This is a genomic window from Corynebacterium sp. (assembly GCF_012838985.1).
In the GTDB taxonomy this organism is placed as follows: Bacteria; Actinomycetota; Actinomycetes; order Mycobacteriales; family Mycobacteriaceae; genus Corynebacterium.
The window spans coordinates 1-55,468 of sequence record NZ_DUOE01000050.1; the positions used below are offsets into that span (position 1 = coordinate 1).

General features: G+C 68.8%; 58 protein-coding genes, 4 tRNA genes, 1 pseudogene and 1 riboswitch (1 of these 64 cut by a window edge). Of the genes and pseudogenes, 45 read left to right on the forward strand and 18 right to left on the reverse strand.

All coding sequences use genetic code 11. The annotated features are described in order from the left end of the window. Positions 1–230, forward strand: a pseudogene (locus tag GXZ33_RS02795) (HNH endonuclease); the annotation flags it as partial. 54 nt (positions 231–284) lie between these two features. Here GXZ33_RS02795 and GXZ33_RS02800 read toward each other — a convergent pair. The 4 genes from GXZ33_RS02800 to GXZ33_RS02815 form a co-directional block, all read right to left on the reverse strand. Next, complete coding sequence (locus GXZ33_RS02800) at positions 285–542, reverse strand: metal-sensitive transcriptional regulator (protein WP_291339329.1); 258 nt, start codon at positions 540–542, stop codon at positions 285–287. Positions 543–552: 10 nt separating this feature from the next. Beyond that, positions 553–2,166 carry an FAD-dependent oxidoreductase gene (locus tag GXZ33_RS02805; protein WP_291339330.1) on the reverse strand — a complete coding sequence of 538 codons (1,614 nt, stop codon included), beginning with the start codon at positions 2,164–2,166 and terminating at the stop codon, positions 553–555. 24 nt (positions 2,167–2,190) lie between these two features. Further along, a complete protein-coding gene (locus tag GXZ33_RS02810; RefSeq protein WP_291339331.1) occupies positions 2,191–2,358 on the reverse strand; it encodes a hypothetical protein in 168 nt (55 codons plus the stop codon). Between the two features lie 107 nt (positions 2,359–2,465). Continuing rightward, the gene (locus tag GXZ33_RS02815) at positions 2,466–4,172 is read right to left on the reverse strand and encodes a long-chain-fatty-acid--CoA ligase (protein ID WP_291339332.1); all 1,707 of its coding nucleotides are present in this window, start codon (positions 4,170–4,172) and stop codon (positions 2,466–2,468) included. A gap of 74 nt (positions 4,173–4,246) precedes the next feature. On the opposite strand from GXZ33_RS02815, the gene mshA reads away from it, so the two are divergent. The 4 genes from mshA to GXZ33_RS02835 are packed head-to-tail and all read left to right on the forward strand — an operon-like array spanning position 4,247 to position 8,276. Further along, positions 4,247–5,521, forward strand: a complete 1,275-nt coding sequence (gene mshA, locus GXZ33_RS02820; RefSeq protein ID WP_291339333.1) for a D-inositol-3-phosphate glycosyltransferase — start codon at positions 4,247–4,249, stop codon at positions 5,519–5,521. Between the two features lie 52 nt (positions 5,522–5,573). Further along, on the forward strand, positions 5,574–6,320 hold the full coding sequence (locus GXZ33_RS02825; RefSeq protein ID WP_291339334.1) for a phosphoglyceromutase: 747 nt from the start codon (positions 5,574–5,576) through the stop codon (positions 6,318–6,320). A 10-nt stretch (positions 6,321–6,330) separates the two neighbouring features. Beyond that, positions 6,331–7,584: an ATP-binding protein gene (locus GXZ33_RS02830; RefSeq protein WP_291339335.1), complete on the forward strand. Its 1,254-nt coding sequence runs from the start codon at positions 6,331–6,333 to the stop codon at positions 7,582–7,584. Then, a complete protein-coding gene (locus GXZ33_RS02835; protein ID WP_291339336.1) occupies positions 7,581–8,276 on the forward strand; it encodes a response regulator transcription factor in 696 nt (231 codons plus the stop codon). Before GXZ33_RS02830 ends, GXZ33_RS02835 begins: the two co-directional genes overlap by 4 nt. A gap of 4 nt (positions 8,277–8,280) precedes the next feature. Here GXZ33_RS02835 and GXZ33_RS02840 read toward each other — a convergent pair whose 3' ends face one another. Then, positions 8,281–10,926 carry an ABC transporter permease gene (locus GXZ33_RS02840; RefSeq protein ID WP_291339337.1) on the reverse strand — a complete coding sequence of 882 codons (2,646 nt, stop codon included), beginning with the start codon at positions 10,924–10,926 and terminating at the stop codon, positions 8,281–8,283. After that, on the reverse strand, positions 10,923–11,795 hold the full coding sequence (locus GXZ33_RS02845; protein WP_291339338.1) for a hypothetical protein: 873 nt from the start codon (positions 11,793–11,795) through the stop codon (positions 10,923–10,925). The genes GXZ33_RS02840 and GXZ33_RS02845 overlap by 4 nt, the downstream gene beginning before the upstream one ends. A 34-nt stretch (positions 11,796–11,829) precedes the next feature. On the opposite strand from GXZ33_RS02845, the gene GXZ33_RS02850 reads away from it, so the two are divergent. The 5 genes from GXZ33_RS02850 to GXZ33_RS02870 all read left to right on the forward strand — a co-directional run bounded on the left by GXZ33_RS02850 (position 11,830) and on the right by GXZ33_RS02870 (position 15,103). Next, positions 11,830–12,780 carry a Ppx/GppA phosphatase family protein gene (locus GXZ33_RS02850; RefSeq protein ID WP_291339339.1) on the forward strand — a complete coding sequence of 317 codons (951 nt, stop codon included), beginning with the start codon at positions 11,830–11,832 and terminating at the stop codon, positions 12,778–12,780. A gap of 2 nt (positions 12,781–12,782) precedes the next feature. After that, positions 12,783–13,598, forward strand: coding sequence for a hypothetical protein (locus GXZ33_RS02855; RefSeq protein WP_291339340.1), 816 nt, complete (start codon positions 12,783–12,785; stop codon positions 13,596–13,598). A 22-nt stretch (positions 13,599–13,620) separates the two neighbouring features. Continuing rightward, on the forward strand, positions 13,621–14,436 hold the full coding sequence (gene proC / locus GXZ33_RS02860; RefSeq protein ID WP_291339341.1) for a pyrroline-5-carboxylate reductase: 816 nt from the start codon (positions 13,621–13,623) through the stop codon (positions 14,434–14,436). A 147-nt stretch (positions 14,437–14,583) separates the two neighbouring features. Beyond that, on the forward strand, positions 14,584–14,775 hold the full coding sequence (locus GXZ33_RS02865; RefSeq protein ID WP_040084763.1) for a helix-turn-helix domain-containing protein: 192 nt from the start codon (positions 14,584–14,586) through the stop codon (positions 14,773–14,775). A gap of 226 nt (positions 14,776–15,001) precedes the next feature. Further along, positions 15,002–15,103: an AURKAIP1/COX24 domain-containing protein gene (locus tag GXZ33_RS02870; protein WP_003855542.1), complete on the forward strand. Its 102-nt coding sequence runs from the start codon at positions 15,002–15,004 to the stop codon at positions 15,101–15,103. Positions 15,104–15,161: 58 nt separating this feature from the next. Here GXZ33_RS02870 and GXZ33_RS02875 read toward each other — a convergent pair whose 3' ends face one another. Further along, positions 15,162–16,232, reverse strand: coding sequence for an HAD-IB family hydrolase (locus GXZ33_RS02875; RefSeq protein ID WP_291339342.1), 1,071 nt, complete (start codon positions 16,230–16,232; stop codon positions 15,162–15,164). An 85-nt stretch (positions 16,233–16,317) separates the two neighbouring features. Between GXZ33_RS02875 and GXZ33_RS02880 the strand changes: the two genes are divergently transcribed. The 19 genes from GXZ33_RS02880 (at position 16,318) to GXZ33_RS02970 (ending at position 35,531) form a co-directional block, all read left to right on the forward strand. Further along, on the forward strand, positions 16,318–16,554 hold the full coding sequence (locus GXZ33_RS02880) for a glutaredoxin family protein (RefSeq protein ID WP_291339343.1): 237 nt from the start codon (positions 16,318–16,320) through the stop codon (positions 16,552–16,554). Between the two features lie 128 nt (positions 16,555–16,682). Then, positions 16,683–18,014, forward strand: a complete 1,332-nt coding sequence (locus GXZ33_RS02885) for a glutamyl-tRNA reductase (protein ID WP_291339344.1) — start codon at positions 16,683–16,685, stop codon at positions 18,012–18,014. 11 nt (positions 18,015–18,025) lie between these two features. Next, positions 18,026–18,925, forward strand: a complete 900-nt coding sequence (gene hemC / locus GXZ33_RS02890) for a hydroxymethylbilane synthase (RefSeq protein WP_291339345.1) — start codon at positions 18,026–18,028, stop codon at positions 18,923–18,925. A gap of 26 nt (positions 18,926–18,951) precedes the next feature. Beyond that, complete coding sequence (locus GXZ33_RS02895; protein WP_291339346.1) at positions 18,952–19,323, forward strand: hypothetical protein; 372 nt, start codon at positions 18,952–18,954, stop codon at positions 19,321–19,323. Positions 19,324–19,514: 191 nt separating this feature from the next. Beyond that, positions 19,515–21,191 carry a uroporphyrinogen-III synthase gene (locus GXZ33_RS02900; protein WP_291339347.1) on the forward strand — a complete coding sequence of 559 codons (1,677 nt, stop codon included), beginning with the start codon at positions 19,515–19,517 and terminating at the stop codon, positions 21,189–21,191. Positions 21,192–21,435: 244 nt separating this feature from the next. Then, positions 21,436–22,431 carry a porphobilinogen synthase gene (gene hemB, locus GXZ33_RS02905; protein ID WP_040087213.1) on the forward strand — a complete coding sequence of 332 codons (996 nt, stop codon included), beginning with the start codon at positions 21,436–21,438 and terminating at the stop codon, positions 22,429–22,431. Continuing rightward, positions 22,431–22,994: a hypothetical protein gene (locus tag GXZ33_RS02910; protein WP_291339348.1), complete on the forward strand. Its 564-nt coding sequence runs from the start codon at positions 22,431–22,433 to the stop codon at positions 22,992–22,994. The genes hemB and GXZ33_RS02910 overlap by 1 nt, the downstream gene beginning before the upstream one ends. Before the next feature lie 28 nt (positions 22,995–23,022). Beyond that, entirely contained in the window at positions 23,023–23,502 is a 480-nt protein-coding gene (locus GXZ33_RS02915; protein WP_291339349.1) for a hypothetical protein, read from the forward strand. A gap of 10 nt (positions 23,503–23,512) precedes the next feature. After that, positions 23,513–26,122 carry an HAD-IC family P-type ATPase gene (locus tag GXZ33_RS02920; protein WP_291339350.1) on the forward strand — a complete coding sequence of 870 codons (2,610 nt, stop codon included), beginning with the start codon at positions 23,513–23,515 and terminating at the stop codon, positions 26,120–26,122. Positions 26,123–26,167: 45 nt separating this feature from the next. Continuing rightward, the gene (gene hemE / locus GXZ33_RS02925; protein WP_291339351.1) at positions 26,168–27,226 is read left to right on the forward strand and encodes a uroporphyrinogen decarboxylase; all 1,059 of its coding nucleotides are present in this window, start codon (positions 26,168–26,170) and stop codon (positions 27,224–27,226) included. Positions 27,227–27,228: 2 nt separating this feature from the next. Next, positions 27,229–28,644: a protoporphyrinogen oxidase gene (locus tag GXZ33_RS02930; protein WP_291339352.1), complete on the forward strand. Its 1,416-nt coding sequence runs from the start codon at positions 27,229–27,231 to the stop codon at positions 28,642–28,644. Between the two features lie 9 nt (positions 28,645–28,653). Next, positions 28,654–28,717, forward strand: a riboswitch (guanidine-III (ykkC-III) riboswitch). A 22-nt stretch (positions 28,718–28,739) separates the two neighbouring features. After that, positions 28,740–29,054, forward strand: coding sequence for an SMR family transporter (locus GXZ33_RS02935; RefSeq protein WP_291339380.1), 315 nt, complete (start codon positions 28,740–28,742; stop codon positions 29,052–29,054). A gap of 64 nt (positions 29,055–29,118) precedes the next feature. Then, positions 29,119–30,420 (forward strand): glutamate-1-semialdehyde 2,1-aminomutase, encoded by a 1,302-nt coding sequence (gene hemL, locus GXZ33_RS02940; RefSeq protein ID WP_291339381.1) that lies wholly within the window; start codon positions 29,119–29,121, stop codon positions 30,418–30,420. Between the two features lie 16 nt (positions 30,421–30,436). After that, positions 30,437–31,039, forward strand: a complete 603-nt coding sequence (locus GXZ33_RS02945; protein WP_291339353.1) for a histidine phosphatase family protein — start codon at positions 30,437–30,439, stop codon at positions 31,037–31,039. A gap of 1 nt (position 31,040) precedes the next feature. Further along, positions 31,041–31,640, forward strand: a complete 600-nt coding sequence (locus GXZ33_RS02950) for a TlpA disulfide reductase family protein (protein WP_291339354.1) — start codon at positions 31,041–31,043, stop codon at positions 31,638–31,640. After that, positions 31,637–32,431 carry a cytochrome c biogenesis CcdA family protein gene (locus GXZ33_RS02955; protein WP_291339355.1) on the forward strand — a complete coding sequence of 265 codons (795 nt, stop codon included), beginning with the start codon at positions 31,637–31,639 and terminating at the stop codon, positions 32,429–32,431. The genes GXZ33_RS02950 and GXZ33_RS02955 overlap by 4 nt, the downstream gene beginning before the upstream one ends. Positions 32,432–32,508: 77 nt before the next feature. Next, the gene (locus GXZ33_RS02960; RefSeq protein WP_291339382.1) at positions 32,509–34,116 is read left to right on the forward strand and encodes a cytochrome c biogenesis protein ResB; all 1,608 of its coding nucleotides are present in this window, start codon (positions 32,509–32,511) and stop codon (positions 34,114–34,116) included. 106 nt (positions 34,117–34,222) lie between these two features. After that, positions 34,223–35,218: a c-type cytochrome biogenesis protein CcsB gene (ccsB, locus tag GXZ33_RS02965; RefSeq protein ID WP_291339356.1), complete on the forward strand. Its 996-nt coding sequence runs from the start codon at positions 34,223–34,225 to the stop codon at positions 35,216–35,218. Positions 35,219–35,270: 52 nt separating this feature from the next. After that, on the forward strand, positions 35,271–35,531 hold the full coding sequence (locus tag GXZ33_RS02970; RefSeq protein WP_291339357.1) for a helix-turn-helix domain-containing protein: 261 nt from the start codon (positions 35,271–35,273) through the stop codon (positions 35,529–35,531). Here GXZ33_RS02970 and GXZ33_RS02975 read toward each other — a convergent pair whose 3' ends face one another. Together GXZ33_RS02975 and GXZ33_RS02980 are read right to left on the reverse strand one after the other, a co-directional pair. Further along, complete coding sequence (locus GXZ33_RS02975; protein WP_291339358.1) at positions 35,532–36,575, reverse strand: hypothetical protein; 1,044 nt, start codon at positions 36,573–36,575, stop codon at positions 35,532–35,534. Between the two features lie 29 nt (positions 36,576–36,604). Continuing rightward, positions 36,605–36,892: a hypothetical protein gene (locus tag GXZ33_RS02980; protein ID WP_291339359.1), complete on the reverse strand. Its 288-nt coding sequence runs from the start codon at positions 36,890–36,892 to the stop codon at positions 36,605–36,607. A 113-nt stretch (positions 36,893–37,005) separates the two neighbouring features. On the opposite strand from GXZ33_RS02980, the gene GXZ33_RS02985 reads away from it, so the two are divergent. Next, positions 37,006–37,263 (forward strand): DUF4229 domain-containing protein, encoded by a 258-nt coding sequence (locus tag GXZ33_RS02985; RefSeq protein ID WP_291339383.1) that lies wholly within the window; start codon positions 37,006–37,008, stop codon positions 37,261–37,263. Here GXZ33_RS02985 and GXZ33_RS02990 read toward each other — a convergent pair. From GXZ33_RS02990 to GXZ33_RS03000, 3 genes are read right to left on the reverse strand one after another with little or no spacing between them, the layout of a single operon-like run. After that, on the reverse strand, positions 37,260–38,195 hold the full coding sequence (locus GXZ33_RS02990; RefSeq protein ID WP_291339360.1) for an AEC family transporter: 936 nt from the start codon (positions 38,193–38,195) through the stop codon (positions 37,260–37,262). The two genes, GXZ33_RS02985 and GXZ33_RS02990, sit on opposite strands and share 4 nt — an antisense overlap. Next, complete coding sequence (locus GXZ33_RS02995) at positions 38,196–39,101, reverse strand: 1,4-dihydroxy-2-naphthoate polyprenyltransferase (protein WP_291339361.1); 906 nt, start codon at positions 39,099–39,101, stop codon at positions 38,196–38,198. 15 nt (positions 39,102–39,116) lie between these two features. Next, a complete protein-coding gene (locus tag GXZ33_RS03000) occupies positions 39,117–40,079 on the reverse strand; it encodes an RluA family pseudouridine synthase (protein ID WP_291339362.1) in 963 nt (320 codons plus the stop codon). Between the two features lie 81 nt (positions 40,080–40,160). Between GXZ33_RS03000 and GXZ33_RS03005 the strand changes: the two genes are divergently transcribed. Then, the gene (locus GXZ33_RS03005) at positions 40,161–41,027 is read left to right on the forward strand and encodes a glycosyltransferase (protein ID WP_291339363.1); all 867 of its coding nucleotides are present in this window, start codon (positions 40,161–40,163) and stop codon (positions 41,025–41,027) included. Positions 41,028–41,146: 119 nt separating this feature from the next. Here the strand turns inward: GXZ33_RS03005 and menE are convergent, their stop codons facing one another. The 5 genes from menE to GXZ33_RS03030 form a co-directional block, all read right to left on the reverse strand. After that, on the reverse strand, positions 41,147–42,295 hold the full coding sequence (gene menE, locus GXZ33_RS03010) for an o-succinylbenzoate--CoA ligase (RefSeq protein WP_291339364.1): 1,149 nt from the start codon (positions 42,293–42,295) through the stop codon (positions 41,147–41,149). Positions 42,296–42,332: 37 nt separating this feature from the next. Next, a complete protein-coding gene (locus GXZ33_RS03015) occupies positions 42,333–42,944 on the reverse strand; it encodes a DUF305 domain-containing protein (RefSeq protein ID WP_291339365.1) in 612 nt (203 codons plus the stop codon). Between the two features lie 103 nt (positions 42,945–43,047). After that, positions 43,048–43,575, reverse strand: coding sequence for a hypothetical protein (locus tag GXZ33_RS03020; protein ID WP_291339366.1), 528 nt, complete (start codon positions 43,573–43,575; stop codon positions 43,048–43,050). Continuing rightward, positions 43,575–44,537, reverse strand: coding sequence for a 1,4-dihydroxy-2-naphthoyl-CoA synthase (locus GXZ33_RS03025; RefSeq protein WP_291339367.1), 963 nt, complete (start codon positions 44,535–44,537; stop codon positions 43,575–43,577). The genes GXZ33_RS03020 and GXZ33_RS03025 overlap by 1 nt, the downstream gene beginning before the upstream one ends. 5 nt (positions 44,538–44,542) lie before the next feature. Beyond that, positions 44,543–44,845 (reverse strand): 4a-hydroxytetrahydrobiopterin dehydratase, encoded by a 303-nt coding sequence (locus GXZ33_RS03030; RefSeq protein WP_291339368.1) that lies wholly within the window; start codon positions 44,843–44,845, stop codon positions 44,543–44,545. A 62-nt stretch (positions 44,846–44,907) separates the two neighbouring features. Between GXZ33_RS03030 and GXZ33_RS03035 the strand changes: the two genes are divergently transcribed. From GXZ33_RS03035 to GXZ33_RS03060, 6 genes are read left to right on the forward strand one after another with little or no spacing between them, the layout of a single operon-like run. Further along, entirely contained in the window at positions 44,908–45,915 is a 1,008-nt protein-coding gene (locus GXZ33_RS03035) for an o-succinylbenzoate synthase (RefSeq protein WP_291339369.1), read from the forward strand. A gap of 10 nt (positions 45,916–45,925) precedes the next feature. After that, entirely contained in the window at positions 45,926–46,357 is a 432-nt protein-coding gene (locus GXZ33_RS03040) for a hypothetical protein (protein ID WP_291339370.1), read from the forward strand. A 56-nt stretch (positions 46,358–46,413) separates the two neighbouring features. Continuing rightward, positions 46,414–48,042 carry a 2-succinyl-5-enolpyruvyl-6-hydroxy-3-cyclohexene-1-carboxylic-acid synthase gene (menD, locus tag GXZ33_RS03045; protein ID WP_291339371.1) on the forward strand — a complete coding sequence of 543 codons (1,629 nt, stop codon included), beginning with the start codon at positions 46,414–46,416 and terminating at the stop codon, positions 48,040–48,042. Further along, on the forward strand, positions 48,039–48,488 hold the full coding sequence (locus GXZ33_RS03050; RefSeq protein WP_363236827.1) for a DUF3592 domain-containing protein: 450 nt from the start codon (positions 48,039–48,041) through the stop codon (positions 48,486–48,488). Before menD ends, GXZ33_RS03050 begins: the two co-directional genes overlap by 4 nt. A 41-nt stretch (positions 48,489–48,529) precedes the next feature. Next, complete coding sequence (locus GXZ33_RS03055) at positions 48,530–49,729, forward strand: glycosyltransferase family 1 protein (protein ID WP_291339372.1); 1,200 nt, start codon at positions 48,530–48,532, stop codon at positions 49,727–49,729. A 24-nt stretch (positions 49,730–49,753) separates the two neighbouring features. Continuing rightward, the gene (locus GXZ33_RS03060) at positions 49,754–50,443 is read left to right on the forward strand and encodes a demethylmenaquinone methyltransferase (protein WP_291339373.1); all 690 of its coding nucleotides are present in this window, start codon (positions 49,754–49,756) and stop codon (positions 50,441–50,443) included. Here the strand turns inward: GXZ33_RS03060 and GXZ33_RS03065 are convergent. Continuing rightward, positions 50,430–51,698 carry a geranylgeranyl reductase family protein gene (locus GXZ33_RS03065; protein ID WP_291339374.1) on the reverse strand — a complete coding sequence of 423 codons (1,269 nt, stop codon included), beginning with the start codon at positions 51,696–51,698 and terminating at the stop codon, positions 50,430–50,432. The two genes, GXZ33_RS03060 and GXZ33_RS03065, sit on opposite strands and share 14 nt — an antisense overlap. 91 nt (positions 51,699–51,789) lie before the next feature. Here GXZ33_RS03065 and GXZ33_RS03070 point away from each other — a divergent pair, with 91 nt between their 5' ends. The 8 genes from GXZ33_RS03070 to rplK all read left to right on the forward strand — a co-directional run. Then, positions 51,790–52,806: a polyprenyl synthetase family protein gene (locus GXZ33_RS03070; protein ID WP_291339375.1), complete on the forward strand. Its 1,017-nt coding sequence runs from the start codon at positions 51,790–51,792 to the stop codon at positions 52,804–52,806. Between the two features lie 92 nt (positions 52,807–52,898). Next, positions 52,899–52,981, forward strand: a tRNA-Tyr gene (locus tag GXZ33_RS03075). A 423-nt stretch (positions 52,982–53,404) separates the two neighbouring features. Then, a tRNA-Thr gene (locus GXZ33_RS03080) sits at positions 53,405–53,477 on the forward strand. A gap of 65 nt (positions 53,478–53,542) precedes the next feature. Beyond that, positions 53,543–53,614: transfer RNA gene (locus tag GXZ33_RS03085), tRNA-Met, on the forward strand. 80 nt (positions 53,615–53,694) lie between these two features. Continuing rightward, positions 53,695–53,770: transfer RNA gene (locus tag GXZ33_RS03090), tRNA-Trp, on the forward strand. Positions 53,771–53,887: 117 nt separating this feature from the next. Beyond that, positions 53,888–54,211 carry a preprotein translocase subunit SecE gene (secE, locus tag GXZ33_RS03095; protein ID WP_291339376.1) on the forward strand — a complete coding sequence of 108 codons (324 nt, stop codon included), beginning with the start codon at positions 53,888–53,890 and terminating at the stop codon, positions 54,209–54,211. A gap of 127 nt (positions 54,212–54,338) precedes the next feature. Continuing rightward, the gene (gene nusG, locus GXZ33_RS03100; protein WP_291339377.1) at positions 54,339–55,208 is read left to right on the forward strand and encodes a transcription termination/antitermination protein NusG; all 870 of its coding nucleotides are present in this window, start codon (positions 54,339–54,341) and stop codon (positions 55,206–55,208) included. A gap of 241 nt (positions 55,209–55,449) precedes the next feature. After that, positions 55,450–55,468 carry the 5' portion of a 50S ribosomal protein L11 gene (gene rplK, locus GXZ33_RS03105; RefSeq protein ID WP_291339378.1) on the forward strand. Its footprint extends 416 nt past the window's final position, so only the first 19 of its 435 coding nucleotides appear in the window; the start codon lies at positions 55,450–55,452; the stop codon falls past the right edge of the window.

Genomic DNA, 55,468 nt, shown 5'->3' on the forward strand with positions numbered 1-55,468 from the left:
ACCACCTCACCGCCTGGGCCCAGGGCGGCAACACCAACATCAGCAACCTGACCATGTTGTGCGGGGTGCACAACGCCCGCAACGACGATGACCCGGACAAACCCCCGAAACACGGGCGGATGGAACGGGCCCCGGGTGGGGTGGTCCATCACCCACCGGATGGTGGTCCGCCCCGGCGGAACATCCACCCGATACGGCGCTTATCCGCCATGGCCCTGATCAACCGTTAGAAAAGCAGCAGGCGCCAGACCCCGTCATGGGGTCGGGCGCCTGGCAGGGCTCTTCTACGCCAGGGAGAGGAACATCCGCTCGAGCTTCTTCTCGTCGAGCTCGGAGCCCTCCGAGGTGAAGCACTTCTTCATTCCTGTCGAGACGATGAGGTAGCCGGCCCGGTCGATGGCCTTGGCCACGGCCGAGAGCTGCATGACTGCGTCCTCGCACTCCTGGCCCTCCTCGAGCATGCGGATGACAGCCTCGAGCTGTCCCTTCGCGCGCTTGAGGCGGGTGACGGAGGGCTTGACCTCTTCCGGAGTGAGCTTCATGTTACCGATCCTAATTCCGTGACAGCTGGCCATGGGTCCATGTCACATATCCGCCATCGAGGTTTGCCGCCTCGATGCCCAGGTTGCCCAGGAGACTGCAGGCCACGTGTCCGCGCAGGCCGACCTGGCAGTGCACGAGGACCTTCTTGTCCCTGAATGTATCTGCATTGTTCCGGAGGTCGTCAACCGAGACGTTGACGGCTCCCGGGATCTGGCCGCGCTGGAACTCGCCCGGGGTACGGACGTCGACCAGGGTCCAGCCGTCGGCGAGTGCCTCGTCGAGTTCGTTCCACTGGAAGGTGCGCTCGCCCTGGACCATGTTGTCGTTGATGAAGCCGGCCATGTTGATCGGGTCCTTGGCGGAGCCGAACTGCGGCGCGTAGGCCAGTTCGAGGTCGGCGAGGTCGGTGGCGGTGAGGCCGGCGCGCATGGCGGTGGCGAGGACGTCGATACGCTTGTCGACACCGTCGCCACCCACCGCCTGCGCACCCAGGATGAGGTCGGTGTCGGCGTCGACGATGACCTTGAGGTGGATGGTCTCCGCGCCCGGGTAGTAGCCGGCGTGGTTCGCCGGGTGCAGGTGGATGACGCGGATGTTCTTTCCGGCACCGCGGGCGCGGCGCTCGTTCCAGCCGACGGAGCCGGCGGCGAGGCCGAACACGCCGACGATGGCGGTGCCGAGGGTCGGGGTGCGCTGCACGTCGCGGCCGGTGATGATGTCGGCGACCAGGCGGCCGTGACGGTTCGCGGTCTGGGCGAGGGGCACGAGGGTGTCCTCGCCGGAGACGTGGTCGGCCTTCTCGGCGGCGTCGCCGACGGCGAAGATGAGCGGGTCGGAGGTGCGCTGCTGGTCGTCGACCTTGATGCCGCCTCGTTCGCCGACGGCGAGGCCTGCGGCGACCGCGAGTTCGTTCGCCGGGCGCACGCCGATGCTGGCGATGACGAGGTCGGCGGGGACGACGCGGCCGTCGGCGAGCTCCAGGGAGTCGGCGCCGATGGTGGTGGTGTCACCGTCGGTGATGACGGTGATGCCGTTGTCGGTGAGCTGCTTCTCGACGATCGCCGCCATCTCCTCATCCAGCGGGGTGAGGATCTGCGGGGCACGCTCGATGACGGTGACGTCGAGTCCGCGGTGACGCATGTTCTCCGCGACCTCGAGGCCGATGAAACCGCCGCCGATGATGGCGACCGACTTCACGTCGTCGGTGAGTGCCGCGATGATGGCGTCGACGTCCTCGATGGTGCGCAGGTGCAGGGCACGCCCGATGCCGGGGATCGGCGGGACGATGGGGGTGGCACCCGGGGACAGCACCAGGTGGTCGTAGGTGATGGTGTCGCCGGTGTCCGTGGTGACGGTCTGCTTCCCGCGGTCGATGGCGGTGGCGCGGGTGTTGACCCGCACGTCCAGGTTGAACCGCGCTGCGAGGGACTCCGGGGTCTGCAGGAGCAGGGAGGAACGCTCGGGGATGACGCCCGAGACGTGGTAGGGGAGTCCGCAGTTGGCGAAGGACACGTGGCCGGAGGCCTCGAGGACGATGATCTCCATGTCCTCGTCACGACGACGCAGTCGGGCTGCGGTGGACATACCGCCGGCGACACCGCCGACAATCACAGTGGTGGTCATATGAGGATGCTACCCCCGGGGTGTCTAGCGGCCGAAGATGCCGGCGAAGATGCCCGGCTTCTTGTCGGCGGCGGACTCGGTGCAGGTGCACCACTGGTTGTCCGGCACGGAGGCCTTCACCTGGTCAATATGCTGGCCGCAGCCGCTCCAGGTGGTCTTGTTGCAGGACGGGCAGTTGACGGGACGGCACATGGGTTACTCCTGTGGGGTTGTTGGGGGTCCGTGAATATTACGAGCCCCAATATACCCCCCAGGGTATCCACTTTGGCAAGTGTCCGTGCCACGAATCACATTTTCCGCTACTTCTCCAGCAGTCGCAGCAGGTCCTCCTGCACCTCACGGCGACGGATCTTGCCCATCTGGTCACGGGCCAGTTCCTCGAAGTGGTAGAAGGTGCGCGGCACCTTGTAGCGGGTGAGACGCTGGCGGGCGAAGTCCTTGAGGCCGTCGGGGTCCATCGCGGCGCCGTCGCGGAGCGTCACACAGGCGACGACGTCCTCGGAGCCGTCCTCGCGCGGGCGACCCACGACTGCCAGATCGACGATGTCCGGGTGATCGCGCATCGCCTCCTCCACCTCGGCGGGGTAGACGTTGAAGCCGCCCGTGATGATGACCTCCTTGATGCGGGCCACCAGGCGGATGAAACCGTCCTCCTCCATGACACCGATGTCGCCGGTGCGGTACCAGCCGTCGTGGAAGCTGTTCTCCGTCGCCTCCGGCTGGTTGAGGTAGCCGGGGAACACTTGCGGGCCCTTGACCAGGATCTCGCCCTCGGTGCCGTCGGGCTGCGTCTCGTCGAGATTCTCCGGGTCGGCGATGCGCACCAGGGTGTCCGGGAAGGGGATGCCGACGTAGCCGGGGCGGCGGTCGTCGTTCATCGGGTTACCCACGATGACCGGGGACGTCTCCGTCAGGCCGTAGCCCTCCACGAGGCGGCCGCCGGTGAACTGCTCCCACTTCTCCACCGTCGACACCGGCAGGGTCGCCGCACCGCAGAAGGCGTTGCGCACGCCGGAGATGTTGACGTTGTCCTTCTCGGCGGCCTCGACGATCTTCTCGTAGAGGGTCGGCACGCCCGGCAGCCACGTGGGGGTGCGCTTCTTCATCACGTCCATGATGAGCGGGATACGCGGGGCCGGCAGCAGGATCATCTCGCCGCCGATGTAGACCGACAGGGTGCCCACCATGGTGAGTCCGTAGGCGTGGAACATCGGCAGGGCGGCGAGCATGCGCTCGTCCTGCTCGCCGAGGCCCGGCACCCAGTTCTTGCCCTGCAGCAGGTTGGCGAAGAGGTTGCCGTGGGTGAGCTGCGCGCCCTTGGGGGCGCCGGTGGTGCCCGAGGTGTAGAGGATGAGCGCGATGGAGTCCTTGGTCACGGTCGGCTCGGACTCGATGTCGTCGCCCTCGCCGCCGATGGCGGAGCCGATGAGCACCTCCCACGGGACGGTGTTTGGGGCGGGGGCGGACAGGGCGTCACGCTGCTCCTTGACCTTCTTGATCGGCAGCTTCAGGGCCAGCTGCTTGAAGGCGGGCATGGCCTCGATCATGTTGACCGAGACGATGGTCTCCAGGGAGGTCGTGCCGCGCAGCTTCTCCAGGGTGGGGGCGGCCTTGTCCCAGGCGATGGCGACGCGGGCGCCGTGGTCGGCGAAGGGGCCCTCCAGCTCGTGGGCGGTGTAGAGCGGGTTGTGCTCCACGACGGTCGCCCCCAGCTTGAGCACCGCGTAGAAGGCGGCGATGTGCTGCGGGCAGTTCGGCAGGATGATCGCGACCTTGTCGCCCGGGCGGACACCGAAGGCGCGCAGTCCGGCGGCGGCGCGACGGACCTGGCGGTCGAGCTCGGCGTAGGTCTGCGACTTGCCGAAGAACCAGGTGGCCGGCTTCTCGGAGTTGATGGCCAGGTTGTTGTCGTACACGTCGAGCAGCGTCGTCTCGTCGTAGTCGAGAGAGTGGGGGGTCCACTCGGGGTAGTGCTTCAACCAGGCCTTGGTCTCGAATGCCGACATGAGGGGTGCCTTCCGCTGCTGGGTTCCTGTGAGGTGGGGCCCAGTATACGGACGGCTGCACCTATCATTGGGGCATGCGCGTCGCGATGATCTCCATGCACACCTCTCCGCTCGAGCAGCCGGGCTCGGGGGACGCCGGTGGCATGAACGTCTACGTCCTCAACACCGCCCGGGAACTGGCCCGACAGGGGGTGGAGGTGGACATCTTCACCCGCGCCACCCGCCCGAGTCAGGGGGAGGTGGTGGACGTCGAGAAGGGGCTGCGGGTGATCAACATCGTCGCCGGCCCCTACGACGGCCTCGAGAAGGAGGCGCTGCCCACGCAGCTGGCCGCCTTCGCCGGCGGCATCGTGCAGTTCCACCGCTGCCACGACGACGTGGACTACGACCTCATCCACTCCCACTACTGGCTGTCCGGCCAGGTCGGCTGGCTGCTCCGCGACCTGTGGGAGGTGCCCCTGGTCCACACCGCGCACACCCTCGCGGCGGTGAAGAACGCCCACCGGGGCGACGACGACTCCCCGGAGTCCGAGGCGCGGCGCATCTGTGAGCAGCAGCTCGTCGACAATGCGGAGGTGCTCGTGGTCAACACCCAGGAGGAGACCCTCGACCTCGTCGACCACTACGACGCCGACCCCGACCGCATCGCCGTGGTCACGCCCGGCACCGACGTGGAGCTGTTCACCCCGGGCACGGACCGCAACACCGAGCGTGCGCGGCGTCTCCTCGGCATCCCGCTGGACGCCGAGCTGGTCGCGTTCGTGGGCCGCCTCCAGCAGTTCAAGGGTCCGCAGGTGCTCATCCGGGCGACCGCGGAGATGCTCCGCCGCAACCCCGAACGCAAGCTGCGCGTGATCATCTGCGGTGGTGCCTCGGGTGCCGCCACCACGGAGCGGCAGTACATGAATCTGGCCGCTGAACTGGGGGTTTCCCGGAGGGTCCGGTTCCTGGACCCGCGCCCGCCGGAGGAGCTGGTGGCCATCTACCAGGCCGCCGACATCGTCGCCGTGCCCAGCTACAACGAGTCCTTCGGCCTGGTCGCCATGGAGGCGCAGGCCTGCGGCACCCCGGTGGTCGCCGCCCGCGTCGGCGGTCTGCCGGTCGCCGTCTCCGAGGGGGAGACGGGAGTGCTTGTCGACGGCCACGACACCGGCGACTGGGCCGACGCCCTGGAGAACCTCCTCGACGACGACGACACCCGCCTCCGGATGGCGGCCGACGCCGTCCACCACGCGGCGAACTTCTCCTGGTCGAACTCCGCCGCACAGCTGGCCTCGGTGTACTCCGAGGTGCTGAGCCTGGAGGTCGACAACTGTCCGGAGCGTCGGGAGCGGGCCGACGGGCTCTAAACGGGGGGTATTAATCCGCACGCTACCGGCGTAAACGTGGCATATTGGAATCATGACCAACGGAAAGCTCATTCTTCTTCGCCACGGGCAGAGCCAGTGGAACAAATCGAACCAGTTCACCGGCTGGGTGGACGTTGACCTGACCGAGCAGGGCATCGCGGAGGCCGTCCGCGGCGGCGAGATGCTCAAGGAGGCCGGCCTCCTGCCGGACATCGTCTACACCTCCCTGCTGCGTCGTGCCATCCGCACCGCGAACATCGCGCTCAACGCCGCTGACCGTCACTGGATCCCGGTCGTCCGCGACTGGCGTCTCAACGAGCGCCACTACGGTGCGCTGCAGGGCCTGGACAAGGCCGCGACCAAGGACAAGTACGGTGACGAGCAGTTCATGGCATGGCGTCGTTCCTACGACACCCCGCCGCCGGAGCTGGCCGACGACGCCGAGTACTCCCAGTCCGACGATGTGCGCTACGCCGCCCTGGAGAACGCACCGCGTACCGAGTGCCTCCTGGACGTCGTGAAGCGTTTCATCCCGTACTACCAGGAGGAGATCGAGCCGCGCGTCAAGCGTGGCGAGACCGTCCTCGTCGCGGCGCACGGCAACTCCCTGCGCGCGCTGGTGAAGCACCTGGACAACATCTCGGACGAGGACATCGCGGCCCTCAACATCCCGACCGGCATCCCGCTGGTCTACGAGCTGGATGCTGACGGCAAGGTCGTCAACCCGGGCGGCACCTACCTCGACCCCGAGGCGGCCGCCGCCGGTGCTGCCGCTGTCGCAGCGCAGGGTGGCAAGTAGCCTGTAGGGCGTGTCCGCCGTTCTCGCGTTCCTGTTGGGCGTCGCCGTCACCGGCGTCGCCCTTCCGGCGTTGAACTGGGCACGTAAGCGGATAGTCCGCCACCGGTCCTCGGCCACGCTCGAGGACAACCAGGTCACCACCGTCGGCCAGGTCCTGCACCTGGCCATCCAGGGATCCCCCACGGGAGTCACCGTCGTCGACCGCGGCGGTGAGGTGATCCTCTCCAACGCCCGTGCCCACGAGATGGCCCTCGTCCACGACCGCACCCTCAACGAGCAGGTGTGGCAGGTCGCGGAGGAGGTCTTCGGGGACAAGGAGACCCGCACGCTGGATCTCTCCATGCCTTACCGACGCACGGGCAACCGCGTCTCCTCCGTGCGCGCGCTGGTCAAGCCGCTGACGCTCGTCGACGACCGCTTCGTCATCATCTACGGCACCGACGAGAGCGAGAACGTGCGCATGGAGTCCGCCCGCCGTGACTTCGTGGCGAACGTCTCGCACGAACTCAAGACCCCGGTCGGCGGCATGGCACTGCTGGCCGAGGCCCTCCTGGAGGAGGTCGACGACCCGGATCACGTCCTGTACTTCGGTCAGCGCCTGCACAAGGAGGCCCACCGTATGGCGGGCATGATCAACGAGCTCATCTCGCTGTCGAAGCTGCAGGGCGCGGAGCCGCTGCCGGAGATGGAGCCCGTCTCCGTGGACGACGTCATCGACGAGGCCTTCACCCGCAACCAGGTCGCCGCCGACAACGCGGACATCACCCTGACCAAGGGCGCCGACTCCGGGGTCTTCGTCATGGGTGACAAGTCCCTGCTGGTCACGGCGGTGTCCAACCTCATCTCCAACGCGATCAACTATTCGCCGCAGTCGGTGCCGGTGTCGGTGTCCCAGAAGGTGGCGAACGCCGACGTCGTGCTCATCCGCGTCACCGACCGGGGCATCGGAATCTCCCCCGAGGACCAGAAGCGTGTGTTCGAGCGTTTCTTCCGCGTGGACAAGGCGCGTTCCCGTTCGACGGGTGGTACGGGCCTGGGGTTGGCGATCGTCAAACACGTGGTGGCCAACCACGGCGGTAACATCAAGGTGTGGTCCCGTCCTGGTACGGGATCCACGTTCACCATCGAACTCCCGATTCATCATCCCGACCCTGCGCCGCCCGTGTTGACGGCGACGGGGCAGGATGATGAGGCACCATCCACCGGAGCACTGCGTCAGGCGGTGTCCCGGGTGGCGACACGTCGAAAGGACAAAGCATCATGACGACGACCATCCTCATCGTCGAGGACGAAGAGTCTCTCGCCGATCCGCTGGCGTTCCTCCTGCGCAAGGAGGGCTTCGAGGTGATCATCGCCGGCGACGGTCCGACGGCGCTGGTGGAGTTCGAGAAGAACGACATCGACATCGTGCTGCTCGACCTCATGCTGCCCGGCATGTCCGGCACCGACGTGTGCAAGCAGCTGCGGACGACCTCCTCCGTCCCGGTCATCATGGTCACGGCGCGTGACTCCGAGATCGACAAGGTCGTCGGCCTCGAGCTGGGCGCGGACGACTACGTGACCAAGCCGTACTCCTCCCGTGAGCTCATCGCCCGCATCCGCGCGGTGCTGCGCCGGGGCGCGGACAACGAGAGCGCCGCCGACGACGTGGACGAGCAGGTCCTCGAGGGCGGCCGCGTCCGCATGGACGTCGAGCGTCACACGGTCACCGTCGCCGGCGAGCCCGTGCCGATGCCGCTCAAGGAGTTCGACCTCCTGGAGTACCTCCTGCGCAACTCCGGCCGTGTGCTCACCCGCGGTCAGCTCATCGACCGGATCTGGGGCGCCGACTACGTGGGCGACACCAAGACCCTCGACGTGCACGTGAAGCGCCTGCGCTCCAAGATCGAGGAGGAGCCCTCCCGACCGAAGCACCTGGTCACCGTCCGCGGCCTGGGCTACAAGTTCGAGGCCTGACCGGTCACCGCTCGATGGCCTCGAGCGGCGGGACGGCGGCCGCCTTCACGGCGGGGATGATCGAGGCCAGGATGCCCACGACCACCGCCGCCCCGACCATGAGCGCGATGGCGGGCCAGGGGATCTCCTGCACCGCCAGGCCCTTCTCGCTGAGCACACGGACGGCGGCCCAGCCGGCGGCCGTGCCCGTGACGACACCCACCACCGCGCCGTGCACGGTGATGATGAGTGACTCGACCTCGATGATGCGGCGGATGTCGCGGCGCTGGAGCCCGATGGCGCGGAGCGTGCCGATCTCGCGGACACGTTCCGCCACCGAGAGCAGCAGCGTGTTGATGATGCCCAGCGTCGCGATGACCACCGCCAGGGCCAGCAGCGAGTAGATGATGAGGAGCAGCTGGTTGATCTGGGTGCCCAGCGCGGTGCTGTACTCCGCGTTCGACTTCACCTGGACGACCAGCAGCGGGGACATGGCGTCGTCGAGGTTGCGGCGCAGCTGCGGCCCGGGGACGGAGCCGTCGGACGTGACGAACAGCGACTGGCGGTTGACCTGGGCGGCGGCGTTGTCGAGCACCTCCTCGGCGGCGGCCCAGCTCACCGCGATGTGGCCGAGCAGGGTGGTCTCCTCGTAGATGGCGGTCACCGGGATCCAGATGGCGTTCTCCTCGACGCCGTCGAGGACCGTCAGGGGGATGTAGTCGCCGACGCGGAGGTTGTTCTGCTCCGAGTACTCGGCGGACAGGGCGGCGGCCGGGGCGGAGCCGTCGCTCATCGCACCGCTGGTGATGCCGAGGTCCATGAACAGCGAGAAGTCGTTGTCGAGCACCGTGGTGGTGCGGTGATTCCAGTTGTCGGCCTGGAGCGGGGCGGACATGAGGGTGCCGGTCTCCGCCACACCCTTCACCTGGTCGGCCACCTCCCGGATGTCCGGCGGGAGGAAGAGTCCGCTGCTGCTGGTCGCCCGCCCCTGCACGGAACCACCGCCGAGACTGTCGAGGACCCAGGGGGCCGTGATCGTCGACTCGATGGCGCCGGAGACACTCGCCCGCGCCGAGGCGCCGACGGTGCCCACCCCGGCGACGAGCCCGACGCCCAGGGCCAGGGCCAGGGCGGAGGTCGCGGAACGACGGGGGTTGCGCACCGCGTTCTGCCGGGCGATGGTGCCCACGACACCCAGGGGGAGGGTGAGTATCCGGCCGAGGGTCCGGCCGACGGCCGCGACGAGCGCCGGCCCGGCGAGCACCAGCGACCACAGACCCAGGAGCACCCCGACAGCGATGAGGGACAGCCGCAGGTCCACGGAGAGCACCCGGGTGTTGACGGAACTGATGTACGCGGCGCCGAGGATCAGCAGCGTGCTGAACGCCGCCAGTGCCCCCGCCCCCAGGAGTTTGAGGATGGGGGCGCGGGAGGAGCGGGCGTCGGAAAGATCGAAGGACTGCACCGGCGGCAGCATGGCGGCGCGCCGGGCGGGGGCGAGGGAGGCCGCCATCGTGATGACCACGCCGAAGATCAGGGGAATGACAAAAGCCTCCGGCGGCCACACCATGCGTAACGACGCGAGCTCCCCACCCGTCGCCCCGAACACCGCCAGCAGCACCGAGACGAAGGCCACGGACAGACCGATGCCGACCACTGAGCCGGCCAACCCGACGAACGCCGCCTCCAGGACCACGCTCACTGCGACCTGCACGGTGGACACACCCAGGGAACGGAGGAGGGCGAACTCGCGGGTGCGCTGGCCGACGACCATCGCGAAGGTGTTGACGATGTTGAGGGACCCGATGAACAACGCCACCGCACCGAAGATCACCAGGATGTAGCGGACGAACTCCAGCTGCTGGAGCCGGTCATCGGTCATGCGCTCGACGATCTGCTCCGGCAGCAGGGGAGTCAGCCCCCGGTAGGTGAGCCCCAGGCGGTTGCGCACCTCCATGGGGTCGGTGCCCGGCTCCACCGAGATGACGACCTGCGAGGCGAAGTCCCCCTCGGTGAACGAGGACAGATAGGTGTCCGGGGTGAACATCACCCCGATCCAGCCGGTCGTCTCCCGGGGGGACTCGTAGACGCCGACGAGGCGGACGTCGAGACGCTCCCGTGGACTGATGATGAGCAGGTCGTCGCCGATCTCCAGCCCGCCCCGCCGGACGGCGTTCGCGTTGACCATGACCTCGTCGGGGGTGATGGGCCAGCGGCCGTCGAGAAGCTCGGGGACGGGGCCGACGAGCTCCCGGAACGGGTACGCCGCGAAAGGGTGGGCGCCGGAGGAACCGGCCTGCAGGGGAGTGTCGTCCGGGCCGACGACGATGATGCCGGAGGAGCCGGCGGAACGGGTGCCCGTCGGCAGGCCGGGGCCGTCACCGATGACGTTGACGGCGCGGACGTCCGGCCAGGCGCGGATCTCGTCGATGACGGAGAAGGGCACGCCCTGCGGGGAGGAGGTGCTGCCGACGAGTCCGACATCGACGCCGTCGACACCCGCGTCGAGGATCTCGTCGAAGGACCGGGCCAGAGACGAGGTCAGCAGCAGCGACCCGGCGATGAACGCGGTGCCCAGGACGACGGACAGGAAGGTCAGGGCCAGTCGGCCCCGGTGGGCGTGGAGGGAACGCCTGGAGACGCGGAGGACCGGAGCCAGGCGACCCCTCATCGCGACGCCGGGTGGACGGCCGTGAACCCTCCGGCGGCACGACGCCCGCAGTGCTCGGCGAGGATGTCATAGGAGGGCTGACCCATCAGGGCGATGAGCTCCTGGCGCATCGACTTCCACAACGGGTCCGGGTGCGTGTGGCACGCGCTCGCACCCGAGCACCACCAGTCGAAGTCCTCGCCGCCGTTGCCCCAGGCACGGCGGTCGTACTCACCGATGGTGGTGCGCAGGATCTCGACGCCGTCGGTGCGCTCCTCATAGTCCTCGTAGCGGCGCAGCGGCACCTGCCAGCACACCTCCGGCTTCTCGACGGTCAGGTCACGCCCCTCCGCCACCGCCCACTGGTGGATGGCACAGCCGGTGCCCGTGGGCCAGCCCTCACGGTTGGCGAAGATGCAGGCACCGCCGAGGGTCTTCGTCTTGAGGGACGGCTCGGCCTCACCGTCGTCACCGTCGAGCTCATCCCACTCGAGCCAGGGCTCGAGATCGATGGCCTCCCCCGTGGCGAAGTACTCGTCCACCCCCTTAGGGCGGTGCTGCCAGTACTTCGCGGGCATCTCGTGGACGGCGTTGTACAACTGGTCGCGGTCGGTCTCATCGGCGAGGTAGGCACCGTGGACGCAGCAGCCGATGTCGGTCTGCTGGAAGTCGATGCCCTGGCACGCCTCCTGCCCGAAATGGCAGGTGTAATGGGATTCCACCCAGGTCAGGTCGATGCTGAAGGTGTGGAGGGGATCTTCGGGATTGACGAACTCGAACCACTCCCGCGGAAAGTCGGGGGCGGCCTCAGCGCCGGCGAGAATCTGCTTGCCGGCGGGAGAAGACTCGGGGAAACCCAGAAAAACCTGGGTGGAACGTGGGCGATTCACACTTGTCCACGTTAGACCGTCTACCCTTGAACATGTGCGACTAGGTGTATTGGACGTGGGCAGTAACACTGTCCACATGGTGGCGGTTGACGCCCGTAACGGTGGTCACCCGACCCCGATGAGCGACTGGAAGACGAGTCTGCGACTCGTCGAGCTCATCGACGGCGACGGTGCCATCGGCGACAAGGGCGTCAAGAGGCTGACGAATGCCGTGGCGGAGGCCGCGGACCTCGCGAAGACCCTCGGATGTCAGGAGGTCATGTCGTTCGCGACCTCGGCGGTCCGTTCGGCGACGAACTCCGATGAGGTCCTCGACTCCGTGGAGGACGAGACAGGCGTGCGCCTCGAGGTCCTCTCCGGTGAGGACGAGGCGCGGCTGACTTTCCTCGCGGTGCGCCGCTGGTACGGCTGGTCCGCCGACCGCATCACCAACCTGGACATCGGCGGCGGCTCCCTCGAGCTGTCCACCGGTTCCGACGAGACCCCCGACGTCGCGATCTCCCTGGATCTCGGCGCCGGTCGACTCACCCACCAGTGGTTCAACACCGACCCGCCGGAGCGCAAGAAGGTCAACCTGCTCCGTGACTACATCGACGCCGAGCTCGTCGAGCCCGCTCGTCAGATGCGCGCCTACGGCACCGCCGGCCTGGCTGTCGGAACGTCGAAGACCTTCCGCACCCTCGCCCGACTCACCGGTGCCGCACCCAGCGCCGAAGGCCCCTACATCAAGCGCACCCTGACCGCACCGGGTCTGCGCCAGCTCATCGCCTTCATCTCCCGCATGACCGCCGCCGACCGCGCGGAGCTCGAGGGCATCAGTTCGGACCGTTCACACCAGATCGTCGCCGGTGCACTCGTGGCCGAGGCCAGCATGCGTGCCCTCGGCCTGGAGAAGATCGAGATCTGCCCCTGGGCGCTGCGCGAGGGTGTCATCCTCCGTCGCATCGACAAGGGGCTCGATCAGATCCCTGAGGAAAGGAAGTGACCATGAGCGACAAGCAGCTGACAGTCGCAGAGTTGCTCGCCCGCTCCGGCCGGGACACGGGGGACAGCAAGGCCCCCCGCCCTCGCCGTCGACGCAGCCTGGAGGAGGGCGGCATCTCCGTCGCCGAACTCACCGGGTCGATCCCGGCCGTCAAGGCCAAGCCCGCCGAGTCGAAGCACTCGTCCGTGCCGATCGACGCACCCGCGGAGGAGACGCCGACTCCCGCCGCACAGGAACTGAGCCCGGTCGACAGGACCGCCGCCAAGGTCGCTGAGAAGCAGGCGGAGAAGACCGCGAAGACCGAGAAGGCCGCGAAGGTCGAGAAGCCGGCCTCCCCGACCCCGGGCACCGACGAGACCGTCGTGTTCCAGAAGGTCCAGGGCGAGGAGCCGGAGAAGGCTGCCCCGGCCCCCGAGACCGGGGAGATCCCGGCGGTCAAGACCGCCACAGCCACAGCCACCGCCACCGTCGCACCGGAGGTGGACGTGGAGGAGGCGGACGTCGAGAAGCAGGCGGAGCCTGACACTCTCGAGGACGCCGAGGACACCGGGGAAGTCGAGGAGAAGACCTCGGTCACCGGTGTGATCCTCATGGCGCTGATCGGCATCGTGCTCGGTGTCGTGGTGTTCAAGGGCTTCGAGCTGCTGTGGGAGAACTTCTCCCGTCCGGTGGTCGCCGTGCTGGCTGTCGTGGCGACGGTGGGGATCGTGGGTGTCGTGAAGGCCCTGCGTACCGTGAACGACGGTCTGTCGATGTTCCTGGCGGGTCTCGTCGGTCTGGTGATGACGTTCGGGCCGCTGGCGGTCGTGCTCATCTGACCGATGTGGCACTCTGGTGGCCATGACGAAAATTGTGGTTATCGGAGGAGGCAAGATCGGCGAGGCGCTGATCTCGGGTCTCGTCAACGCGGGGGTCTCCCCGCAGTCGATCACGGTCACCGGCCGTCGTGCCGAGCGTGGCGAGGAGCTGCGTGAGCGCTACGGGGTGCGTGATTCGACCGACAACCGGCAGGCCGCCGAGGACGCCGATGTGGTGTTCCTGTGCGTGAAGCCGAAGATGATCATCGATGTGCTGGGGGAGATCAGCGGGGCCATCGAGGAGAACGACGTCACCACCGTGCTCGTCTCCATGGCGGCGGGTGTCCCGCTGGCCGCGATGGAGGACGCCGTCGTCGCCGGTACTCCGGTCGTGCGTGTCATGCCGAACACCCCGATGCTGGTGGGTCGTGGCATGAACGCCATCGCGACGGGGCGCTTCGTCACCCCCGAGCAGCTGGAGCAGGTGCAGGAGCTCCTGTCGGCCGTGGGTGAGGTGCTGCCGGTGGAGGAGTCGGACATGGACGCCGTCACGGCGCTCGCGGGTTCCTCGCCCGCCTACTTCTTCCTCGTGGCGGAATCGCTCATCGACGCCGGCGTCTCCCTGGGGCTCACCCGCGACGTCGCGGAGAAGCTGGTGGTCACCTCCGCCGCAGGTGCGGGCATCATGCTGTCCGAGTCCGGGCAGGATCCGGCGACCCTGCGTGCCAACGTGTCCTCCCCGGCGGGCACCACGGTGGCGGCGCTGCGGGAGCTGGAGGAGTCGGGTATCCGCGGGGCTTTCTTCCGGGCCACGGAGGCCTGCGCGCGACGTTCGGAGGAGCTCGGCAACACCCCCTGAGGGGTATCATGGTGGGAAATTCGGAAAAATCGGGCACTTAAGTCGCAGCAGTCACACAATTCACGCTAAGCTTGTCCAAGCACGTGCGTGTCCGTCCTGCGGGAGGGGAAGCCTGCAGCGCGCCACATGCTGAAGGGTTGGATGAATATGACTAATGCAGACAAGGGCACCTTTCTCACGGTTGCGGAGGTCGCGGAGATCATGCGCGTCTCGAAGATGACCGTGTACCGGCTGGTTCACTCCGGTGACCTGCCGGCGGTCCGCGTGGGCCGTTCCTTCCGTGTTCACGAGAAGGCGGTCGACGACTACCTGGACTCCTCGTACTACGAGGTCGGTTAAGCCCCTGAGCGTCACTGCGGCGCCGGTCACTCCTGTGGGTGACCGGCGCCGCAGTCTTTCCGCCGCTTTCAAAGGGGAGTCACTTTTGGTCGCCCGGCAGGGCGCCGGTATGATGGACCGCATTCGTGCCGACGGTACCTACCCGCGCAGCCAGCGTGGCCGAGAGTGCACCTCGAGGAATGTCGGCAGGTTAAGTACGTACTCACTCACTATCTGAGGAGACCCCATGGGTTCTGTCATCAAGAAGCGCCGCAAGCGCATGTCCAAGAAGAAGCACCGCAAGATGCTGCGCCGCACCCGCGTTCAGCGCAGGAAGCTGGGCAAGTAAGCCGTGAACACCACAGGCCGTCTCCTCCGGGAGACGGCCTGTGGTGATTCCGGGTGCCTCACAGCTCGTGTGGGGCGCCGGGCGGACGTTTCCGGACCAGCCGCCAGGAGCCCACGCTCACGGCCGTGGTGAGCAGTGCGGGCAGTCCGAAGGTGCGGACCGCGCGCCGGACCGAACGGTAGTCACGGATCTGCCAGCCGCGGCGCTCGGCCTCCCTGCGCAGCTTGGTGTCCGGGTTGATGGCCACCGCCGTGCCGACCATCGAGAGCATGGGGATGTCGTTGATGGAGTCCGAGTAGGCGGTGCAGCGCTGCAGGTCGAGCTGCTCGATGGCGGCCAGGGCGGCGACGGCGTGCTTCTTGCCGGGCCCGTGGAGGATGTCACCGACGAGACGTCCGGTGAACCGGCCGTCCTCCACCTCGGCGACGGTGCCCAGCGCCCCGGTGAACCCGAAACGCTTCGCCAGGATGTGGGCCAGCTGGACGGGCGTGGCCGAGACCAGCCACACCTGGTGGCCGGCGTTGAGGTGCATGCGGGCCAGCTCGCGGGTGGCGGGCCAGGCCTTGTCGATCATGGAGGAGTCGACGATGTCCTCGCACAGTTCCACGAGCTCGTCGACACGCCTGCCCTTGATGAACTCGAGGGCCTGGTTACGGCCCTCGGCGACGTCGGCGGCGTTCTCGGAGCCCGTGAAACGGAACTTGATCTGCTTCCAGGCGATGGGGAGGACCTCGGAGGGGCGGAAGTACTTCCGGCGGGCCAGACCCATCGCGAACACGATGAGGGAGGAACCCTGGATGAGGGTGTTGTCCACGTCGAAGAAGGCGGCGGCGCCGACGTCCTGGGGGATGTCGGGGTCCGGTTGCGAGATGTGGATGCCGCCGGCGGCCTCGATGGAGCCGGAGACGGAGTCGACGCCCGAGGAGAAGGCGTCGAGCTCGATGCCGAAGGTCTCCCGGACGGCGGCGGCTGCGGCGGCCTCACCGGCGGTGCGCTGGGACTCCTCGTCGATGGGCGGCAGGGCGCGGTCCTCGAGGAAGCGGCGCAGGTTGCCTCGCGTGGCGCTCCAGCTGGCGAGGAACTCCGCAGGCGTTCCGGGGAACAGGGGATCCGGGTGGGAGGGGCTCACGTCGCGGTCCGAGCCTTCCTGTGTGTTTGGGTGGACGGGTGGGGCGGTATCGTGTCCATGGTAGGCCCGGATGAAGGAGACTGTGATGGCTGAGTCGGTGGAGCTGCTGATCCGGTCGACGTGTGGCTCGTGTGGGCGCGTCGAGAAGCAGATCACGCCTGTCGTCGAGGCGGCGGGGCTGTCCCTCGCCGTGGTGGACGTCGATGAGGACCGGGGGCTGAAACTCGAGTTCGGGGACCGTGTTCCGGTGGTACTCGTCGACGGCGAGGAGTTCGCCTGCTGGGAGGTCGACAGTGACGAACTGGCGGCGGCGCTGGCCTGACCGGGCGGGGCGGCTGTGGATTTCCCGCCCATCGGGGGTATCCTTTTGTATGATCCGCCCCGTGGGTGCGTGTACAGCGCGCCCCGGGGTCTGTGAATTGAAGTAAGCGGAAAGCGGTGAAGGAAAACGTGAGTGTGCTCGTCGTGGGAATGTCTCACAGGTCAGCACCGGTCGCCCTCCTCGAGCGGCTGAGCATGGACGAGACGGTCCGCCACGACACGACCTCGCGCCTGGTGGAACGCCCCTCGCTCAGCGAGGCGATGATCGTGTCCACCTGCAACAGGCTCGAGATCTACTCGGTGACCAACTCGTTCCACTCCGGCGTCCAGGACGTCGTCGAGGTGCTCCACGAGATCTCCGACGTCGACATCGACACCCTCCGCGGCTACCTCTACGTCCGGTACGCGGACGCGGCCGCGGAGCACATGATGGTCGTCGCCTCCGGACTGGACTCCATGGTCGTCGGCGAGCAGCAGATCATCGGCCAGGTGCGCACCGCGTACCAGGAGGCCAGTGAGAAGGGCACCGTCGGCCAGACGCTGCACCGCCTGGCCCAGACCGCCCTGCACACCGGCAAGCGTGTGCACTCGGAGACCGACATCGACGACGCGGGAGCCTCCATGGTCTCCGTCGCCGTCGACGAGGCCCTCGGGCACCTGCGCACCGACAACCTGGAGGGCAGGGTCGCCCTCGTCCTCGGGGCCGGCGCGATGGCCTCCCTGGCGGCGACGCACCTGGGACGGCTCGGTGTGGAGAAGCTCGTCATCTCCAACCGCACCCGCAGCCGCGCGGAACGCCTCGCCGAGCACTCCCGTGAGGCGGGCGTCCCGGCCGACGTCATCGACTTCGACGACCGTGCCTCCGCCCTGTCCTACGTCGACCTCGCGGTCTCCGCGACGGGCGCCGACGACTTCACCATCACCCCCGCCGACATCCCGGCGGAGCGCCCCCGCGACCTCATGCTCGTCGACCTGTCCATGCCGCGTGACATCGACGACGCCGTCGTCGAGTCCGAGGGCGTGCACCTGGTCAACATCGAGCGCCTCCACCAGACCATCTCCGGCCGCGGCGAGAACGCCACCGGCCACGAGGAGGCGCTGGCCATCGTCGCGGAGCAGCTGCAGGAGTACAGCTCCGAGCAGCGGGTCCGCGACGTCGTCCCCGCCGTGTCCGCCCTGCGCCGGCACGCCGCGGAGCTCATCGAGTCGGAACTGGACCGCCTGCGCGGGCGTACCCCGGCCATCGACGACCCCGACTTCGAGGAGGTGTCGCGGACGGTGCGCCGGGTCGTCGACAAGCTCCTCCACGAGCCGACCGTGCGCGTGAAGCAGCTCGCCGCCGAGTCCGGCGTCGTGTCCTATGAATCCGCGCTCCAGGAGCTGTTCGGCCTCCAGACCGAGGCTCCGGCCGTCGCCGTCGACGTCGCCGACCTGCCCGAGGGCAAGCTCACCACCAACTAAGGAGAACACACGTGACCCGCACGACCCTGAAGATCGGTACCCGCCGCTCCAAGCTCGCCACCACCCAGGCCGGCCACATGCGCGACGCCCTCATCGCCGAGGGGTACGACGCTGAACTCCACCTGGTCACCACCGAGGGTGACGTGAACATGGCGCCGGTCGAGCGTATCGGCGTGGGCGTGTTCACCCAGCGCCTGCGTGAGGTGATGGCCGCCGGTGAGTGTGACATCGCCGTCCACTCCTTCAAGGACCTGCCCACCGCCCCGGACGAGCGTTTCCACCTCGTCGTCCCCGTGCGTGCCGACGCCCGCGAGGCGCTCATCGCCCGCGACGGCCTCACCCTGGACACCCTGCCGGAGGGCGCCCGCGTGGGCACCTCCGCCCCGCGCCGCATCTCCCAGCTCAAGGCACACCGCCCGGACCTGGACATCCGCCCGCTGCGCGGCAACATCGAGACCCGCATGGGCTACGTCACCGACGGTGAGCTCGACGCCGTGGTGCTGGCCTACGCCGGCCTGTCCCGCGTCGAGATGGGCGACCGCGCCACCCAGGTCTTCGGCCCGGAGATCATCCTCCCGGCCCCCGCCCAGGGTGCGCTGGCCATCGAGTGCCGCGCGGACGACGAGGAGGCGATCGCCGCGATCGACAAGCTCCTCGACACCGACGCCTTCACCTGCGCCACCACCGAGCGCATCGTGCTCAACCGCCTGGAGGCCGGCTGCACCGCCCCGGTCGCCTCCCACTCCACGATCGACGCGGACGGCACGATCCACCTGACCGCCGGCGTCTTCGCCCTCGACGGTTCCGAGCAGCTCCTCTACGAGGGCACCGGCACCGATCCGGTGGCCCTCGGTGAGGCCGCCGCCGCCGATCTCCTCGGCCGTGGCGCCGCGAATCTCATCGACCGGTGATGATTTCGCTGTAGACTGGTCAGACCATGGCTGTTCTCAAGATCACCGACCGGCAGGTCACCGTCACCCTGGACTGGTGGGAGAAGATCGCCGCCCGGCGTTCCCACCTCACCATCCCCACCCGGGTCATCACGGACGTCCGGGTGGTCGAGGACGCCTGCAGCCTGGCCGCCGCCGTACCCGCGCACAAGCGGGCCCCCGGCACCCGGATCAGGGGTGTGACCAGCACGGGCACCTTCACAGCCAACGACGGCTCCCGTGCCAGCACCTTCGCGGTGTGCCACGGCCGGGGCCCGGGCATCCTCATTGACCTGCAGTCCGCGACGGTCAACCGCATCATCATCTCCACCCCGAAGGCGGACGAGTACGCCGAGAAGCTGGCGCGCATCGTGCGCTGACCCCGCTGACCCCGCTGGCCCCGCAGTGACCCCGGGGTCACATTTTTTCGTAATCCGGGCTTCCTAAATTAAGGTGTGAATACCACACCATCATTTCCCCGTGATCGTATGGCCCCCTTATAGGCACGAACACGGGTGTCGATGTGTTTCCAGACCTGTTGTGAGCATTCCCCACACTAGAAAAGATCCGTATGAGCATGGCCCCTCAGACCTCCCAGCCGGGAAAGGTCGTCTTCGTCGGTGCAGGCCCCGGTAACCCCGATCTGCTGACCGTGCGAGCCCGCGAGGTACTCGCCGGCACGACCATCGCAGTGACCGACCCAGGCGTGCTCACCGGCGTACGCGAGGTGCTCGCCTCGGCGCTGCCCGTCCCCCAGGAGCGTCTCGACGCCGCCGAGGCCGAGTACGAGCGCATCTGCGCGGAGGCCAAGGCCGCGGGTGCCCGCCGCCGACCCCCGCGCCCGCCGGCCCCGACCGCCGCGGACGTCCGTGAGGTCGTGGAGGGTGGCACGGCGGACGTCGTGAAGCAGCTGTCCGACGCCCTCGCCGAGAACAACGGCGACGTCATCCGCCTGGTGACCGGCAACCCGCTCACCCGTGACCAGACGATGGCGGAGATCGCCGCCGTCGCCGCCGCCGGACTGGAGTTCCAGGTCGTGCCGGGCATGTCCCTGCCCTCGACCGTGCCGTCCTTCGCCGGCATCGCACTCGGCTCGACCTACACCGAGACCGACGTCACCGAGAACAACGTCGACTGGGACCAGCTCGCCTCCGCCCCGCAGCCGCTCGTGCTGCAGGCCACCGCAGACGACCTGCCGACCATCGCCGCGGAACTCACTGAACGGGGCATGGGACCCGAGACCCCCGTCTCCGTCACCGTCAACGGCACCACCCGCCTGCAGCGCACCCACGACGTCACCCTGGGCACCCTCGGCCGCCTCGACGCGGAAATGCCCGGCCAGCTCGTGGTCACCCTGGGCAAGGGCGTCGACGACCGCACCAAGTACTCCTGGTGGGAGAACCGCCCGCTCTACGGCTGGCGCGTGCTCGTGCCGCGCACCAAGGAGCAGGCCGCGTCGATGAGCGCCCGACTCTCCGGCTACGGCGCGATCCCGCAGGCCGTGCCGACGATCTCCGTCGAGCCGCCCCGCAACCCGGCGCAGATGGAGCGCGCCATCAAGGGCATCGTCGAGGGCCGCTACCAGTGGGTCGTGTTCACCTCCGTCAACGCCGTCTCCGCGGTGTGGGAGAAGATCGTCGAGTTCGGCCTCGACGCCCGCTCCTTCGCAGGTGTCCGCCTGGCGGCCGTCGGCACGAAGACCGCCAAGGCCATCAGCGACCTGGGCATGACCCCCGAGCTGCTGCCGGCCGTGACCGAGCAGAACGCCGCGGGCATCGTCAAGGTGTTCCCCGAGTACGTCGAGGACCTCGACCCCGTCGGGCGCGTCCTGCTGCCGCGGGCGGACATCGCCACCGACGTCCTCGTCGACGGACTCGTCGACCTGGGCTGGGAGGTCGACGACGTCGTCGCCTACCGCACCGTCCGGGCCGCCCCGCCGTCCGCCGACATCCGCGAGATGATCAAGTCCGGTGGCTTCGACGCCGTCTGCTTCACTTCGTCCTCGACGGTGAAGAATCTCGTCGGCATCGCCGGTAAGCCGCACCCGCGCACCATCATCGCGTGCATCGGTCCCATGACCGAGGCCACCGCGAAGGAGATGGGCCTGCGCGTCGACGTGGTCCCGGAGATCGCCGAGGTCCCGGAACTCGTCGACGCTCTCGCGGACCACGTCGCCGGACTGCGTGCCGCCGGGCAGCTGCCGCCGCCGCGCAAGAAGCGCCGCACGCGCCGGAAGACGACCTCCTAGTCCCGGAAGCCTCACGCGCCTGTCTCAACCTGTCGAATCTGTTCTCGAGGGCATCCCGCGACCTGCGGAGACGATGACCCCGTCCAGACAGAATCGACAGGTTGAGACAGGCGCTTCCGGCATCAGGCGCATGCACTCCTGAATTCGTGGGAGCAGGCGAGCGCCTATGATGGCGGGGAACACCGACTGACCCACTTTTCCGGAAGGACCAGCGCCCGCTGTGACTGACCAGTCCACCCCTTTCCTGTCTGTGCCCACCCGTCGCCCGCGCCGCCTGCGCTCGAACCCGGCGATGCGTGAGCTCGTCGCGGAGACGGCTCTGCGCCCGGCGGATCTCATCCTGCCGATGTTCATCGCCGACGGCATCGACGCCCCGCGTGCGATCTCCTCGATGCCGGGCGTGCAGCAGCACACCCTGGACTCCCTCAAGCGCGCCGCCCACGAGGCCCTCGAGGCCGGGGTGCGTTGCGTCGACCTGTTCGGCGTGCCGCTCGACGAGGACAAGGACGCCGACGGCACCCCCTCCTGCCGGGAGGACGGCGTGCTCAACCGCGCGCTGGTCGCCATGCGTGAGGAGTTCGGCGATGACCTGCTGCTCATGGCGGACACCTGCCTCGACGAGTTCACCGACCACGGCCACTGCGGTGTCGTGCGGGAGGACAGGTGGGGGCGGGCGGTCGTCGACAATGACGTCACGCTGGACCTCTACCAGAAGATGGCGGTCGCGCAGGCCGACGCCGGCGCCCACATCGTCAGCCCCTCCGGCATGATGGACGGCCAGATCCTGGCCATCCGTGAGGCTCTCGACGCCGCCGGCCACGAGGATGTCTCGATCATGGCCTACTCCGCGAAGTACGCCTCCGCCTTCTACGGTCCGTTCCGTGAGGCCGTCGGGTCCTCCCTCGAGGGAGACCGTCGCACCTACCAGCAGGACCCGGCGAACCTCCGGGAGTCGCTGCTGGAGGCGGAGCTCGACATCGACGAGGGTGCCGACTTCATCATGGTCAAGCCGGCCATGCCCTACCTCGACGTGCTCGCCGCCGTCGCCCAGATGTCCCCGGTCCCGGTCGCCGCGTACCAGGTGTCCGGCGAGTACGCGATGCTGCAGGCCGCCGCCGCCAACGGCTGGCTGGATCTGGAGGCCGTGATGATGGAGTCGCTGACCTCCATCAAGCGTGCGGGTGCGAACCAGATCCTCACCTACTTCGCGACGGACGCGGCCCGACTGCTGAACCGCTGATGACGGACACCGAGAAGGACACCGGCACCGGGAAGAGGCCGGAGGCGATCCGCCTCATGCTGCTGTTGTTCGCGGTGGCGGTCGGCGGGGAGATCATCCACCAGATCCTCAACATCACCATCGGGTTCATGGACCCGTCCGCGCTCCTCGCCGCCGCGAAGGAGGCGATGAGCGCGGAGCAGATCGCGGAGATCTCCGAGAGCGGTCTCCGGACCACGGTCATGGCGTCGATGCTGCTGGCCGGTGGTCTGGGCATCGCCGTGATGGGCCTGCTGGCGTTCATGCTGGTGCTCATCCACCGACGCTCCAGCTACGCGGGGCTGGCGCGCCGCATGCTGCTGGTGTTCGGCTTCTACTTCGGCTTCCGCATCCTCATGCTGTTCATGGCCAGCCCGGGCGGAAACAACGTACCCGTGGCAATGTATCTGGTGGACGGCAGCGTCCAGATCCTGGTGGGCGTGGCCGCTGTCCTGGGTCTGATCTTCTCCTTCCGGGAGGAGACCCTGAAGTGGACCCGTGAGATCGACGCATCCGGCAGACGGATTGACCCGCGAAGGAAGTGAACCGCCAGTGCCCAGCATGTTCCCCGGTATGGTCCCCTCGCCGGACGACCCCAACCGCGGTCCCCGGCGGACGTCGTCCGCGGCCGGGTCGGGCACCTGGCCCGGCGCGCTGAAGTGGGGGTACTACGTCTCCGTGGCGGCCGCGATCCTCATGGTGGTCACCGGCCTGGTCGGGTTGGCGCACGATCACGGGGCGGATCCCGGGGTCAGTGCGGAGGTCGTCGACGCCTTCCACCGCAACGTGCGTTTCATCGGCGTCTACAACATCATCGCGGGTCTGACCGTCGCGGCCCTCGCGGCGCAGCTGAGGTCGGGTGGCAGGATCTCCCGCCGCATCCTGGTGGGTGTGTTCGCGCTCTCCATCTTCTTCAACATCGCGGCCTTCGCCATCCAGGTCAGCGGGTTGGCGGCTGTCGTGATCTGCGTGCTCCTCGGTGTGGCGGCCGTCATGATCTTCCGCCCGGACGCCAACGCCTACATCGCGCGGATGAGCAGCAGCAACGACTAGTCTGACGGGCATGGACCGCAATGATCAGGTGACGTCGGCGCTCGAGGAGGCCCGGGCTGCGGCGCGGGCTGTCGGGATCGACGTCGACACCGGGCCGCTGCAGGTCGACGACGACCGCCCGAAGGTCTCCTACGCCTTTGAGCTGGAGGGACTCACCGACGCCCCCGACGTCGCCGACATCGAGGTGGCGCTGGAGGAGATCCCGGGTGTGCGGGCCCGGGTGGTGTTCCCCAAGGCGACCGTCTGGATCACCGCCCCCGACACCGTCGACCCGGATGACCTGGCGGCGGTGATCGCGTGCTTCGGTGTCCGCGCCACTCTCACCGACTCCTCGTTGCGCCGGCGCATCATGCGTCCGGACCCGGTGGAGCGGACGCGTCCGAAGGTCCGGGCCAGCCGACTTCCCTGGAAGTACCGTCGTCACCTCCAGGATGAGGAACGTAACCTGGAACGTGCCCGGCGCTCCGGCTTCCTGCTGGAGCAGGAGGAGCGGGAGCGGCTGGAGGCCGCCCAGCCGCGGGACCTGCTGTTCACGGCCCGGGATCTGCTCACCCCGACCCGTTTCATCGTCAGTCTCATCCTCGCGGTGCCGGTGCTGCTCATGTCCCACCTGCAGCCGCTCCAGTTCGACGGCTGGCAGTGGCTCTCCCTGGGGTTGGCGCTGCCGGTGGTGACCTGGGGTGCCTGGCCCTTCCACCGGGCGATGGTCGGTGGCGCGCGCCGCGGCCTGACGGCGTTGGACGCCGCCAGTTCGGTGGCGGTCATCGCGGCGACGATCTGGTCGATCGTCATGCTGTTGTTCACCCCGGCCGGTGACCTGGGCTGGAACTCGACGCCGCACTGGTTCGCGTTCCAGCAGCAGCGCATCGTCGACGGCGAGCTCTTCCTCGACGTGGCGTGCGGCATGACGGTGCTGCTCCTGGCGGGGCGGCTGCTCACGATGCGCACGCGCGTCAGTCTGCTCGAGGAGGTGGACTCCCGCAGGCCGGGGCCGCAGCACATGGTGCTCGTGGCGCCGAAGACCCGGGCGGCGGGCACCCCGGCCCGCAGCCGCGCCGAGGAGGAGTGGATCCCTCTCCAGGAGGTCAACGTCGGCGACGACATCATCATCCTGCCGGGGGAGCTCATCCCCGTGGACGGCACCGTGGTGGGTGGTTCGTGCACGGTCAACCGGGGGCTCATCAACACGGGCGGCCGGGACAACGAGCAGGTGAAGGTCAACTCCTACGTGCATGCGGGTTCCCGCAACCTGGACGGCCGGATCAAGGTCCGTGTCGTCCACACCGGGCACCGCACCCGCCTGGCGGCGATCCACCGCTGGGTGGAGGAGGCCAACATCAAGCAGCACCGGTCGACACTGCTGTCGACCCGGACCGCGGCCATGCTCATCCCGGCGGCGCTCAGCCTGGCGGCGCTGGATTTCCTGCTGTGGGTGCTCATCGCCGGCAACTTCAACGCGGCCTTCGCCACCTCCCTGGCGGTGCTCGCCTCCGTCGCCCCGGTGGCCCTGGCGCTGTCCCCGGCCCTGGCCATCCGCCACGGCATCGAGGCGGCGGCACGGCACGGGATCCTCATCCGGGACGGGGCGACGATCCGGCGGATGGAGATGGTCGACACGGTGATCTTCAACCGGGTGGGCACGTTGGCGGAGAACGTCATGACGGTGGAGTCCGTCACCGCCGCCCGCGGGGAGAACCCGGAGCTCATCCTCCGTGTCGCCGGTGCCCTGGCGCTCGAGTCCGATCACCCCGTCTCCCGGGCCCTGGTGAAGGCGGCCCGCGAGGCCCGTGACACCGGTGCCGGCGGTGACGACGTCCCGCACTGGATCGAGGTGGCGCACGCGGAGAGCGACGGCGCGGGCACCTTCCGCGGTCTCATCGAGCTGCCCGTGACCGCCCCCGACGGCACCGTCACCATGACCCAGGTCGAGGCCTCGCTGTGGCGTCCCCGCACCATGTCCGACCTGCACGGGCGCCTGGCGGCGGCGGTCGTCTCCGGCGGCACCCCCCTCGTGGTGCGTTGGAAGGGCCGGGACCGCGGGGTCATCAGCCTGCACGACACCGTCAAGGACGACGCCCAGGAGGCCGTCGAGCAGCTGGAGCAGCAGGGCATCGAGACGGTCATGCTCTCGCGGGACACGTACCCGGTGGCGCGTCGGTACGCGGACCGCATCGGTGTCTCCCAGGTGCTGGCGGGCATCGCCCCGGCGAAGAAGCCGCAGACCGTCCGTGCCGTGCACACGCAGGGCGCGACGGTGGGCATGGTCGGCGACGTCTCCGTGCTGTCCTCCCTGCGGGTGGCGGACGTGGGCATCCTCGTCGGTGACGGTGACGCCGGCGACGAGGTCGACCAGATCACGCACTCCGGGCACCCGGACGTGGACGTCATCGTGCTGCGGCAGGACGTCTCCGCGATCCCGGAGCTCATCGCCCAGTCGCGCCGGGTGTGCCGCATCATCGACCAGAACATCCTCTTCTCCTGGGTCTACAACGGGGTGGCGCTGGTGGCCTCCGTGGCGGGTGTCCTGCACCCGATGGCGGCGACCGTCCTCATGCTCGGCTCCTCCCTCCTCATCGAGGCCCGCTCCAACAGCGCGCGTACTTTCCGGCGCGTCGTTTAGGCCCCAATTACCCCCGACTACAACTTTTGGACCACAATGGTGCACATGACTCGTCGTTCCATCCCCGATGCCCCGCTCCTTGCCGCTGCTGCCGGCCGTACCCCGTCCCGCACCCCGGTGTGGTTCATGCGTCAGGCAGGACGTTCGCTGCCCGAGTACCTGAAGGTCCGTGAGGGGATCTCCATGCTGGACTCCTGCTTCATGCCGGAGCTCCTCGCGGAGATCACCATGCAGCCGGTCCGCCGCCATGACGTCGACGCCGCGATCCTCTTCTCCGACATCGTCGTGCCGCTGCGTGCGGCCGGCGTCGGCGTGGAGATCGTCGCCGGTCGCGGCCCGGTGATGGACAAGGCCATCACCACCCGCGCCGACATCGAGGCCCTGCCGATCCTGGACCATGAGGTCACCGAGGTCACCGAAGGTATCGGCATCATCCTGGACGAGCTCCAGGACCACCAGGCCCTCATCGGTTTCGTCGGCGCCCCCTTCACCCTGGCCAGCTACCTGGTCGAGGGTGGCCCGAGCAAGAACCACGAGAAGACCAAGGCCATGATCCACGGTGAGCCGGACACCTGGCACACCCTCATGGAGCGTCTGACCCCGACGATCGTCTCGTTCCTGCGCCAGCAGATCGACGCGGGCATCGACGCCATGCAGCTCTTCGACTCCTGGGCCGGTTTCCTCACCGAGCGTGACTACCGCGAGCACGTCCTGCCGTACTCCGTGGAGATCCTCAAGGAGATCGAGGGCGAGATCCCGCGCATCCACTTCGGTGTCGGCACCGGTGAGATCCTCGGCGCGATGTCCGAGGCCGGTTCCGAGGTCATGGGCGTCGACTGGCGTGTGCCGCTCGACGTCGCCGCCGAGCGCATCCACGCGGCCTCCGGCCCGAAGGTCCTGCAGGGCAACCTGGACCCGGCGATCCTGTTCGCTGGCCGGGAGGCCGTGACCTCCGAGGTCGCCCGCATCAAGGCCGAGGCGGCCCGTGCCATCGAGGCCGGTCACGCCACGTCCCACATCTTCAACCTGGGCCACGGCGTCCTGCCGAACACGAAGGCCGAGGACATCACCGAGGCCGTCGCCATCATCCACGAGGAGAACTAGCGGTGGAACCCACCAGGTACGCCATCATCGGCGCCGGCCTCGCCGGCCTGACCAGCGCCTACGAGATCCGCAAGGTGGATCCGAAGGCCGTCATCCATGTCTTCGAGGCGGAGGACCGCATCGGTGGCAAGCTGTTCACCGTGCCCTTCGACTCGGGTCCCACCGACATGGGCGCCGAGGCGTACCTGGCCCTGCGTTCCGACGCGACCGACTTCTTCACCGAGCTCGGCCTCGCCGATGACCTGGTCAGCCCTTCGGGGCTCCGGTCGCTCGTCTACTCCGACGGGGAGCTGCGGGGCCTGCCGGCCGGCGGCGTCATGGGCATCCCGTCCTCCTCCGGCCCGGTGGAGCACGTCGTCTCCGCGGAGACCGCGGCGCGTATCGACGCCGAATCCGACGCCCCCTCCATCGACTGGGAGGTGGGGGGCGACGTGAGCGTCGGAAAGCTCGTGTCGGAGCGTTACGGCGCGGAGGTCACCGACCGCATCGTCTCCGCCCTCCTGGGCGGCGTGTACTCCTGCGCGGCCGAGGACCTCGGTGTCCGGGCGACGGTGCCGCAGCTCGCGGAAGCCCTCGACGAGCTCGTCGAGACGGGGCAGCCGGTCACCCTGGCCGCCGCCGTGAAGATCTGCGAGGCACGCCGCACCCCGCGCGACCCGGGGGCGACCCCGGCGCCGGTGTTCGCCACCTTCCGGCACGGCTACGCGCAGGTCTACGAGACGCTGGCGGAGAAGTCCGGGGCGGACATCCACCTCGACGCCTTCGTCTCCTCCGTCACCCGTGACCTGCGTGGCTTCCACCTCAAGGGGCCGGGCGTGAACCCGGAGGAGCCGTATGACCGGCTCATCGTCGCCACCCCGGCGCCGACCACGGCACCGCTGCTCAGGGACGTCGCCCCGGCGGCCTCCGCGGCGCTGAAGTCCGTGAAACTGGCGTCCTCGGCGGTGGTGGGCATGAAGTTCGACTCGGACGAGGGACTGCCGGAGAACTCCGGCGTGCTTGTGGCCATCGACGAGCCCGGCGTGCAGGCCAAGGCCTTCACCTTCTCCTCCCGCAAGTGGCCGCACATCGGCGAACGTGGCGGGGCGCTGGTCCGCGCCAGCTTCGGGCGCTTCGGCGACGACGCCCTGGTGCGCGCCGAGGAGGACCTGCTCGTCGACGCCGCCCTCGATGACCTCCGGACGATCACCGGTTTCGACGGCCGCGCCGCCGGCCTGTCCGAGATCTACGTCCAGCGCTGGTTCGGTGGGCTCCCGCGTTACGACGAGACCCACCTGGCCACCGTCGCCACGGTCCGGGAGGCCGTCGCGGAGGTCCCGGGACTCGAGGTCACCGGCGCGTGGGCCGGGGGAGTGGGCGTGCCCGCCGTCATCGACGACGCACGCGCCGCCGTCGCCCGCGTGATCCAGGTAGGATAAACGCCCGTAACCAGCCCGGAGTCCCGGGCCCGGACGAGGGAGCCGTACCCGGTGCTGCGACAAGACGGCCAAGAAGGTTCCCCGTGTCCGTCACCATGTCCTGGATCATCCTCGTCCTCTCCGGAGCGTTCGAGGCGGTGTGGGCGATCGCGCTCGACAGGTCCGTCGGGTTCACCCGCCTGTGGCCCTCGGTCGTGTTCTTCGCCGCGCTCTTCGTGTCGATGGGCGGCCTGGCGATCGCCCTCAAGCAGCTGCCCGTGGGCACCGCGTACGCGGTGTGGGTGGGCATCGGGGCGTCGATAGCCATCGTGTGGTCCTTTGCCACGGGGCAGGAGGCCTTCACCCTCCTCAAGGCCCTGTTCCTGACGATGATCATCGGCGGGATCATCGGACTGAAGGTGGTCAACTGACCGGGGGGAAAGTTTAACCCCGGTTGACCCCGGTCGTATGATGGTGGCCATGACTCTGAGCTCCCTGACCTCCGCACGCACCCAGAAGTCCGCGCAGCTGCACGAACGTGCCCGCACCCTCATCCCCGGTGGGGTGAACTCCCCGGTCCGCGCCTTCGGTTCCGTCGGCGGCCAGGCCCGTTTCATCGACTCCGCCCACGGTTCCACGCTCGTCGACGTCGACGGCAACGAGTACGTCGACCTCGTCTGCTCCTGGGGCCCGATGATCAACGGCAACGCCCACCCGGAGATCACCGACGCCGTCGTGCAGGCCACCGCGAAGGGTCTGTCCTTCGGTGCGCCGACCGAGGCGGAGATGCAGCTCGCCCAGATGATCATCGACCGCACCTCCGTCGAGGAGGTCCGCCTGGTCAACTCCGGCACCGAGGCCACCATGTCGGCCGTGCGCCTGGCGCGTGGCTTCACGGGCCGTTCCAAGATCATCAAGTTCGACGGCTGCTACCACGGCCACGTCGACGCGCTGCTGGCCGCCGCCGGTTCCGGTGTGGCGACCTTCGCGCTGCCGGACTCCCCGGGCGTCACCGGCGCCTCCGCGGCCGACACCATCGTCGTGCCCTACAACGACCTGGCGGCCGTGAAGCAGGCCTTCGCCGATCACCCGGGTGAGATCGCCGCGGTCATCACCGAGGCGGCGGCCGGCAACATGGGCACCGTCGCCCCGCGTGAGGGCTTCAACGCCGCACTCAAGGAGGTCGCCCACGCCGACGGCGCGCTGCTCATCATGGACGAGGTCATGACCGGTTTCCGCACCTCCTACTCCGGCTGGTACGGCGTCGACGGGGTGGCCGGTGACCTGACCACCTTCGGCAAGGTCGTCTCCGGTGGCCTGCCGGCCGCCGCCTTCGGTGGCCGCGCCGACATCATGGAGCACCTCGCCCCCTCCGGCCCCGTCTACCAGGCGGGCACCCTGTCGGGTAACCCCGTCGCCATGGCCGCCGGCATGGCCTCCCTGCGTCTGGCCTCCGAGGACATCTACCCGCTGCTCAACCAGCACGCCGACCGCCTGTCCGGCATGATCTCCGAGGCCCTGACCCGCGAGGGCGTGGCGCACCACATCCAGCGCGCCGCCACGATGTTCTCCGTGCGTTTCGCCGAGGGGGAGGGCCACAACTTCGCGGACATGAAGGCCGCCGACACCTTCCGTTTCCCGCCCTTCTTCCACGCGCTGCTCGACCACGGTGTCTACGCCCCGCCGAGTGTCTTCGAGACCTGGTTTGTGTCGACCGCCCTGAGCGACGATGATTTCACCCGTATCGAGGAAGCTCTCGTCCCGGCCGCCCAGGCCGCGGCCGCCGCCACCGCGTAAAGGAAACACACCCTCCATGTCGCACACGATCGTCCACCTCATCCGTCACGGTGAGGTCCACAACCCGGAGCGCATCCTCTACGGCACCATCCCGGGCTACCACCTGTCCTCCCGGGGCCGTTCGCAGGCGGCCCGCGTGGCCCGCACCTTCGAGGACCACGACGTCACCTTCCTCGGCGCCTCCCCGCTGCAGCGCGCCCAGGAGACCGCGGAGCCTTTCGCGGAGACGCTGCTCCTCGACGTCGAGACGATCCCCGAGATCGTCGAGGCCGGCAACCGCTTCGAGGGTCTGCGCACCAAGGGCTGGAACTCCCAGCTGTGGAATCCGGTGCGCTGGCCGCTCATGTTCAACCCCTTCGAGCCGAGCTGGGGCGAGGCCTACGTGGACATCGCCGAGCGCATGATGGGGGCCGTCGAGCAGGTCCGCCGGAAGGCGGAGGGCCATGAGGCGATCCTCATCAGCCACCAGCTGCCGATCGTCATGGTGCAGCGCAGCGTCATGGGTGTGCCCCTGGCGCACGCCAGCCGCCAGTGCGAGCTGGCGTCGGTCACCTCGCTCGTCTTCGACGGTGACCAGATCACCGACATCTTCTACACCACCCCCGCGAAGGACATCTGACATGCGCCTCCGTGCCATCGCGGCCGTGCTCGGCGTGGCCGCGCTGACGCTGACCGCCTGCGGCCAGGACCCGGACGCCGCGAAGAGCGCCGTCGCAGTGGGCGGCACCTTCCAGTTCCACTCGCCCGGCGGGAAGACCACGATCTTCTACGAGGAGTCCGACCGGGCCCCGCTGCCGGACATCTCCGGTGACTCCCTCATGGAGGAGGGCACGGAGATCTCCCTGTCCGATTACGCGGGCGAGGTCGTCGTGCTCAACGCCTGGGGCCAGTGGTGCGCCCCGTGCCGCTCGGAGGCGGATGACCTGCAGCGTGTCCAGGACGAGATCACCCCGCTCGGCGCGACCATTCTGGGCATCAACGTCCGCGACTACAACCGGACGATCGCGCAGGACTTCGTCATCGACAACGGCCTGACCTACCCGTCGCTCTACGATCCGCCGTTCCGTTCGGCCGCCGCCCTCGGTGGCGTGCCGACGTCGGTCGTCCCGACGACGATCGTGCTGGACCGCCAGCACCGTCCGGCCGCGGTGTTCCTCAAGGAGATCACCGACAGGGAGCTTCTCGACGCCGTCCTGCCCCTCATCGAGGAATCCGCATGACGGAGCTCGGTCAGCTCTTCGCCGACGCCGCCGCCTCCGGGCCGTTGATCCTGGGCCTGCTCGCGGCGGCCGCCGCCGGTCTGGTCAGTTTCGCCTCCCCGTGCGTGGTGCCGCTGGTGCCGGGGTACATGTCGTACCTGGCGGGCATCGTCGGCGGTGAGGTGCGGCATGACGCGGAGCACGGCGCCGTCGTGACGAAGAAGCGCCAGTGGGCGGTCGCGGGTGCGGCGCTGATGTTCATCCTCGGATTCACGGTGGTGTTCGTGCTGGCCACGGTCACCGTGTTCGGGGCGATCAGCATGCTCACCCTCAACGCGGAGACGCTCATGCGGGTCGGCGGCGTGGTGACCATCCTCATGGGCATCGTGTTCATGGGCATGATCCCGGCGCTGCAGACCGACACCCGCATGGCCCCGAAGCGTCTGACCACCTGGCTCGGTGCGCCGCTGCTCGGCGGCGTGTTCGCCCTGGGCTGGACCCCGTGCCTGGGCCCGACCCTGGCGGCGATCATCTCCGTGTCCGCCGGCACCGAGGGCATGACCGCCGTCCGCGGCGTGGCCCTCATCATCGCCTACTGCCTGGGTCTCGGCCTGCCGTTCCTGGTCATCGCGCTGGGCTCCGCCCGGGCGATGCGCACCATCGGCTGGCTGCGCAGGCACTCCCGCAAGGTGCAGATCTTCGGCGGTGTGCTCATGATCCTCGTGGGCCTCGCCCTGCTCACCGGCGCGTGGGCACACTTCATCAACTTCGTGCGTCAGTGGACCGTCGAGTACGGCGCCACCATCATCTGACACGTTCCCCCTAGGAAGAGAGAGCATTGCGTACGGTCGTCACGTACCTCAAGAAGTCCTGGCACTGGCTGACCAGCATGCGCACCGCCCTGGTGCTGCTGTTCCTGCTGGCCATCGCCGCCATCCCCGGCGCCCTGCTGCCGCAGCGCTCCCTCAACGAGGAGAACGTCAACGAGTACATCGCCAACAACGGCCGGCTCGCCGAGTTCTACGACCGGCTGCAGCTCTACGACGTCTTCGAGGCCACCTGGTTCCTCGCGATCGTGGTGCTGCTGACGATCTCCCTCATCGGCTGCATCCTGCCGCGTTCCTGGGACCACTACTTCGCCTGGAAGACCCCGCCCACCCGTGCGCCGCGGAACCTGGCCCGCCTGCCGCTGCACGCGGAGGGTGGCGTCGACAAGCCTGTGGAGCAGGTCGCCGACGAGGCGCGGGGCCTGCTCCGGCGCTGGCACGTCGCCGAGTACCAGCCCACCGAGGACCGCGCGGGCAAGCTCTCGTTGGCGGCCGAGCGGGGCTACGCGCGTGAGCTCGCCAACCTGCTGTTCCACCTGGGACTGGTCGGCATGATCGTCACCGTCGCGCTGGGCCGGATGGTGTACTACGAGGGCCAGGTCATCGTGGTCACGGAGTCCGGCAACTACGAGACCCCGCCGATCGACCAGAACACCGAGTTCTGCAACACCTCCACCGCGAACTTCGACTCCTTCCGTGCCGGCCCGCTCTTCGACGGCACCGGCCTGACCACCTTCTGCTTCGACGCGCACGACTTCTCCGCGGACTACCTGCCCAACGGCCAGGCCGAGATGTTCACCTCGAACGTCTCCTACGCCGTCGGCGACGACATCCACAAGCCGAAGTCCGAGTGGACCGACTACCAGCTCAAGGTCAACCACCCGCTGCGCATCGAGGGCGACCGCGTCTACCTCCAGGGTCACGGCTTCGCGCCGACGTTCACGGTCTCCTGGCCCAACGGTGAGTCCCGTACCCAGACGGTCCAGTGGCGCCCCGACGACCTGACCTACTTCCTGTCCTCCGGCGTCATGCGTTTCGACCCGCCCGCCGGCATGTACCCGGAACTCATCGACCGTCGTGAGAACCAGATCGCCATCCAGGGCCTGTTCGCCCCGACGGCGCAGTGGGACGGCGAGAACAACGAGCTGCTCACCTCCCGCTTCCCGGCGATGACAGACCCGGCCGTCGCGATCGACATCTACCGCGGCGACGCGGGGCTCGACACCGGCCGCGCGCAGTCGATCTTCAGCCTCGACACCGCGCTGCTGCACTCCGGTCAGCTGCAGAAGATCGAGCGTGTCAACCTCACCCGCGGCGACTCCGTCACGCTTGACGACGGCACCGTGGTCACCTTCGACGGCGCCAGCGAGTTCGCCAACTTCCAGATCTCCCGCGACCCCTTCCAGCCGTGGGTGCTGGCCACCACGATCATCATGCTGGCCGCCCTGGTGGGTTCCCTGCTGATCAAGCGTCGCCGCATCTGGATCCGCCTCACCCCGCGTGAGGACGGCGGCACCCACGTCGAGCTCGGCGGCCTGGCGCGCACCGACCGCGCCGGCTGGGGCCCGGAGTTTGACCGGATCCACCGGGAGCTGCTGGGTCTGCCTGACCCGGACGAGGTCGACGAGGATCTCCTCGTGCCCGAGGATGCCCGCCTCGCCTCCAACTAAAGTTGGGGAAAGGGTGGGCCGAGGGTTGGAATCGGCCTGGCCGGTGGGGTAGCGTCTCAGAGGTATCTCACCGGCCCACCTGACTATCTGAGGGTGTCCTACACACATGACCGTCAACCAGACTCTCTCCAACTTCTCGGACGTCGCCTTCCAGTCGGCGTTCATCATCTATGTGCTGGCACTTGTCCTGTCGCTCGTCTACTACGGGCGCATGCAGGGCGTCATCGACGCCCGCCGGGCCCTGGCACGCGCCGAGCAGAAGGAACTGGTGGCGGTCGGTGACAGCGGTTCCACCGTGCTCGACGACACCCCGGACCTCTCCGAGGTGGAGAGGCTCGAGGCCGGTGCCAACAAGTTCGGCGGCATGACGCAGGCGATGGTGTGGCTGGGTGTCATCGTGCACTCCGTCTCCGCCGTCCTGCGCGGACTGGCCACCAACCGCTTCCCGTTCGGCAACCTCTACGAGTACGTGCTGGTCACCACCGCGTTCATCATGATCGGCGCGGCCCTGGTCATCCAGCGCCGTGAGTGGCGCGTCGTCTGGCCGTGGCTCCTGGTGCCGATCCTCATGCTCCTCTTCTTCGGCGGCACCAAGCTCTACGCCGACTCCGCCCCGGTCGTCCCGGCGCTGCAGTCCAACTGGCTGCCGATCCACGTCTCCATCGTCTCCTCCGGCGCCTCCCTCGGCGTGCTCTCCGGTATCGCCTCCCTCCTCTACCTGCTGCGCATCTGGCAGCCGCAGGGCAGGGAGCACGGCTTCTTCGGCGCCCTCGCCAAGCCGCTGCCGAGCGCCAGGAAGCTCGACGGCATGGCCTACAAGACCGCCATCCTCACCCTGCCCGTCTTCGGCCTGGGCATCGTCCTCGGTGCGATCTGGGCGGAGGCCGCCTGGGGCCGCTTCTGGGGCTGGGACCCGAAGGAGACCGTCTCGCTGATCTCCTGGGTCCTCTACGCCGCGTACCTCCACGCCCGTGCGACCGCCGGCTGGCGTGACTGGAAGGCCGCGTGGATCAACATCGCGGCCCTCGCGACCACCATCTTCAACCTGTTCTTCATCAACATGGTCGTCTCCGGCCTCCACTCCTACGCGGGCCTCAACTAGCCGGAGGCAGGCTAGACTTGATCCGAACAGCTTCATCAGAAGGAGTCGGACAGTGACAGGCACGTCAGCACCCAGGAAGAAGACCGGCAAGCCCGCCGGCGATGATCCGGTGCTCCTCGACCTCGGTGCCCGGCTGGCCCAGCGCCGCCGCGACATCGGGGCGCTGCAGGCGGACATCGCGGAGAAGGCCGGGGTCTCCCGGTCGACGCTCCACACGATCGAACACGGCGGTACGGGGGTCCGCTGGGAGAAGGTCGCCGCCGTGGCCCACGCCCTCGGCCTGGCCATGACCTTCGAGGTCACCGGCGAGTAGTCAGCCGCTGACCACCGCGTCCCACACGCGGAGCATGCCCACGGGCATGGAGGCGTCGGTGGGGTACGCCATGTTCCCCGGGTCGACGTCGAGGGTGATCCGCCGGCCCACCCACGGAGCCCACTCGGCGGAATTGTCCCGGTACACCGATTTCTCCCCGAGGCTGATCTCGGACATCCGCTGTGTGTACGGATCCCCCGGACCATGGAACGCGGTGATCTCCCGCGGCTCGTCCAGGATCAGGGTGTAGTACCGGTTGCTCTCGGGCTCACCGTTCGGGGACCGTTCGCCGCGCATCATCTCGCTGGTGCTCTTCTCCGAGACGACACCGGTGAAGCGGATCTGCCCGGCCGTCGGCCCAGTCTCCAGCTGTGGTGCGGTGGGTGCCGGGGAGTGCCTGGCGCCGGTGCGGACCACCTCCAGGCCGGAGTGGTCGGTGGAGGGGAACCATGTGAGCTCCTCATGGTCGGGCAGTGCGCCGAGCGCCTCGAAGACCGTGGGTTCCCCGGCCTTGACCAGTGAGGTCCCCTCCGGGCGGTAGAGCGTGCTCGTGCCCTCCCGCTGCATGGACATGTAGTCGATCTGGTACACGCCGGCTCCCGCGCGGGAGCCCTCCAACCGCACCCGGCTGCCGCCGTTACCGGCGGCCCCGTCGATGAGGTAGTCGGTCGACCGGAGGAGCTGCCCGTCGGCGTCGGTGGTGTACAGGTGGATGCGTGCGAACTCCCTGCTGTCGACCCTGAGCAGCATGTCCGGCCGGTCGTCGCCGGTGGCCTCCACGATGGCGTAGGACCACGTGCCCGTGGGGTGGAAGCGGCTCCCGCGGTCCTCCGCGTGGACGGGAGGATCCTGCAGGGCGCGGAGGTAGGCGTCGGCGAGCTGGTCGCCGCTCACCGTGTCCTCCCCGGCGAGGGTGGACCGGGGTCCGGCGGCATCAGCGGCCGCCGTCTCGGTGACCACCACCGTCTCCACGATGACCTGGTCGTTCCCCGCACTGCAGCCGGCGAGGAGGAGGGCGGTGGACAGGCTGAAAAGAAGGCGCACGGGTGCTCCCTGGGACAGGTAAGGGGTGGTCACGGGCGGGGCTCCGCCGGTGGATCATCGTCGGTGTCGGGCTCACGGTAGCGTTCCTCGGCGCGCCTGCGGCGTTCCTCTTCCTCCCGCTCGGCGGCCTCCCGGGCGCGACGCTGCTTGAAGCGGTCCTTCTCGATCTTCCACAGGAACTCCTCGTCGTCGTCCGGCCCCTTGATGGCACGGGGCTGCGGTGCCGCCTGATTGCGCTGCCATGTCTTCGGCCCGAAGGCCTTCCACACGAGCACAACGGCGACCACGACCAGCAGTACGAGTAACAGACGTCCCATGTGGCCCACTCTAATGGCAGCAGTAGACTGCAGGTGTGACTGCACCAGATACTCCCCAGCACCCTTCCGACGCGCCCCCGGAGCTTGATCCGGCGGTCCGCCGCCAGGCGAACATGGCGCTGTTCAAGTACGGCGGCGCCCGCTTCGGGCTGTTCGTGGTGTTGACCATCGTGATCCAGCTGTTCGCCGTGCTCATCGACGCCCCCGTGCCGCTCGTCATGTCCGCCCTGCTGGCCCTGCTCGTGGCGTTCCCGTTGTCGATGCTCGTGTTCAAGGGCATGCGCATCGAGGCGAACCGTTCCGTCGGCGCCTGGAACGCGCAGCGCAAGGCCCGCAAGGAGTGGGTCAAGCGGGAGCTGGACGCCCGTTAACGTCCGAAGAGGAGCGCGATCACCAGCATCACGGGCAGTGAACCGAACGTGGTGAGGAAGACGGTGTCGCGCGCGATGATCATGCCGCGCTGGTAGGAGGCGGCGAAGTTGTACACGTTCTGCGCCGCGGGGAGCGTGGCGAGGATGACCGAGGCGTAGAGTTCGTTGCCCTCCAGCCCCAGGCCGAGGGCGATGCCCCACGCGATGAGCGGCATGCCCACCAGCTTGAGGGCGGTGGCGACGATCGTGCCCGGACGGTCGGCCGGGGTGGTCAGGGGCGCGGTGTTGCGTAGCGACGCACCGAAGCTGATGAGGATCATCGGGATCGACGCGCCGCCGAGGATCTCCAGGGGACGCATGACCGGGTCGGGGATCTGCAGACCGACGAGTGCCACGACCAGGCCGAGCACCGAACCGATGACCACGGGCGAGAAGACCGCCGTGCGCACCGGTTCCCAGATGCGGGCCACCCGGGAGCGGCCGCCCGCGTCCCCGGAGACCAGTCCCGCGAGGATGAACGGCGTGAACACGACCATCTGCAGGACGAGGACCGGCACGACGTAGGTGGCCTCACCGAGGACGTAGACGCTCACCGGCAGGCCGATGTTCACCGAGTTGAAGTAGCAGGAGGAGGCCGCGCCCATCGTCGTGGTGGGCAGGTCCTGCCGGAAGAACAACGCCGAGGCGAGGATGTAGACGAGGGCGGTGGCGACCGTCGCCAGGAAGATGACGAGGATGACCGGCGTGAACAGCGTGGCCGCATCCGACTTCGCCACCGAGGAGAACAGCAGCGCGGGGGACGCGGCGTAGAACGCGACCCGGTTGAGCACGAGACGTTCGCGGTCGTCCCTGATCACCCCGGTGCGTGAGAGGACCACGCCGACCGAGATGACAGCCAGGATGATGGCGAAGCCGGTGATGACTCCCGACATCTACAGGCCCGGCGCGTTGAGGAAGAGCACCGCCGCGGTGATGACGGCCCACACCAGCATGGCCTGGCCCGTCGTCTTGATGAGCGGGATGAGTGCGGGCCCCCGGTTGCCGCGCAGGGCGACGAGGATGCCCTTGAGCGCCAGCGGCAGAGCCAGCAGCGCCAGCACCAGGAACCACAGCTGCGTGGCCAGGAGCAGGGAGACGACGAACGGCGTCAGCGCCAGCGCCGTGTAGAGGTACCGGGTGTTCCGGTCCCCGAGACGCACCGCGAGGGTCACCTTGCCGGAGGCGGTGTCCGAGGGGATGTCACGCAGGTTGTTGGCCAGGTTGACCGAGGAGGAGATCGCACCGATCGCCACCGCACCCCCGAGACCGATCCAGGAGACCGCCCCGGCCTGCGTGTACTCGGTGCCCAGCACGGCGACGAGACCGAAGAAGATGAACACCGCGACCTCGCCGAGCCCGCGGTAGCCGTAGGGGTTCTTGCCGCCCGTGTAGAACCAGGCACCGAGGATCGACAACGCCCCGAGCAGGATGAACCACCAGGCGCTCGCCAGGGAGAGTGCGATGCCCGCCACCGCGGCCACCCCGAAGGAGAGGAACGCCGCCCGCTTGACGTCCGCGGGCTGCGCCAGACGTCCGCCCGTCAGGCGCGCCGGGCCGGTGCGGTCCTCGTCGGTGCCGCGGATGCCGTCGGAGTAGTCGTTGGCGTAGTTCACGCCGACGATGAGCGCCCACGCGACCACGAGCGCCAGCAGCGCCCGCCACCAGGAGAAACCACCGGCGAAGGCGGCGGCTCCGGAACCGACGATGACGGGAGAGAAGGCGTTGGGCCAGGTGTGCGGGCGCGCGGCCTGCCACCAGTCCCGGGGCGTGGCGGGGTAGGGGTGAAGATCAACGGACATGGGGCTCATTGTGCTTCATCGCCGCCGCGGACGCCGAGCCGGGGTCCGGTGCCCGCCCGCCAGGCGGTCCAGCGTGCGGTCCCAGTCGGGGGAGGTGGGGGCGGTGACGTCGAGAAGTCCGCCGTCCGGCAGCGGGATACGCAGGGAGTGCGCGTGCAGGAACATCCGGCGGCCCCCGAGGCGGGTGATCTCTGCGGTGAAACGCGGGTCACCGTAGCGGGAGTCCCCGGCGATGGGGTGCCCCGCGTGGCTGGAGTGCACGCGGATCTGGTGCTTGCGGCCGGTGATCAGCTGCGCGCGGATGAGCGTGGCGCGCTGGCCGAAGCGACGCTGCACCTTCACCAGGGTGAGGGCGTCCTGACCGTCGGGGTGGACGGTGACGCCGGAGTCGGTGGTGAGCAGGGGGGCGTCGACACGCGGGAGCTGCCCGGGCCAGGACCCCCGGACGAGTGCGAGATAGTGACGCTCGACGTCACCCGCCCGCAGGGCCTCCTGCAGGTGACGCAGCATGGTCGGCCTCTTCGCCACCATGAGCAGACCGGACGTCTCCCGGTCGAGACGGTGTGCCAGTTCGAGCTCCTCCCCCGGGCGGAGCTCCCGCAGCGCCTCGATGACGCCGGCCTGCACACCCGTGCCGACGTGGACCGCCAGGTCGGCGGGCTTGTTCAGCACCAGCAGATCAGCCGACTCATGCACGATCGCCCCCGCGACCGCCTTCTTCACCGGGCCCGGCACCGTCACCCTGTCCGGCGGGGGCAGATCCATCGCCGGCACCGAGATGACCTCACCGGCCGCGAGGCGGTGGTCCGGTCTGGCCCGACGACCATCGACCCGCACCGCACCCTTGCGCAGCAGACGGAAGATCAGGCCCGCCGGAACCCCCTTGAGACGGGAACGGAGGAACTTGTCCAGGCGACGCTCGGCGTGCTCCTCGGAGACGGTGATCTCGTGGGCGGGGGAGCGTCGATAAGCATTCATGTCGGCTACACCCTACCTTGCGCCTGGCGCAGGCATAGTGGCAGGCAACCCCGGGAACCGGAAAGTAAGGTGGTGCGGGCTATGTGGATATCGTATGTGCTGGGCCAGGCGGTCAGCTTCTTCTTCACCCTCTTCCGGATGATCCCGCTCGCGTGGAACAACCGCTTCTCGAGGACCCGGTTCCCGCAGGAGGGCGACGTGGTCATCTCGCTGACCTCCCACGGTGAGCGCCTCAACCGCGTGTACTACACACTCGAGTCGATTGTGCGCGGGCATACCCGGGCGCCGGTCGTGCTGTGGCTCGACAGGAAGGACTACGAATCCGAGTGGCCGCGGTCCCTGCGCCGCCTCGTCGGCCGCGGACTCCAGGTGCGCTGCTCCGACGGGCTCTACGGCCCGCACACCAAATACTGGGGGCAGTTCCGTGAGGTCATCGGCACCGGCACCCGCGTCGCCACCATCGACGACGACATGATCTACCCCGAGTGGTTCCTCGAAAGGCTGCTGTTCATCGGGGACCTGCGCAACGACGTCGTCATCGCCTACCGCGCGCACCGCATCGAACTGCGCGACGAGAAACTGCTCCCGTACGTGAAGTGGAGCGCCGTCGACACCTGCCGCGCCAGCTTCCTCCACTTCGCCACCGGCGTCTCCGGGGTGCTGTACCCGGCGAGCTTCATCGACTACGTCGTCGAGCAGGGCGACGTCTTCCTGGAACTCACCCCGCGTGCCGATGACGTCTGGCTCCACGCCTGCGCCCTGCGCTCCGGGCACCAGGTCCGGCAGGTCTACTCGCACCCGCGGAACTTCGCGGTGGTGCCGTCGACGCAGTCGGGTGCGCTGGTCATCGGCAATACGCTCATGGGCGGCAACGACGAGCAGATCAACCGCGTCTACACCGCCGAAGACGTGGCGAAACTGCTCGCGGCGAGCCGCTCGGAGGACTGAGGCGGCAACAGGCGTGCAACTCCGGCCGGGTGCGCGGAGAACGAGGAGTCCCTGACCTGGGCTTTCAGGAATCGCCGGAGCGGAGAGTTGCACGGTTGTTCGCGGCGCCTCCGCCGGCCTCAGCCCGCCGTGCCGAACAGACGCCCCACGCTCCGGCGGTCCACCTTCCCCGGCCCCGTGAGCGGGAACTCGGCCACGCGCCGGAGGTCCTTCGGCAGCTGCCAGCGGGGGAGATGGTCGAGCCCCTCGATGACCTCGCCCGGGGTGGCGGGACCGGTGTATGCGGCGACGATGGCCTGGCCCAGCCGCGGGTCCGGGATGCCGACCACGCAGGCGCCGGTGACCCCGGGCACGGCGAGGAGGGCCTGCTCGAGGACCTCCGGCTGGAGTTTGAGACCCCCTGAATCGATGATCGCATCGAGGCGGCCGGTGACCGTGAGTCGCCCGTCCTCGATGCGACCCGCATCCGAGGTGGCGAACCAGCCGGGTTCCGCGAAGGCCTCGTGCTCCGGGTCGTTACGGTAGCCCTGCGCGATCATCGGGCCGCCCAGGTGGATGCGGCCGGGGTCGGTGCGGTCGACACGCACCCGCGCGCCGGGCAGGGGACGGCCGTCATAGACGCAGCCGCCGGCGGTCTCGGAGGACCCGTAGGTGGTGACCACCGTGATCTGCATGTCCTCCGCCGCCTGCGCGAGCTGCGGGTTGAGGGCGGCGCCGCCGACGAGGACGGCGTCGAAGAGGCGGAGGGCCTCGATGCCCTGGAGGGTGTCCATGAGCTTGGCCAGCTGCATCGGGGTGAGCGCGGTGTAGCAGCGGTCGCCGGTGGCGTGGAGTTCCCCGGCGGCGGAGGCGAAGTCGGCGGTGTGGAAGCCGGTGGCCAGATCCAGGGTGAGGGGGTCGACGCCCGCGATGAGCGAGCGGATGAGCACCTGCAGGCCGGCGATGTGGTGCGCGGGCATGGCCAGCAGCCACTGCCCCTCGCCGCCGAGCCGCCGGTGGGTGGCGTCCGCGCTGGAGACCAGGTTGGCCGGGGTGAGCAGGGCGCCCTTCGGGATGCCGGTCGAACCGGAGGTGGCCACCACCAGGGCGATGCCCGGGGAGATGGGCTGCCCGGCGCGCTGGGAGTCCCGGAGCAGGGTAGCCCGGGCCGCGTCGTCGCCGGGGACCGGCAGGAGGGTGCGCTGTCCGGCGATCGCCTCCTCCAGCACCGGCAGGATGGCGACGGGGTCGCGCGGGTCGACGACGAGGGGTTCCAGGAGGCGGGTCACGGGGGTTGATCCTAGCCTGGCGCCGGGTGCTTCCCGGTCAGAGCGAGCCGCGGATCTCCTTCATCTCGGCGATCTCGGCCCGCTGGGTCCTGACGATCCGCTCGGAGAGCGTCCGGGCCTCCTCGTTCTGGCCGTTGTCCAGGTGCCTGCGTGCCATGCTGACCGCTCCCTCGTGGTGGTCGATCATGTGGTCGAGGAAGAGTTCCTGGGCTTCGGGGGTGTCGGCGTCCCGGATCTCGGTGAGCTGTCCGGGGTCGAGCATGCCGTCCATGTCGGAGTGGTCCATGTCGGTGGCCTCCGGTGGCGGGGCGTGCCAGCCGTCGAGCCAGGCCCGCATCTGCCGGGATTCCTGTACCTGGGTGTCGCGGATACGTTCCGCGAGTTCCTCGACGCGCGGGTCGAGGCCCTCCTTGGCCAGGATGATCCCGGAGAGTTCCACGCCCTGCTCGTGGTGGGGGATCATCCTCTGGACGAACTCGATGTCGTCCTCGTTGTTGTTCGCGGGATGCTCGACGGGGTCGCGTGTCTCGGGGGCGCTTGCGCCCGGGTCGACGGCGGTGCTGGTGCCGTCGCCGTCGTCGGGGCCGGAGCAGGCGGCCAGGGTGAGTGAGGCGGCGAGGGCGGCGAGGCCGAGGCGGATCTTCTTCACGGGGTTCTCCTTAGCTTCACGCAGTGTTGTGACCCACGCTACATATCGCCGCGTGTGCATGTGCTGTGCTGGGGGCACAGGGCCCTCAGCGACCTCAGCGCCCTCAGCGGACGATCAGGTCGGCGCGCTCCCACGGCCGGTGGTGCTCCAGGAAGGGGATCTCCTCGGCCATCCACTCGTCCCAGAACTTCTCCGCCTCTTCCCGGGAGCCGTTGACACCGCTGGCCACGTCCCGCGCCAGGCCCCGCTCGCGGGCGACGTCGAGGTCGACGTCCACCCAGATGAGCGCGTCGACGTAGGGGGCGGCCTCGAGGCGGCCCGCCCCGGTTCCCTCGACGATGAGCAGCTCCGTGTCGGCCGGGACCTCGATCGAGCCCTCCCTCCCCATGCGGACCCAGCCCGGTGGCCGGTAGGAGACGGGGTGGCCGGCGCGGTAGGGGAGGAGGACGGCGTCGACAAGCAGGGGCGCCCAGTCGAAGAAGGAGTGGTGCCACGCGAGATCATCGGTGGCCACCACGCACGCCGCGTCGTGCCCGGCGGCGAGACGCCGGGCCAGCGTGGTCTTGCCGCTGGCGCCGTGGCCGTCGATCGCCAGCACGGCGCGGGGCGGGAGGTCGAGCCGGGAGAGCATCAGTAGTAGAAGGGGTACTGGTCCCACTCGGGGTCGCGCTTCTGCAGGAAGGCGTCGCGGCCCTCGACGGCCTCGTCGGTCATGTAGGCCAGACGGGTGGCCTCGCCGGCGAAGACCTGCTGGCCCATGAGTCCGTCGTCGGTCAGGTTGAACGCGAACTTGAGCATGCGCTGCGCGGTGGGGGACTTGCCGTTGATCTCGCGGGCGACCTGGATGGCCTCCTCCTCCAGGGCGCCGTGGTCGGCGACGATGTTGACGGCACCCATGCGCTGCATGTCCTCGGCGGAGTAGGAACGGCCGAGGAAGAAGATCTCGCGGGCGAACTTCTGGCCGACCTGCTTGGCCAGGTAGGCGGAGCCGTAGCCGGCGTCGAAGGAGCCGACGTCGGCGTCGGTCTGCTTGAAGCGGGCCTCCTGGCGGGAGGCGATGGTCAGGTCGCAGATGACGTGGAGGGAGTGTCCGCCGCCGGCGGCCCAGCCGTTGACGACGGCGATGACGACCTTCGGCATGGTGCGGATGAGACGCTGCACCTCGAGGATGTGGAGGCGGCCGCCCTCCACCCTGGTGCGGGCCTCGTCGACGGTGGAGACGTCCGCCGCGGCGTCGTCGGAGTCGTGTTCGCGGGCGTACTGGTAGCCGGAGCGGCCGCGGATGCGCTGGTCGCCGCCGGAGCAGAACGCCCAGCCGCCGTCCTTCTCCGAGGGGCCGTTGCCGGTGATGAGGATGACTCCGACGTCCGGGGTCCGGCGCGCGTGGTCGAGTGTGCGGTAGAGCTCGTCGACGGTGTGCGGGCGGAAGGCGTTGCGCACCTCGGGGCGGTCGAAGGCGATGCGGACGATGCCGTCCCGGCGCTCCGTGCCCACGTGGCGGTGGTAGGTGATGTCGGTGAGGTTCTCGAAGCCCTCGACCGCCTTCCACTGGGAGGCGGCGAAGGGATTGTCTGTGCTGTAGCTGCGGGTCATGCCCTTCAGCTTAGGTTGAGCCCCCGGGCGTGGTCGTTGATCACCCGGGCGAGGCGCACGTCGCGGACGGTGAGCCCGCCGACGTCATGGGAGGACAGGGCGACGTCGACCTGCCCGTAGGTGAGGGTGATGTCGGGGTGGTGGTCGGCCTCCTCGGCGGAGGCGCCGATGAGGTTGACCAGGCGCAGGCCGGTGGCGAAGTCCCCGGTGTCGAAAGAGGCCTCGATGTGTCCGCCCCTGTTCTTCCAGCCGGTCAGGTCTGCGTCGGCGATCTCGGCGGCGCTCAGGATCTTCTTCGTGTCTGTCATGGGAACCATTGTCCGGGAGAATCGGCTCCCGCGCCATGATGTGCACGGGCTGTCCGCCTACTGTGGAGTCCATGCACATCGATGAGATCCTGGACCGTTCCCATGTTGTCGCGCTGCCGATGGCGGTGCGGTTCCGCGGTGTCGACACGCGGGAGGCGCTGCTCATCGACGGTCCCGCGGGGTGGGGCGAGTTCGCCCCCTTCCTCGAGTACGACGCGCGCGAGTCCGCGGCGTGGTTGCGCGCGGGGCTGGAGGCGGCGTTCACGGGTTTCCCCGCCCCCCGACGCTCCGTCGTCGAGGTCAACGCCACCGTCCCGGCGGTGGCCCCCGGGGAGGTCGAATCGGTGCTGGCCCGCTACCCGGGGTGCCGGGTGGTCAAGGTGAAGGTCGCCGAGGCGGGGCAGACACTCGCCGATGACGTCGCGCGTGTGCAGGCGGTGCGCGCGGTGCTGCCGCAGGCGGTGGTGCGTGTCGACGCCAACCGGGGCTGGACCGTCCCCGAGGCCCTCGAGGCCGCCCGTGTCCTCGGCCCGCTCGACTACATGGAGCAGCCCTGCCACTCGGTGGAGGAGCTGGCGCAGCTGCGTGGCGAGCTCATGCGCGCCGGGCTGTTCGTCCGCGTCGCCGCCGACGAGTCCATCCGCCGGGAGGAGGACCCCTACCGGGTGGCCGAGCTGCGCGCGGCGGACGTCGCCGTGGTCAAGGTCGCCCCGCTGGGTGGGGTGCAGCCGGTCCTCGACCTCACGGAGCACCTGCGTGCCCGGCACATGGACGTCACGGTCGCCTCGGCCCTGGACACGGCCGTCGGCATGAACGCCGGGCTGGCCGCGGTCGCCGCCCTGCCGGTCCTCGAGGACGACGACGGTCTCGACGTCCCGCCCGCCGCCGCGGGCCTGGCCACCGGGTCACTGTTCGTCGAGGACGTCGCCGCGCCGCGGGAGATCGTCGACGGCCACATGTCCGTGGAACCTGTCGTCCCTGACCCCGCCCGCCTGGCCGCCTTGGAGGCACCTGCCGATCGGCGTGACTGGTGGTTCGCCCGGGTCCGCGAAGCGTACCGGTACGTGTAGTTTGAGCCTCATGAGCGACCCCTGGAATGACGACACCCGCCACCTCGGCCCCACCGGTGCGGGCGGGGAGCCGCCCCGTCAGTACTTCCCGTCCGAGCAGGAGCAGCAGCAGTACCAGCAGCCCGACTACCAGCAGTACATGGTTCCGGAGCCGCAGAAGCCGGCCTCGGGAGGCGGCGGTGCCCTGCCCATCGTCCTGGGTGCCCTCTTCGGCCTCACGCTGCTCGCGGCCGGCCTGTTCTTCTTCCTGTGGCGCAACGCCGCGGCGGAGCTGGCGAAGCCGGTGCCGCCGGTGACGGTGACGCAGACGACGTCGGTGACCGTGACGGAGACGACCACCGCGCTGCCGTCCCTGCCCACCCAGCTGCCCACCGAACTGCCCACCGAACTGCCGGAGATCGACATCGAGGGCTGGTTCAACGACCTGCTCGGCACGCGGTAGCCACCGGGTGGTCACCGCAGGTCGGCCCGCCGGGCCCGCTCAGTAGACTCAGGCACATGGTCAACCAGGTCAACCAGAACGCACAGCCGGACTCCGTGGAGCTGGCGCAGGTCGTCGTCGAGCAGCTCTCCCGCCACGTCAGTGATGTGGTGGTGTGCCCCGGGTCGCGGAACTCCCCGTTGAGCCTGGCACTGCTCGCGCGGCAGGACATCAGGGTGCACGTGCGTCACGACGAGCGCTCCGCCGCCTTCCTCGCCCTCGGCATCGCGCGGGTGCAGAAGCGCCACGTGGCCGTCGTCATGACCTCCGGCACCGCCGTGGCCAACTGCCTGCCCGCGATGGTGGAGGCGTACTACTCCCACGTCCCGCTCGCGGTGGTCAGCGCCGACCGGCCGCGCCGCATGCAGGACACCGGGGCCAGCCAGACGATCGACCAGGTCGGCATCTTCGGCCGTTACGCCCCGACCACGGAGATCTCCGCGCGGAGCCACGTCCCCGAGCTGGCGGAGGCGTTCACGACGCAGCTGCAGGTGCACGTCAACGTGGAGCTGGACGCGCCGCTCGTCGGTGCGCAGCTGCCGGAGACCCCCGCCAACCGGACCCTGGGCCGCGCGCCGGGTCCCCGCCCGCACGACCACGGCGAGGTCGCCGTCGACCTGAGCCGGGACACCCTGGTCATCGCCGGCGACGAGGCCTGGGCCGTCGAGGGCCTGGAGGACGTGCCCACCATCGCCGAGCCGACGGCCCCCGCCCCCTACCGCCCGGTGCACCCCCTGGCGGCGGGTATCTTCCGCAAGCCGCAGATCAGCGCCGACGACTACGTGGTGGAGACGAAGCCGGAGCAGGTCATCATCGTCGGGCACCCGACGCTGCACCGTGACGTGCTGGGGCTCATCAACGACCCGGACATCGAGCTCATCACCCTGTCCCGCACCGCCGACTTCACCGACCCGCGGCCGGACTCGCGTCGCGGCACCCGCGTGCGCACGAGCGGTGAGCCGACGAAGCAGTGGCTGAAGATCTGCGACGCCGCCTCGGACCTGGCGGCCGACACCGTCCGTCTGGTCATCGCCGACCCGAACCACGGTTTCACCGGCCTGCACGTGGCGGCGGCCGTCTCCGACACGCTCGGCACCGGTGACACGCTGGTGCTCGGAGCCTCGAATCCGGTGCGTGACGCCAGCTTCGTCGGCCTGCCCTACGACGGCGTCGACACGTATTCGCCGCGGGGGGCCGCCGGCATCGACGGCACCGTCTCCCAGGCGGTCGGCATCGCCCTGGCCACCCAGTCCGCGCACCCCGATGAGCCGCGTGCCCCGCGCACCGTCGCTCTCATCGGTGACGTCACCTTCCTCCACGACGTCGGCGGTCTGCTCATCGGCCCCGCCGACGCGCACCCGGAGAACCTCACGATCGTGGTCGCCAACGACGACGGCGGCGGCATCTTCGAGACCCTCGAGATCGGCGCCCCCGAACTCCGCGCCTCCTTCGAGCGGGTCTTCGGCACGCCGCACGGGGTGTCGCTCAGTGATCTGTGCGCGGGCTTCGGCGTCCAGTACCAGGAGGTCACGGGGCTGCACGAGCTTCTCGACGTCCTCAGCGAGCCCCACGACGGCTTCACCGTCATCGAGGCACGCACCACCCGGGCCACGCGCCGGGCGATGCACGAGGCGCTCAAGAAGTGAGGGCGGGCATCGGGCGGCGCGGCCGGCAGCTGGTGCTGCTGCTGTGGGCCGCGGTGATGCTCGGGGCGGTGGCGCTGGTCGTGGGGCCCCTCCTCAACGACCGGGCCATCAACGAGGACCCGGGGCGGGCGCTGGCGACCGTCACCGGCGTGAGCCGGGTGCGCACCACCGTCGACTTCCGCGATGAGCAGGGCATCTACCATGCGCCGTCGACCGGGCTGCTGTATCCCACGGGTCTCGGTGAGGGGCAGCGCGTGTGGGTGACCTACGCGAAGGACAACCCGGACCTGGTCAAGGTGGAGGGCCGTGAGTGGACCCTGTCCATCATCCCGTCCTTAAGTGTCGCTCTAGTGACAACGGTTATCGCTGCCGTATTGTGGTGGGCAATCGGTCGCGTCACCAGGCCGCGGCCCAGTTCACCCGAAGTTCGCCCGACGTTGACCTGAAGCTCAGGCCGGCGTCGTCCAGGTAGGAGAACATGACGTCCATGCGTGTTGCCATTGTCGCCGAGTCCTTCCTCCCCAACGTCAACGGTGTGACCAACTCAGTCCTCCGCGTGCTGGAGCACCTGCACCGGGAGGGGCATGAGGCGATGGTGGTGGCCCCGGGGGCCCGGGATTTCCAGGAGGAGATCCACGAGTACCTCGGCTTCGAGATCGTGCGCGTGCCCACCGTGCGCATGCCGCTCATCGACTCGCTGCCGATCGGCGTCCCCAACGCCACCGTCACCGAGGCGCTGCGTGACTTCAACCCGGACATCATCCACCTGGCCAGCCCCTTCGTGCTCGGTGCCGCCGGTGCCTACGCCGCCCGGCAGCTGCGCATCCCGGCGGTGGCGCTGTACCAGACGGACGTCGCCGGTTTCGCCTCCAAGTACCACCTCACGCCGCTGGCCGCCGCCGCCTGGGAGTGGACCCGGCACATCCACAACATCTGCCAGATGACGCTGGCACCCTCGTCGCTGACCATCGCGGACCTGGAGTCCCACGGCATCAACAACGTGCGCCACTGGGGGCGCGGCGTCGACGCGGTGCGTTTCCACCCGGAGAAGCGTGACCCGGGGCTGCGCCGTCAGTGGGACCGCTCGGGCCGGAAGAAGATCGTCGGTTTCGTCGGCCGTCTCGCCGCGGAGAAGGGCGTGCACCGCCTCGCCTCCCTGCACGGTCGCCGCGACATCCAGCTGGTCATCGTCGGTGACGGCCCCTCCCGCCCGGAGCTGGAGGAACTCATGCCGAAGGCCGTGTTCACCGGCGCCCTCGGCGGTGAGGAGCTGGCCCGCGCGTACGCCTCCCTCGATCTGTTCGTCCACGCCGGCGAGTTCGAGACCTTCTGCCAGGCCATCCAGGAGGCCCAGGCCTCCGGCGTCCCGACCATCGGCCCCCGCGCCGGCGGCCCCGTCGACCTCATCCAGGAGCGCTACAACGGCCTGCTTCTCGACGTCGACACGTTCTCCCGCGACCTCCCCGTCGCCGCCGAATGGCTCCTCCACCCCGAGCGCCACGACGCCCTGCGCCACAACGCCCGCACCTCGGTGGCGAACAAGACCTGGGAGTCACTGTGCGGGCAGCTCCTCGGCTACTACGAGGAGGTCATCGAGGAGACCCGTCGCGTCCCGCTGACCTTCTTCGGCCCGCGCCCCGAGCTGCCGCTGTGGGCGGCCCGGGCACTGGGCGCGCGCGTCGCCTGAGACCGACTCGCCTAGACTCTAGGCGTGGCTAAGGCAGACCTGGACAAGAAACCCTTCGACGTGGCGTCGATGTTCGACGCCGTCGGTGAGAAATACGACCTGACCAACACGATCCTGTCCTTCGGGCAGGACGCCCGGTGGCGTCGCCGGACCCGGGAGCGGCTCAACCTGCAGCCGGGGGAGAAGGTCCTCGACCTGGCCGCCGGAACGGCCGTCTCCACCGTGGAGCTGGCCAAGTCGGGTGCCTGGTGCGTGGCCTGCGACTTCTCCCAGGGCATGCTCGCCGCCAGCCGGGACCGCGACGTGCCGAAGGTCTGCGGCGACGGCATGCAGCTGCCCTTCGCGGACAACACCTTCGACGCCGTGACCATCTCCTACGGTCTGCGCAACATCCACGACCACGAGGCCGGCCTCCGGGAGATGGCGCGGGTGACCAGGCCGGGTGGCCGTCTGGCCGTCGCCGAGTTCTCCACCCCGGTCGTGCCCGTGTTCGGCACGCTGTACAAGGAGTACCTCATGCGCCTGCTGCCCAAGGTGGCGCGCGTGGTGTCCAGCAACCCGGCGGCCTACGAGTACCTCGCGGACTCCATCCGCGCGTGGCCGGGCCAGGAGGGGCTGGCGCGGGTGATCAACGCCAACGGCTGGGAGAACGCCGGCTGGCAGAACCTCACCTTCGGCATCGTGGCGCTGCACTCGGCGACTAAGCCGTTGTAGACCACAGGGGGGTGTCCCGCCGCACCCGCGACACGGCCGCGCCGGACAGGCGCCAGGCGCTGGCGATGAGGTCGCGGTCCTCGTCGGTGATGAGGTTGCCCATGAGGCGCGCCGCCGCCGGCATGATGACCGCCCCCACCGGTCCGCGCAGCCCCAGCGGGCCGACGAGCGGCAGGAACTTCGGGTACGTGAGCAGCCGCGCGGCGGTGCGGGCCAGCAGGAACGCCTCACCGTAGGTCTCACGCAGCAGGTGCGGCCACACGAGGGTGAGGTCGCGCCGGCCGGCGTCGACAAGCAGGTCGACGGCCATCTCGGCGGACTCCAGTCCGTAGTCGATGCCCTCGCCGTTGAGGGGGTTGACCAGGGCGGCGGAGTCGCCGATGAGCATCCAGTTGGGTCCCGCGACGTTGGAGACGGCACCCCCCATCGGCAGCATCGCCGAGGTGACGTCCTGCTCGGGGCCCAGCTGCCACTCCTCCCGCTTCTGCGCCGCGTAGTGGGAGAGCAGCTTCTTCGTGTTGACCTTCGCCGGGCGGGCGTCGGTGGACAGCGCGCCGGCGCCGAGGTTCACACGCCCGTCGCCGAGGGGGAAGATCCAGCCGTAGCCGGGCTGGACGGTGCCGTCGGCGTCGAGAAGCTCGACGTCGGAGTGGATCCACGGCTCCGTGGACAGGGGGGAGGTGCAGTAGGAGCGGGCGGCGATGCCGTAGACCTCGCCGCGGTGCCACTGACGCCCCAGCAGCTTGCCGAACGTCGAGCGCACCCCGTCCGCGACGAGCACCCAGCGTGCCCGCACCTGCTTCCCGACACCCCCGTGACGCACCGTCACCGTGTCAATGCGCCGTCCCCCGTAGGTCACCGCCGTGGCCGTCGCGTCCTCCCACAGGGTGGCGCCGCGTTCCACGGCGGTGCGCACGATCAGGTGGTCGAACTCGGTGCGCGGCATCGCCGAACCGAGGGTGCCGTAGTGGCCGTCCGGCCAGGGCGCGGTGACGGAACCGCCGAATCCGCGCAGCTTGAGGCCCTTGTTGTGGTAGTCGCGGGTCACCTCGTCCGCCAGCCCCAGCCGGCCCAGCTGACGGATGGCCCGCGGGGTGAGCCCGTCGCCGCAGGTCTTGTCGCGGGGGAAGGTGGCGGCGTCGACGAGCAGGACGTCGAGACCCGCATCGGCCGCATGGATCGCGGCAGCCGCACCCGCGGGACCCGCGCCGACAACAAGGACATCCACGTCACTGACCACACTCATGCGCACCATTGTGGCACCCTGACTACGGAGGGCGGCAACTTTGGACTACGGTTGAACCCGATCAACCTGACCCTCATCACCGTTGCAAGGACATTCCGACATGACCCACGGCACTACCTACCAGCCCAGCCCGGCGGGGCACGTGGACCTGGGAGACGCCGAGCTCAACGAGCGCATCGCGACCGGAATGACCGAGGTCGAGGTCATGCTGCGCGAGGAACTGGCGAAGGGCGAGGACTTCCTCGTCGACAAGGTGACCCACCTGCTCACCGCCGGAGGCAAGCGTTTCCGCCCGATGATGACGCTCCTGGCCTCCCAGTACGGCCCCCGCGCCGGCTCCCTCGAGGTGGTCAAGGCGGCCGCCGTCCTGGAGACGGTGCACCTGGCCACCCTGTACCACGACGACGTCATGGACGAGGCCGAGCTGCGCCGCGGCGTCGACTCCGCCAACGCCCGCTGGGACAACTCCGTCGCCATCCTCGCCGGCGACATCCTCTTCGCCCACGCCTCCCGCCTCATGAGCGAGCTGGACACCCACACCGTCGGCCACTTCGCGCAGACCTTCCAGGACCTGGTCACCGGCCAGATGCGCGAGACCATCGGCGCCGAGGGCCGTGACCCCGTCGAGCACTACATGGACGTCATCCGCGAGAAGACCGGCGTGCTCATCGCCTCCTCCGGCTACCTCGGCGCGTACCACGCCGGCGCCAGCGGGGAGCACCGGGACGCCCTCCACCGCATCGGCATGGCCGTGGGCATGATCTTCCAGATCGTCGACGACATCATCGACATCTTCTCCGACCACGAACAGTCCGGCAAGACCCCCGGCACCGACCTCCGGGAGGGCGTGTTCACCCTCCCCGTGCTCTACGCGCTCGAGGAGGAGGGCGAGGTCGGCGACGAGCTCCGTGCACTGCTCACAGGCCCCCTCACCGCGGACGAGGACGTGGAGAAGGCCCTGGAGCTCCTGGGGCGCTCCCAGGGGCGTCAGCGTGCGCTTGACGACGTCCACCGCTACCTCGCCGAGGCCGAGTCCCAGATCGCCCGCCTGCCGGAGTGCGCCGCCACCGACGCGCTACGACTGCTGGCCGGCTACACGATCCGCCGCGTCGGCTAGCCGCATTCAGGTGCCCTGAGCAGCCGATTTGCTCTTTGCTCGGGATGTCATAGTAGAGTGTGTAACGCACCACGCAAGCGGTGCTGAAGTTTGCCAGATTGCCCGAGCGGCCAAAGGGAGCGGACTGTAAATCCGCCGGCTCACGCCTACAGAAGTTCGAATCTTCTATCTGGCACACGGATGAGAACCCATCCGGACAGTAATGTCCGGGTGGGTTCTCTGCATTTCGGGGTGGGGGAGCGCGACACGTTCGGAAGGACACATTCGGAGGCGGGGTCGTCCCGAACGTGTGAGGGGCCGTGGGGTGCCCTCTCGGAGGTGTCCGTCCGTACATGTCCTTCCGAACGAGCAGAGGCGTCTGGGGCGTCCCTGGCGGCGCCGGCGGCCCCGTCCCGACCCCGGCCCGCCGGGGTGCCTCAAGCATGCATCCCGCAAGCCACTTTAAAGCGCGTCCACAGCGCGTTTATAGCGCTCTATAAAGCGTCGAAAAACATCAGTTGACCTGGCGATTTGTGTTCATACGCTACATCGGGTTAATCTTTACAAGGCTTCAACGGAGCGGCCAAGAGAAATCAAGGCCACAACTTCAAGAGGCTGTGCCCCCTTAGCTCAGTCGGCAGAGCGTTTCCATGGTAAGGAAAAGGTCATCAGTTCGATTCTGATAGGGGGCTCTGTTTCTTTTCTCCCTCGGTCACGAGCAACCGTCGGTGGCTGGGAGAGTGCGAAACAGTCACCTGGCGGTGTAGCTCAGTGGTAGAGCAAGCGACTCATAATCGCTGTGTCGCGGGTTCAATTCCCGCCATCGCTACCGGTTGACCGCCGGAGGGGACATTTCGGAAGAGATTGCCCTTCTGGTAAGGTGAACCGTGCTGTTTGATCAGCGCACCAAGGGGCGTAGTTCAATTGGTAGAGCAACGGTCTCCAAAACCGTAGGTTGCAGGTTCGAGTCCTGTCGCCCCTGCCAATACGGGCCGGTCATCGAGGAACACTCCTCGGGACCGGCCCGTTCTGCTTGCCGGGGTAAGGCTCTGGTAGGCTCATCTGAGTCCTGAACACGAGAGAACATTTTGCGAGGAGTGCTGTGACCGATCGACAGCCCAACCAGCCCGGTGCTACCCGTCCCACGGGTAAGCGTCAGCTCGCCGGTGTCGGCACGACCTCGAGCGCTTCCTACGAGGCGAAGCGTGTCGTGAAGACCGACCAGGAGGACGAGAAGCCCGGTGGTGGCGTCGGCTCCTTCATCCCGGAGGTCGTCTCGGAGATGCGGAAGGTCATCTGGCCGACCGCGCGCCAGATGGTCATCTACACGCTCGTCGTGTTCGCCTTCCTCATCGTGGTGACTGCGCTGGTGTCCAGCGTGGACTTCATCACGGGCCTCGGAGTTGAGAAGGTTCTCACTCCTTAGGTACAGTCGTCACCATCAGTTGTCATCCCGCCGGGCCCGTCGAGGTCGGCGGGATTATTCATTGGGCCGCGGCCGCTAGACTGGCGCGCAAGGCCCGCCACGTAAGAAGACACGTCTGGAGCACACAATGACCGACGAGAACACCACCAACGACGAGTTCGACACCGAGAACTCCGACATCAGCGACGCCGAGCGACTCCTCGGCGACGACCCCTCCAACGCCGACGAGACCATCGCCGCCGAGCCGGCCGTCGCCCCGACCACCGAGGAGGACGAGGCTGAGAAACCGGAGCAGGACGAGGTGGCCGCTGCCGCCGCCGCCCTCGGTGACACCACCGAGGAGGACGCGGAGGCCGAGTACCGTCGCCGCCTGCGTCGTTACGTCTCCGAGCTGAAGAAGCTCCCGGGTGACTGGTACATCATCCAGTGCTACTCGGGCTACGAGAACAAGGTGAAGACCAACCTCGACATGCGTGCCCAGACCCTCGAGGTCGAGGAGTATATCTACGACGTGGTCGTGCCGATCGAGCAGGTCATCGAGATCAAGGACGGCAAGCGCAAGCTGGTGAAGCGCAAGCTGCTGCCGGGTTACGTCCTGGTCCGCATGGAGATGAACGACAAGGCGTGGTCCGTGGTGCGTGACACCCCGGGTGTCACCAGCTTCGTGGGCAACGAGGGCAATGCCACGGTGGTCAAGCACCGCGACGTCGCGAAGTTCCTCATGCCGAAGGAGGCCTCCGTCGAGGGCGAGGCCGCGGCGGTCACCGCGGACGGCGAGAAGGTCGTCGCCATGCCGGACGAGCAGGCGAAGCCGACCGTCGCGATCGACTTCGAGGTCGGCGAGGCCGTCACCATCCTCACGGGTGCGCTGGCGTCCGTCTCCGCGACGATCTCCGAGATCGACCCGGCGACCGGCAAGATCCAGGCGCTGGTGTCCATCTTCGGTCGTGAGACCCCGGTGGAGCTGACCGCGGACCAGATCGAGAAGATCAACTAGGTCACCTGCCGACGCACCCCCGTTCCCCGCACCGCGCGGGGAGCGGGGGATTTTGGTTGCGGCCCCCGGTGCCGTAGGCTTGACCCTCGCGCGTGTACGTATGCGTGAACCCGAAACATTCATCCCCGGTGGCCGGGATACGCGGAGACCCAGCGGCAGACGCTGGCAGCGGGGCCCGGCATCCGGACGGGGGTCGACATCATCGTGACGGCCCACCGGTATCCAGGAACGAGGTAATTCGATGGCTCCCAAGAAGAAGA

Excerpts from the sequence above, each read along its gene's own strand:
- GXZ33_RS02800 (WP_291339329.1), bottom strand. The coding sequence starts at position 542 with ATGAAGCTCACTCCGGAAGAGGTCAAGCCCTCCGTCACCCGCCTCAAG.
- GXZ33_RS02805 (WP_291339330.1), bottom strand. The coding sequence starts at position 2,166 with ATGACCACCACTGTGATTGTCGGCGGTGTCGCCGGCGGTATGTCCACC.
- GXZ33_RS02810 (WP_291339331.1), bottom strand. The coding sequence starts at position 2,358 with ATGTGCCGTCCCGTCAACTGCCCGTCCTGCAACAAGACCACCTGGAGC.
- GXZ33_RS02815 (WP_291339332.1), bottom strand. The coding sequence starts at position 4,172 with ATGTCGGCATTCGAGACCAAGGCCTGGTTGAAGCACTACCCCGAGTGG.
- mshA (WP_291339333.1), top strand. The coding sequence starts at position 4,247 with ATGCGCGTCGCGATGATCTCCATGCACACCTCTCCGCTCGAGCAGCCG.
- GXZ33_RS02825 (WP_291339334.1), top strand. The coding sequence starts at position 5,574 with ATGACCAACGGAAAGCTCATTCTTCTTCGCCACGGGCAGAGCCAGTGG.
- GXZ33_RS02835 (WP_291339336.1), top strand. The coding sequence starts at position 7,581 with ATGACGACGACCATCCTCATCGTCGAGGACGAAGAGTCTCTCGCCGAT.
- GXZ33_RS02840 (WP_291339337.1), bottom strand. The coding sequence starts at position 10,926 with ATGAGGGGTCGCCTGGCTCCGGTCCTCCGCGTCTCCAGGCGTTCCCTC.
- GXZ33_RS02855 (WP_291339340.1), top strand. The coding sequence starts at position 12,783 with ATGAGCGACAAGCAGCTGACAGTCGCAGAGTTGCTCGCCCGCTCCGGC.
- proC (WP_291339341.1), top strand. The coding sequence starts at position 13,621 with ATGACGAAAATTGTGGTTATCGGAGGAGGCAAGATCGGCGAGGCGCTG.
- GXZ33_RS02865 (WP_040084763.1), top strand. The coding sequence starts at position 14,584 with ATGACTAATGCAGACAAGGGCACCTTTCTCACGGTTGCGGAGGTCGCG.
- GXZ33_RS02870 (WP_003855542.1), top strand. The coding sequence starts at position 15,002 with ATGGGTTCTGTCATCAAGAAGCGCCGCAAGCGCATGTCCAAGAAGAAG.
- GXZ33_RS02880 (WP_291339343.1), top strand. The coding sequence starts at position 16,318 with ATGGCTGAGTCGGTGGAGCTGCTGATCCGGTCGACGTGTGGCTCGTGT.
- GXZ33_RS02895 (WP_291339346.1), top strand. The coding sequence starts at position 18,952 with ATGGCTGTTCTCAAGATCACCGACCGGCAGGTCACCGTCACCCTGGAC.
- GXZ33_RS02900 (WP_291339347.1), top strand. The coding sequence starts at position 19,515 with ATGAGCATGGCCCCTCAGACCTCCCAGCCGGGAAAGGTCGTCTTCGTC.
- GXZ33_RS02910 (WP_291339348.1), top strand. The coding sequence starts at position 22,431 with ATGACGGACACCGAGAAGGACACCGGCACCGGGAAGAGGCCGGAGGCG.
- GXZ33_RS02915 (WP_291339349.1), top strand. The coding sequence starts at position 23,023 with ATGGTCCCCTCGCCGGACGACCCCAACCGCGGTCCCCGGCGGACGTCG.
- GXZ33_RS02920 (WP_291339350.1), top strand. The coding sequence starts at position 23,513 with ATGGACCGCAATGATCAGGTGACGTCGGCGCTCGAGGAGGCCCGGGCT.
- hemE (WP_291339351.1), top strand. The coding sequence starts at position 26,168 with ATGACTCGTCGTTCCATCCCCGATGCCCCGCTCCTTGCCGCTGCTGCC.
- GXZ33_RS02935 (WP_291339380.1), top strand. The coding sequence starts at position 28,740 with ATGTCCTGGATCATCCTCGTCCTCTCCGGAGCGTTCGAGGCGGTGTGG.
- GXZ33_RS02945 (WP_291339353.1), top strand. The coding sequence starts at position 30,437 with ATGTCGCACACGATCGTCCACCTCATCCGTCACGGTGAGGTCCACAAC.
- GXZ33_RS02950 (WP_291339354.1), top strand. The coding sequence starts at position 31,041 with ATGCGCCTCCGTGCCATCGCGGCCGTGCTCGGCGTGGCCGCGCTGACG.
- GXZ33_RS02955 (WP_291339355.1), top strand. The coding sequence starts at position 31,637 with ATGACGGAGCTCGGTCAGCTCTTCGCCGACGCCGCCGCCTCCGGGCCG.
- GXZ33_RS02960 (WP_291339382.1), top strand. The coding sequence starts at position 32,509 with ATGCGCACCGCCCTGGTGCTGCTGTTCCTGCTGGCCATCGCCGCCATC.
- ccsB (WP_291339356.1), top strand. The coding sequence starts at position 34,223 with ATGACCGTCAACCAGACTCTCTCCAACTTCTCGGACGTCGCCTTCCAG.
- GXZ33_RS02980 (WP_291339359.1), bottom strand. The coding sequence starts at position 36,892 with ATGGGACGTCTGTTACTCGTACTGCTGGTCGTGGTCGCCGTTGTGCTC.
- GXZ33_RS02985 (WP_291339383.1), top strand. The coding sequence starts at position 37,006 with ATGGCGCTGTTCAAGTACGGCGGCGCCCGCTTCGGGCTGTTCGTGGTG.
- GXZ33_RS02990 (WP_291339360.1), bottom strand. The coding sequence starts at position 38,195 with ATGTCGGGAGTCATCACCGGCTTCGCCATCATCCTGGCTGTCATCTCG.
- GXZ33_RS02995 (WP_291339361.1), bottom strand. The coding sequence starts at position 39,101 with ATGTCCGTTGATCTTCACCCCTACCCCGCCACGCCCCGGGACTGGTGG.
- GXZ33_RS03000 (WP_291339362.1), bottom strand. The coding sequence starts at position 40,079 with ATGAATGCTTATCGACGCTCCCCCGCCCACGAGATCACCGTCTCCGAG.
- GXZ33_RS03005 (WP_291339363.1), top strand. The coding sequence starts at position 40,161 with ATGTGGATATCGTATGTGCTGGGCCAGGCGGTCAGCTTCTTCTTCACC.
- GXZ33_RS03020 (WP_291339366.1), bottom strand. The coding sequence starts at position 43,575 with ATGCTCTCCCGGCTCGACCTCCCGCCCCGCGCCGTGCTGGCGATCGAC.
- GXZ33_RS03025 (WP_291339367.1), bottom strand. The coding sequence starts at position 44,537 with ATGACCCGCAGCTACAGCACAGACAATCCCTTCGCCGCCTCCCAGTGG.
- GXZ33_RS03030 (WP_291339368.1), bottom strand. The coding sequence starts at position 44,845 with ATGACAGACACGAAGAAGATCCTGAGCGCCGCCGAGATCGCCGACGCA.
- GXZ33_RS03040 (WP_291339370.1), top strand. The coding sequence starts at position 45,926 with ATGAGCGACCCCTGGAATGACGACACCCGCCACCTCGGCCCCACCGGT.
- menD (WP_291339371.1), top strand. The coding sequence starts at position 46,414 with ATGGTCAACCAGGTCAACCAGAACGCACAGCCGGACTCCGTGGAGCTG.
- GXZ33_RS03055 (WP_291339372.1), top strand. The coding sequence starts at position 48,530 with ATGCGTGTTGCCATTGTCGCCGAGTCCTTCCTCCCCAACGTCAACGGT.
- GXZ33_RS03065 (WP_291339374.1), bottom strand. The coding sequence starts at position 51,698 with ATGGTGCGCATGAGTGTGGTCAGTGACGTGGATGTCCTTGTTGTCGGC.
- GXZ33_RS03070 (WP_291339375.1), top strand. The coding sequence starts at position 51,790 with ATGACCCACGGCACTACCTACCAGCCCAGCCCGGCGGGGCACGTGGAC.
- nusG (WP_291339377.1), top strand. The coding sequence starts at position 54,339 with ATGACCGACGAGAACACCACCAACGACGAGTTCGACACCGAGAACTCC.